This window comes from Mesorhizobium captivum (assembly GCF_033977165.1).
In the GTDB taxonomy this organism is placed as follows: domain Bacteria; phylum Pseudomonadota; class Alphaproteobacteria; order Rhizobiales; family Rhizobiaceae; genus Mesorhizobium; species Mesorhizobium captivum.
Map to the genome: position 1 here is coordinate 337,815 of NZ_JAVIJB010000001.1, position 54,978 is coordinate 392,792.

Consider the following 54,978-nt stretch of genomic DNA (forward strand, 5'->3'; position numbering starts at 1 on the left):
TCGTTTCAGCGCGACGCGCTTTAAGGCCACGGCCCGATGAGGCCGGGCATTTGCGATGGATCAAAGCCCGCTCGCGTTTGCCGGGTAGAATTGTGGCGGCCAGCCTTCGTAGCGGCCGGCATGAACCGGTGCGGGCACCGACGCGTTGTGCTTCAGCCGAAGGTTGGCTTGGAACCAGCGAAGGATTGAGAGATGGCCGAGAAACCCAGCGCCAAACGCCTGTCCGAGCAGCAGATGCAGGACATCGATGCCTACTGGCGTGCCGCCAACTACCTGACCATCGGGCAGATCTACTTGCTCGACAATCCGCTGCTTCGCGAACCGCTTCGGCTGGAGCATGTCAAGCCGAGGCTGCTCGGCCATTGGGGGACCTCGCCGGGGCTCAGCTTCATCTATACGCATCTCAACCGCGCAATCAGACAGCGCGATGCAAATGTCATCTACCTCTGCGGTCCCGGTCATGGCGGACCTGCGATGGTTGCAAACACCTACCTCGAGGGCACCTACAGCGAGATCAATCCGGATATCCAATTGGACGAGGCCGGAATGAGGAAGCTCTTCCGGCAGTTCTCCTTTCCCGGCGGCATCCCAAGCCATGCGGCGCCCGATGTGCCCGGCTCGATCCATGAAGGCGGCGAACTTGGCTATGCGCTCTCGCATGCTTTTGGCGCCGCCTTCGACAATCCCGATCTTATCGTCGCCTGCGTCGTCGGCGACGGCGAGGCGGAAACCGGGCCGCTCGCCACGTCCTGGCACTCCAACAAGTTTCTCAATCCGGCCTTTGACGGGGCGGTGCTGCCGATCCTGCATCTCAACGGCTACAAGATCGCCAATCCCACCATTCTGGCCCGCATCCCAGAAGAAGAGCTGCGAGCGCTATTCGTCGGCTATGGTTATGAGCCGCTGTTCGTCGAGGGCGATGATCCGGCCTGGATGCATGAGCGGATGGCCGCCGTGCTCGACGATGCGCTGGACCGCATCGAGGCGATCCAGGACGCAGCTCGAAACGGCGCGGAGGCTCTGCCGTCCCGGCCGAAATGGCCGATGATCGTGCTGCGAAGCCCGAAGGGCTGGACCGGCCCCAAGGAGGTCGACGGCCTGAAGACCGAGGGTTTCTGGCGCGCCCACCAGGTCCCGCTCTCCGGTCTCGCGGAAAATCCGGCGCATCTGAAGATGCTCGAGGAATGGCTCAGGAGCTACCGGCCCGAAGAACTCTTCGATGCCGCGGGCGCTCCGGTGTCCACGATCCGCGCCACCGCGCCGGACGGCGCCAGACGCATGGGCGCCAATCCGCATGCTAATGGCGGTCTGCTGCGCCGGTCTCTCGATCTGCCGGATTTGCTCGAGCACGCCGTCCCGGTCAAGCACCCCGGAGGCGTCAAGGCGGAATCGACCCGTGTGATGGGCAACTTCCTGCGCGACGTCATGGCGTTGAACCAAAGCGCGAGGAATTTCCGCATCGCTGGTCCCGACGAGACGGCCTCGAACCGGCTTCAGGATGTCTTCGAGGTGACCGAACGCGCCTGGATGGAAGAGATCCTGCCCGAGGATGTGCACCTCGGCAGGCAGGGCAGGGTTCTGGAGATCCTATCCGAGCACACCTGTCAGGGCTGGTTGGAAGGCTATCTGCTGACCGGCCGGCACGGCTTCTTTTCCTGCTACGAGGCCTTCACGCATATCGTGGACTCCATGTTCAACCAGCATGCGAAATGGTTGGACGCTTGCGGCAAGCTTCCCTGGCGACGACCGATCGCTTCGCTGAACTACCTGTTGTCGAGCCACGTCTGGCAGCAGGAGCACAATGGGTTCAGCCATCAGGATCCAGGCTTTATCGACGTGGCTTTGAACAAGAAGGCCGATGTCGTGCGCGTCTATCTGCCGGCGGATGCCAACAGCCTGCTCTGCGTGACGGACCATGTGCTGCGGACATGGAACCGCATCAACGTCATCGTCGCGGGCAAAGCCAATTCCTGGCAGTGGCTCTCCATCGACGAGGCGAAAGTTCACTGCAGCGCCGGCATCGGCATATGGGAGTGGGCATCGACCGAGCGCGGGGCCGAACCGGACGTGGTCATGGCCTGCGCCGGCGACGTGCCGACGCTCGAGACCCTGGCCGCCGTCCAGATTCTGATACGCGCCATTCCGGAACTGCGGATCCGGGTGGTCAACATCGTCGACCTGATGACCTTGCAGGCAAAGGAACATCATCCGCACGGGCTGTCGGATCGCGAGTTCGACGCGCTGTTCACCACGGGCAAGCCCGTCATCTTCGCCTACCATGGCTATCCATGGACCGTCCATCGCCTGACCTATCGGCGGACCAACCACGACAACATCCACGTGCGCGGCTACAATGAGGAAGGGACGACAACCACGCCCTTCGACATGACCGTCCTGAACGGCCTCGACCGCTACCATCTCGTACTGGGTGTCATCGAACGTCTTCCCGGGCCAACCGGCGCCCATGTCGACCTCAAACAGGCCATGGAAGGCAAGCTGATCGAACACCACGCCTATATCCGCGAGCATGGGCAGGACATGCCGGAGATTCTCGGCTGGAAATGGGAGCAGTCGTCGATGCCGAAGCGCCAGGCCGCCAGGACGAGCGCCGCAAAAGTGGCAGGGGCCGGCCGGCCATGACCGGTGCAATCCTCGTCCTCAACGGCGGCTCCTCAAGCCTGAAGTTCGCGGTGTTTCAGGAGCGCGACGACCTTCACCTTTTGGTGCGCGGCAGCGTTTCATCGATCGGGCGCCGGCCACGACTGCACGTCGCGCCGACGGCTGTCTCGCCCGAGATCGACAGGAGCTTGGGAGAGGGGCCGATCGATATTGCCAAGGCATTCGAAGCCATGGCGTCCTTTCTCACCGATCGCGGTCTTTTGCGCCAGGTCGGGAAAGTCGGACATCGGATCGTGCATGGTGGTCGGGAATTTGCCCATGCGATCCCGCTCGATGCGCGCACGCTCGATGCCCTGCATGGACTTGAGCCGCTTGCCCCGATCCATCAGGCGATCAATCTCGAGATCGTCGATCTGGCCAGCCGGATCCTGCCTGAAGCCAAGCAGGTCGGCTGTTTCGATACGGCCTTTCACGCGGCGCGGCCGGAACTCGCCAAAATCTATGGCCTGCCGCATGAGATGTCCGACCAAGGCATCGTCTCCTATGGCTTCCACGGGCTCTCCTATAGCCATATCGCCGCGAAGCTCCGTGACCGCTACGGCCCAGGTGCCGGCGGCCGGGCCATCGTCGCCCATCTCGGCAGTGGAGCGAGCTTGTGCGCCATGATGGCAGGGGCAAGCACCGCCACCACCATGGGGTTTTCGACGCTCGACGGTCTTCTCATGAGCACGCGTTGCGGCGCCATCGATCCTGGCGTGATCCTGCATCTCCTGCAGGACCGGAAGCTATCGCCCGATCAATTGACCGAATTGCTTTACGAGCGTTCCGGCTTGCTGGGGATATCCGGCATTTCCGGCGATATGCAGACGCTGCTTGCGTCGAAAGATGCCGCGGCACGTCGTGCCATCGATCTCTTCGTCTACCGTATCGGGCGTGAGATCGGATCGCTCGCAGCCGCGCTTGGAGGGCTCGACACCCTCGTGTTCACCGCGGGCATCGGCGAGCATGCACCTCAAATCCGGCAAATGATCTGCGAAGCTGCCGCGTGGCTGGGTGTCGCGCTCGACGATGGGTTGAACGCGAAAGGCCAAGAGCTGATCAACACCCCGGATTCGAGGGTCGAAGTACTTGTCGTTCCCGCCGACGAGGAAATCGCCGTGGCCAGAGAACTCATCAAGCTTTGAACAGGTTGCCTGCGGCCCACTGTTGCATCGCTACTCGGCAAATTGGCGTCTGGCCTTTCGCTGGGCCAGAACAGCGGGCGGCCAGGAGTCCTCACGAGCAAGTGAAGTCCCAGCAACTCGCCACGCTTCGGTTTCGAGGAACATTCGCCTCTATGCCTTGTTGAGTCTGCGGGCGGCATCTGGCGGAAAGGAGCTTCCGCATGGAAAATCCGAGATCAACGGCAAGAATAGGCGGCCATCCGATCCATCCTATGCTGGTTACGGTGCCGATAGCCTGTTTTGTCGGCACTTTGCTGACCGATATCGTCTACTGGCAAACCGCCGAGATGACATGGGCAAATTTCTCGGCCTGGCTTGTCACAGTCGGCGTCATCGTCGGCATTCTGGCGGCGATCGCCGGACTGATAGATTTCCTCTGGGGGCGCAAGATACGCGAGCAGCCCACCGCCTGGCTGCACATGGCCGGCAATCTCGTGGCGCTGGTCCTCTCCTTCTTCAACATGCTCGTTCACACGCGCGACGCCTGGACATCCGTGGTGCCGACGGGGCTGATCCTTTCTGCGCTTGTGGTGATCATCCTCCTGTTCACGGGCTGGTTCGGCTGGTCGCTGGCTTATCGCCATCACGTAGGAGTGGCCGATGAGACGACTTGATGGTTCCATCAGATGGACAACGACAGCGCTGTTGTGCGCAGCCGCATTGGGCGCGGCGGGTTGCAGCGATGACAGCACCGATCCCAAGGATCAGATCGGCCCAAATCCGAAACTGCCGGAGATAAACCAGTACCTGTTCCCGCCGATGCATCTGGCCTCGGTGGTCGGCTGGAGGAATGACGAGAGGCCGACCGTCGCGCAGGGTCTGCAGATCCAGGCCCTGGCCAAGGGTCTCCAGCATCCGCGCTCGCTCTATGTGCTGCCCAACGGCGACATTCTGGTCGTGGAGTCGACGGCGCCGAAAGAAGCGTCGGTCAAACGGCCGAAGGATATCGTGATGAATTGGGTCGAATCGTGGGTCACCTCGGGCGGCGATACGGGCCCGAGCAACCGCATCACCTTGCTGCGCGACACCAACGGCGACGGCAAGCCGGAATACCAGGGCGTATTCCTCGACCATCTCAACTCACCCTTCGGCATGGCGCTGGTCGGCAACGACCTTTACGTGGCCAACACGGATGCGATCGTGCGCTACCCTTACCAGCCGGGCGACACCAGGATCACCGCGCCGGGCAAGGTGCTGACAGAGCTGCCGGGCGGGCCGATCGACCACCATTGGACGAAAAGCCTCGTCGCCAGCCCCGATGGCTCGCTGCTCTATGTCGGCGTCGGCTCGAACAGCAACATCACCGAGAACGGCATCCAGGCCGAGAAGGATCGCGCCACGATCTGGGAGGTCGACCGCGCGACCGGACGCTCACGCATCTTCGCCAGCGGGCTGCGCAACCCGAACGGCCTTTCGTTCGAGCCTGAGAGCAAGGCGCTTTGGACAGTGGTCAACGAACGCGACGAGCTCGGGCCCAACCTTGTGCCGGATTATATGACATCGGTGAGGGACGGCGCCTTCTACGGCTGGCCCTACAGCTATTATGGCCAGCATGTCGATCCGCGCGTCATGCCGCAGCGGCCGGACATGGTGGCCAAGGCCATCCCGCCGGATTATGCGCTGAGCTCGCATGTCGCGCCGCTGGGACTTGCCTTCTATACGGCAACCAACCTGCCGCAATCCTATCGCGGCGGCGCTTTCGTCGGCGAGCACGGCAGCTGGGATCGCGACCGCTTCAATGGCTACAAGGTCGTCTTCGTGCCGTTCAGCGGCGGCCATCCGAATGGCATGGCGCAGGACATCGTCACAGGCTTCCTCAACGACAAGGGCGAGGCGAGGGGCCGGCCGGTCGCCGTGGCCGTCGACAAGTCAGGCGCACTGCTGATTGCCGACGATGTCGGCAATACCGTGTGGAGGGTGACGGCAGCGGCGCCGGGCGCGTAATCGGGCGGGCAATTATAAGCCAGGCCGCAACGTCCGAAAGGTGACCGAGTAACGATGTTCCGCGACCGGAGGAATGCTGTGTTCCCATTCGTTCCGCGCCGGACCGTCCAGGACATAAGCGGATCTCGGTCCGACCTCGATCGTCTCCCGGTCCCATCCCGCGCCATTCTTGCGGCGTAGCCGGAAGCTGCAGGACGCCAGCAGGGAAACGCCGGCGATGAGCCCGAATTGCGGCTTGTCGCGATGCCAGCCTATGCCGGCGCCCGGCCGATACTCGTTGATCAGCAGCTGCGCGAACTCGGCCGCGGGCCGGTGGGCCAGACGCGCAACCCTGTCGCGGAGCCGGAGCAGGAAATCGGGTATGGCCGCCGCCTCCACGACCTGGCTGCGATCATAGTCGTAACGGAGGCCGAAGCCGACGACCTGCCTGTTGGCAAGATGGCCATGGAAGTCGAAGGGCTTGAACGGCAGGCCCGCAATGCGAATGGCCAATTCGCATTCTTCGTCGCGCGTGATCAGCTCCGGGTAGTACTGGAAACCTTCCGGCAAACTTTCGGCGGTGCCAAACAGCTCGCCCTGGCGGGCCGTTGCAGTTCTGGTTTTTGTCGATGGCATAACTGCCAGATAGGGATAGTGCAGCCGCGCCCGCAAGGCTTCATCCTGTGCCGGACCATCCGATAACGCGGAACCTCGCGGCCGCCTGGAAATTACGCATTGGCAAGCGGGACGTCCGACATGCCTTCCACCGCGATACGGAACATGCATTACGATCGGTCGACGAGGATCCTTTCGATTTGGTTCGTCCCGAGCGGCGACCGCTATGACTATGACGAGGTCGAGCCCGAGACCTATGCGGCGTTCAAGGCCGCTCCGTCGAAAGGGCGGTTCTTCAACGAATTCGTGCGCGATCGATACAGGTTCCATCTCGTCGAGCACGGGCGCCGCCATTGAGTGACCGGACTGCGGGACAGGTCCCCGCACCAGATGGCGGAACAAGGCAGGGTCGCTGGCTGTTATCGGACCAGGCGGACGAAAGGTCCGACGCCGGAGCGTTGTTGATGGCGAACGATGAGTTGCCGGGTGTGTTGGCATCACTTCCCGTAATTGATGCCAAGGCCGAGCCGACGCTGAAAAGCGCTGAAGCCGAGGCCTTCTATACGAATGCGATCCGCGAGCTCGCAGCCACCGACATTCCCTTTCTCGTCGCCGGGGCATATGCGGTGAGCGCCTATACGGGCGTGGTCCGCCACACCAAGGACCTCGACATTTTCTGCAAGGCCGGCGACTGCCAGCGCGTCCTCGCGCATTTCAAGGACATCGGCTACGGGGTCGAGATCGAGGACGACCGATGGCTTGGGAAGGTATTCGAAGGCGAGCATTTCTTCGACGTCATATTCGCTTCCGCCAACGGCACAATGCAGGTCGAGGACCAGTGGCTGGAACATGCCCGTCAGGTCGAGCTTCTGGGCAGTCGGGTCAGGATCGTCGGCCCGACCGAGCTCGTCTGGTCGAAATGCTTCATCCAGGACCGAGGCCGCCATGACGGCGCCGACATCGCCCACACCATCCTCAAGGCGCACGATCAGATCGACTGGCACAGGCTGCTCGCCTATCTCGACGTCCATTGGGAAGTGCTGCTGATGCAGATCTTGGCCTTCCGCTGGATCTATCCCAGCGAGCGCGGCCACATTCCGGATTGGCTGCTCGACGATCTGCTCGCGCGGCTTGCCAGGCAACGGCAACTGCCGCCGTCCCGGACGAAGATCTGTCGTGGCCGTCTGCTGTCGCAGGTCGACTATGAGATCGACGTCAAGGAATGGGGATTTGCCGGTGTCGGAGGCATGGGAGAATTCCGCGATGGCTGACAGCATCAAGGCCAAAGGCAGCAATGTGAACGGCGACGGCGCCATCAAGATCGCTGCCATAGGCGACCTGCATGCCCAGGAGGATGCCCAGACTTCCTATCGCGATCTCTTCGGCGAAGTTTCGCGCGAGGCGGATGTCCTGGTTCTTGCTGGCGATCTTACCAATCTCGGCAAACCCAAAGAGGCCGAGCGTCTCGCCGAAGACCTGCGCGCCTGCTCGATCCCGGTCGTAGGCGTGCTTGGCAATCATGACTATGAGTCGGGTTCTGTCGAGCAGGTGACGGCAACGCTCCGTCAGGCAGGCGTCCATCTCCTCGATGGACAAGCCACGGAGTTGATGGATGTCGGCTTTGTCGGCGTGAAGGGTTTCGTCGGCGGTTTCGGCGCAAGAATGCTCAGTTCCTTCGGGGAACCCGCGATCAAGGCGATGGTGGCTGAAAGCGTCAGCGAGGCGATGCGGCTCGAGAACGCAATGCGGCAAGTCCGGGCCAAGCGCACCCTGGTGGTTCTCCACTATGCTCCGATCCTGGAGACGGTCCTCGGTGAGCCGCCGGAAATCTTCCCGTTTCTGGGATCCTCCCGGCTGGGCGAAACGATCGACCGCTTCAAGGTGAGCGCGGTGGTGCACGGGCACGCCCATCGCGGCACCTACGAAGGCTGTACGCCGGGCGGCGCCAAGGTCTACAACGTCGCCATGCATGTCGCGAAGCCGACCGGCCGACCCTACGCGCTGCTCGAAGTCTGAGGCGCCTGGTCGACGCTACGCACGGTTCCTAAAGCGCGTCACGCTGAAACGGATTCAGGCGACGCGCTTTAAGTCTTTGTTTTTATGCATGTCGTTTTCGCAAACCGCTGCGCACTTTTGCGCGACATGCATTAAACTTCGTCGAACCGGCTTCCTTCCTTGGAGGGATCGCGTTTCAGGACGTCCTCTTCCTCATCATCGGGCAAAGCTTCGTCGCTCTCCTCGTAGGGGTTGTCGTCGTCTTCTTCGGGAAGAGTTCCCTCCGTCTCCTGGGTATCCGGAACGCCGTTTTCCACGACCACGCTGTCCGGAAGCACCTTGTTGCCCTCAAGGGCCTCCCAGTCCTGCTGCGCAATGGCCGGAGCCTCGGTTTCGCCCTGTTTTGCCGATCGTTTCTTGTTGCGCGGGTCCATCTCGTTCTCCAACGCTAGTGTTCCCTTGAGGAACCGCTCAAGCGGCCGGTAGTTCCGCCGATCTCCGCAAGCGATGGCTGCTACCGCACGAACGGTGAGTGGACGACCATTGCTACTCGATCTGCTCGAATGTGCATTGGCGAGGCGCCTTGTCGGGCCGCCAGCGCAGCAGCTTGGTTCCATGCCGGAAGCGGTCGCCGGTGACATGGTCGAAGCGGACCTCCACCACCAATTCCGGCCGCACCGCTTCCCATTTCCCGCTGCGTTCGGTGCTCCAGCGGCTCGGTCCGCCCGGCGCCTTGCCGGAGAAGCCGGAACCGCCGCGCAATTTCTCCAGCTTGTCAGTGATCGCTGCGCGCTCGTCATTGCCGATGGTCGAGGTGAAGCCGACATGGTCGAGCAGGCCGCGTTCGTTGTAGAGGCCAAGCAGCAGCGATCCGACCTGCCGCTTGCCGTTCAGGTAGCGAAACCCACCCACCACGCAGTCGGCGGTGCGCAGCCGCTTGACCTTGATCATCGCTCGCTCGCCTGGCCGGTAAGGCTCGGCCAGCGCCTTGGCGACGATGCCGTCGGTCGAACCGTGCCCGGTGCCTTGCAGCCAGCGTTTCGCGGTCGAAAGGTTCGTCGTGGATGGCGAGAGCCGCAGGGAGGCCGTATTTGCCTTCGCCACGAAGTCCTCGAGTGCCGCACGCCGCTCGACGAGGTTTTTCTCGAGGAGGCTCTTGCCGCCCGCTGCGACCAGCATGTCGAACAGGACCAACTGCGCCGGCGTCTCTACGCTCAGCTTGCGGACCCGGCTCTCGGCGGGGTGAAGCCGCATCTGCAGCGCGTCGAAGGAGGCGCGGCCTTCGATCTCGATCACGATCTCGCCGTCGACGACGAAATCCTCGGCGTCGAGGCCTTGCAACATCGCCGTCAACTCGGGAAAGTAGCGGGCGAGCGGCTTGCCGGACTTTGCCCTGAGGTCGACGGCTTCATCGCCCTTGAAGGCGAGACAGCGGAACCCATCCCATTTCGGCTCGTACTGCCAGGCGCCGCGGTCCTCGGGCAGCGCGTCGGCCCTGCGTGCCTCCATAGGAGGCGTGTCCGGAGGCAGCGAAAACTTGCCGCTTGATGACTCAACCATCTTGCGCCGGATATCAGGCCTCCAGGTCGATCAGGGCGATGCCGAGTTCAGGACGCTTCCTCCGGCGCAGATAGCCGGGCGACTCCAGCACCGTGATTTCGAGTGTCGGCCGCACGATGCCTTCGAGCAGATGTCCGCCGCGGGCCGATCCATCGCTCAGGCCGAGCACCGCATGGAGATGCAGGCTTGGTTTGCCGCTGTCGTCGACGGCAATGTCGCCAATGGCGCTCAGCACCTCGCATTGCTCGTCGACGGGGATCTTGCGGTAGGACTTCGACTGGAAGTCGAACCAGCCAACCGTCGCCTTCTCGAATGCGCCGATCGCTGCTAGCGAGGCGCCGGTGATTTCCTTCTGGTCGGCAAACGCAGTGAGTGCAGCGATTGCCTCCTCACCGGGGTCCAGCACCACCACGAATGTCCTTTGCCCAGAGGTCTCGGCAACCAGCTTCGATTTCATTTCACCCAGCAATGATAACGATGGTCTCGAACGCAAAACTCCAAGCCGGAGCACATGTTCCAGCCCGATGCAGAGACTTCTCTTGCGCTTAGTCGCCCGACTTGTTGGTATCTGGCTCCGGGGCTGTGCCGATCGTCGGATCAGGCGCAACCGGACCGCGCTCGCTCTCCGAACCTTCAGCCTCGATCTCCTGGACTGCCTGATCCCAGTGCTCTTGCTCCCGTCCTTTCGGCCGACCTTCCCGCTCCCAGATCTCGTAGGCGCGGCGTTTTATGCGCTCTTCCCTGTCCATGGCTGCCTCCTGGGCGCCTGATACGGCGCTTGTTTACATCCAATCGGACGGCTTGATGTTTGTTCCATCAAGACAGGCTGCCTGCCGCGAGACCGGTGCAGGAAAATACCTGGCCAACATGCGCTATAGCCTAGACCCCGAACGGATAGGTCTCCGGCACTCCGCCCGCCGCATGCTCCGGCCCGAGCGGCGTCACGGCGGTGGTCTCGTCGAACCAGACGAAGGCATCGAACTGCCGCGCAAGGGAGGCATCGGCATAGTGGCTGTGCAGTTCCGTTTCCGGCCGATAGATCACGCCGATAAAGCGTTCGAGCCGACGTTCGATCAGCCGGTCACGAAGGACTGGATCGCTCCCAGGATCGAGCAGGAAACGGGCGACGCCGGCGTCGTGGCAAAGTCGCTCATAGCTGTCTTCGCGCGAAGGCTGCACGGACATGACTTCCATGTCGCTGTCCCAATCCCTGGCGGCAGCGACCGTGCCGGTATGCGTCCCGAAGCCGATGAGGGCGACCTCATCGCCGAACCGCTGGCGGCAGAGCTGACCGATATTCACCTCGTCCCGTGAGATTCCCATATCGGTGTAGCGCGCGTCGCCGATATGGGAATTGTGCGCCCACACGACAGCTCTCGCGCTTGGGCCGCGCGCTTCGAGAATATGTTGCAGCGTCTCGAACATGTGCGTGTCGCGCAGGTTCCAGGATTGCGATCCACCATAGTACATGATGCGGTAGTAGCGTTCGGCGGAAGCGATAAGCCGCGCGTTCTGCGCGGCGTCGAAAAGCTCGGCGCCGTCCTCGCCGGCATGCTCGATCTGCCTCGCCAGCATGTCCTGGCATTGCTTGAGGACCGCTTCCTCGCATTCCCTGTAACCGCTGGTGAGCGCCGCGCGACCATAGGTCGAAGGCTCTTTCTGCCATGGCGTCAGGCAGCCATAGCGCTGTCGGGCTATCGCCGCCGCTTCAGGGTCGACGCGGTCCAGATAGTCGAGGACCGCGGCAATGGAACCGCTCATGTTGTAGATGTCGAGGCCGTAGAAGCCGGCCTGACGCTTTGATGTTCTGATCCTCCGATTATGGTTGCGCAGCCAGTCCACGAACGCCGCGACTTCGATGTTGCGCCACATCCAGGTCGGGAAGCGCTGGAACGGCCGGACGGCCGTGGGCGAATGTCTGCGGTGACGCACATAGCGGTCGATCGCCGCGGCATCGGGCCAGTCGGCTTCAACCGCAACGATCGTGAAGCCATGTTTCTCGATCAGCCTCCTGGTGATCGCAGCTCGCGCCCGGTAGAATTCGGACGTGCCGTGGCTGGCCTCGCCGAGCAGCACGAGCCGCCGATCCGCAAAGCGGTCGAAGGCGCCCGCAAAGGCCGGATCATCGAAATCCGGAAGCGGTTCGGCCGCCGCGGCGATCATCTGCGGCAGGCTGCGCGTCGGCAAATGCGAGGGGGCACGGCCGGTGCGGATCCGGTTGTCCTCCCGCCAGCCTTCTTCGCCGATCAAGGGGACAAAGCGCACCGCACCGAAATCTTCTTCACTATAAGTCGACGCGCCCGTGCGGGTCACCTTGAGCAGGCGCTGCTCTTCAGGATCCTCCCCGACCGGAATGATCAGCCTGCCGCCGACGTCCAACTGCTGCTGCAGCGCAAGCGGCGCGCCCGGTCCGCTCGCCGCGACGATGATGGCATCGAAGGGCGCCGCTTCGGGCCAGCCCTTGGTGCCGTCGCCCGTCCTGACCTCGATGTTGCGATAGCCGAGCTTCTCGAAGCGGCGTCTAGCAGTCTCGGCGAGGCCCGCGTGCCGCTCGATCGTATAGACATGATCGACGATGCGACTCATCACGGCGGCTGCGTAGCCGGAGCCTGTGCCGACTTCGAGGACCTGATCGCCGGGGCCGATCCCAGCCATCTCCAGCATGAACGCGACGATATAGGGCTGCGATATCGTCTGGCCCTCGGCAATCGGCAGCGGTCCGTCCTCATAGGCGAATTCTTCGAAGCCAGGATCCACGAAAGCTTCGCGCGGAACCTCCCGCATCGCTTGCAGGATCTCCCGGTCATGGATGCCGCGGCGGCTGAGATGGACATCGACCATTCGACGGCGTTCGCGGGATAGGTCGAGCATATGCTTCCTCAACTGGTCAAGACGGTGAAACCGCAAGCACCTGAAGCGGCGTCGTCAGCCGGCCTCCATCGTCTTGGCCGGCTGCCCGCGCCTCCACGTTCCAGGCAAACAGAGGGTCGACGAGAATTTTCGGCTGCGCCGTGCATGGCAAGGCTCCGCTGGATGCCTTTCGAACCAGCAGGCGCGCGGTTGGTTCCTTCGCCGTACAAAAAACGGCAAGGAAGGGTAGCTGCGGCGCCCTCGGCGATGTCGCCGGCTAGGCGATAGCTCTGATCGACGTTTCTAAGGGGTGAGGGCCCAAAACGGACGCTAAGCACATCCTTCACTTCGGCTTCAAGGGGTTGCCCGATGCTCCAGGCTCACCGCTCCAGGCAGATCGCCACGCCCTGGCCGCCGCCGATGCAGAGCGAGGCCAGGCCTTTCTTCGCTCCGCGGCCGGATCATCTCGCGGAGCAGCGTCACCACGATGCGGCAGCCGGATTCCGCCAGTGGGTGGCCGAGCGCGATGGCGCCACCGCCATCGGGCCCTGCCTGCATTGCGGGAGGAAATCCATGTCATCCGTGCTTTGGGCGCCGGCGCCGGGCGCGTTCCAATCGTCCAACCTTGCGCGCTTTTCGCTGGCGAACGGCTTCGACCCGCGCGACCGCAATCCGCTGCACTATGACCGCGCGCTGGCCGAGAAATCGGTGTTCGGCAAACTGATCGTCCAGGGCGGCGTCACTTCTGGTATTCTCAATGCGCTGGTCGCGGAGGATTTGCCCGGGCCGGGAACGGTGTTTCTCGAAGTCGCCTGGAAGTTCGTCAAGGCGGTCGGCGTTTATGAGGAGATCACTGGGCGGGTGGAGGTCAAGAAAGTGCGCCCCGACAAGCCGATCGGCAAGATCGAGACCAGCGTGCGCAATGACCAGGGCGAGCTTTGTCTCACCGGCACCGCGACCGTGTTCACCGTGCCGCTGCAAGGCGCATGAGCGCGGTGAACGACAGCCGGCTTGGCACGGGGGTCGGCAGCGAACGATGGCGGGTGCTGTCCCTGCTTTGCCTGGCGGTCGTCCTGTCGCTGACCACCTGGTTCTCGGCGACCGCCATCCTGCCAGAGCTGAAGCAGGAGCTCGCGCTCGGTCCCGGCGCGGAGGCCTGGCTGACCAACGGCGTTCAGGTCGGCTTCGTGATCGGCGCGCTGGCCGCGAGCCTGGTCAACCTTCCCGACCTGGTGCGGCTCAGCCGTCTCATGGCGGCGGCGGCATTCGTCGGGGCGCTCGCCAATGCAAGCCTGCTGCTCAACCCAGGGACGGGCGGCGTGATCGCCGCGCGCATCGTCACCGGCATGGCGCTCGCCGGCGTCTATCCGCCGGCGCTGAAGCTGATCGCAACCTGGTTCACGCGCGACAGGGGACTGGCGCTCGGCGCGGTCATCGGTGCGCTGACGATCGGTTCGGCGTTGCCGCATCTCTTCCGCGCCGTGTCGACCACGCTCGACTGGCGGCCGGTGGTTGCAGCCGCCAGCGTGGCGACGGCCATCGGTGCGCTGCTATTCTTGCTTTTTGCCAGGGAAGGGCCCTATCCCTTCGGCAAGGCGGTGTTCGAGCCTTCGCGCATCGGGCAGGTGTTTCGCGAGCGGCCGCTGCTCTTGGCCAATCTCGGTTATCTCGGGCACATGTGGGAGCTCTACGCCATGTGGGCCTGGCTGCTCGCCTATACGCGCGCTGCCTTTGAAGCGCAGGCAATCGGATCGGCCGCTGCCGCTTCGCTTTCGACCTTCTTCGTCGTCGCGTCCGGCATTCTGGGGTGCCTGCTCGGTGGCTATCTGTCGGATCGCATCGGCCGTACAGCGACCACCGCCGGCATGATGATCGTCTCGGGAAGCTGCGCGCTGCTGATGGGCTTTTTGTTCCCCGGTCCGCTCTGGCTCTTCATGCTGGTCGCCATCATCTGGGGCATTTCGGTGATTGGCGATTCGGCGCAATTCTCCGCCGCCGTCACGGAACTCGGCGACCGCCGCTTCGTCGGCACCGCGCTGTCGGTGCAGCTTGGGCTGGGTTTCGCGCTGACGGTGCTCGCGATCTGGCTGACGCCGCGCTTTGCCGACTTCATCGGCGGCTGGCGCTGGGCCTTTCTGCTGCTTGTTCCCGGCCCGGCTCTTGGAGCGATCGCCATGCTGTGGTTGCGAAATTTGCCGGAGAGCGTGAAAATGGCTGGCGGCCTCCGTTAGGGAGGCGCTGCCGCTTTTCGAGTCGCGGCAAATGATTTCGCGGCGGGCTGAAGAGCGAATGGAACAGATGACCAGAGTGCGCGGGCGTCCTCGTTACGACCAGGAAGATGCCTCCGCCGCCGAGGCGTTCCGGTCGATCGGCTCCAAGGTCCAGCTCAACCGCGACGAGGCAGCACCGCTTTGGGTGCAACTCCGCAACCAGGTCGAGGAGGCGATCAACACCGGCAGGGCGTGCCGACGCAGGGCCATTACGCGGCGACGAAGGCGGTCGTGATCACGCTGACCAGGGTGCTGGCGCAGGAGGTCGGCATGGACGGCGTCACCGTCAACGCCATCTGCCCGGCATCATCCTGACCGAGATGGGCAAGAACAATCTGGGCAGCGAGGCGGCGATCCGCCATTGAGAAGACGTCGCGGCGCTTAAGCGCCTCGGCGCTCCGGAAGATGTCGTCGGACCGGTGCTGTTCTTCGCGTCGGACCTTTCGGCCTTCGTCACCGGACAGTCGCTCAATGTCGACGGCGGCATCTACTACCACTGACGATTCGCCGCGGAGGGCAACCCGCTAACGCGGGTTCTCCAAGCGGTTCGTCTTGCGCCACTCCTCGTACTCCCCGCGGGCATCGTCATGCAACGGATAATAGCGCTGCAACGGCGCGCCTTGCATGAGCTTCTCCCGCGAGAACTCCTCCCAATCGTGATGCTTCTTGGCTTCTTCGATCACCTGCGAAGCCATTGCGACAGGAACCACCACCACCCCGTCGTCGTCGGCGACGATGATGTCGCCGGGGATCACCGTGACCCCGCCGCAGGCGATCGGCACGTTGACGGCATTGGGATAAATGCTGGTCTGCACATGATAGTTGGGCGTCCAGCCGCGCAGCCATAGGGGCAGATCGAGCTTTTCGACATTGGGCCGGTCGCGCATGCATCCGTCGATGACGATACCCGCGCCGCCTCTGCCCTTGAAATACGTCGACATCATATCGCCGAAGACGCCCGAGCTCATGTCGCCGCGCGCGTCGACCACGACCACGTCGCCCTCCTGCGCGTGATAGAGCACGTGCCGGTGCAGTTGGGTCTCTGGATCGGCATATTCCCCCTCGGTGAAGAGGTCCGGCCGCTGCGGCATGAACTGCAGCGTCAGCGCCGGCCCGACGATCGACTTCCCGTGGTTCTGCGCCACCGGACCGACCATGTGCGGATTGCGGAAGCCCATGTGGCCAAGCGTGCCGGCAACCGTCGCGGCGCCGATCTCCCTTAGCGCGTCGATCAGGTCTCTGGGCGGCCGCGTGATGTCTGGAGTATGCGTCATGATGGACTCCGATTGGAATGGACTACCAGTTGGTAACAGAACCGTCGCGGCGCTTGAGGTGAGGCGCCTCCCAGAAACGGAAACTCTGCGCCTGGACCGCTCCTTCGTTGACCTCAATGCCGAGTCCCGGCAAATCGCCGACCGGATAATCGGTCCCGTCGAGCCGTGGTTGCACGGGGAAGAAGTCGGAATTGTCGAAGCCCAGCTTTTTTTCCGGCGCCCTGGTCTCGAGCCACGCGAAGTTGGGCACCGCGGCGGCGAGATGCATGGTCGCGGCCGTGCACACCGGACCAAGGGGATTGTGCGGCATCAGATCCACATAATGCGCCTCGCTCCAGCCGGCGACCTTCATTGCCTCGGTCAGCCCGCCGACATTGCAGACGTCGAGCCGGTTGAACTGGTGGATGCCGCGCTCGACATAGGGCAGGAACTGCCACTTGCTGGCAAATTCCTCGCCAATGGCAAAGGGGATGTCTGTCAACGTGCGCAGGGATTCGTAGGCCTCCGGCGTCTCGTCGCGTATCGGCTCCTCGAGGAAATCGAGCACGCCGCGACCGAGCTTGTTGCAGAAGCTCGCCGCCTCGGCCACCGACAACCGATGATGGTAGTCGATGCCGAGGACGACGTCCTCGCCCAGCGCCTCGCGCGCCTTGTTCAGCATATTCGCGGTAGCGCCTATCGACTCGCGCGGCTCGAATATGTGCCTGCTGCTTTGTCCGACGGGGAAGAAGCGGATCGCCTGCCACCCCTGCGCGCGCAGTTCGCGGGCTCGTTCGATGGCCGCATCGCCCTCGGCCTCGTCTCCGGTCGAGGCGAAGGTGGGGATGCGGTCGCGCTGCATGCCGCCCAGCAGCTCATAGACCGGCACTTCCAGCGCCTTGCCCTTGATGTCATGGAGGGCGATGTCGATGGCGGAAATCGCCGCCTGCAGGACTCGCCCGCCTTCGAAGTACTGGCTGCGGTAAAGCTCTTGCCAGATGCGGCCAATCCGCATCGGGTCGCGGCCGATGAGAAACTCGCGGTAGTGCTCGATCGCGCCGGCCACGGCCCTCTCGCGGCCGCTCAAGCCGCTCTCGCCCCAGCCGAAGATGCCCTGGTCGGTCTCGACCTTGACGAGCATCTGGTTACGAGTCCCCACCCACACTGGATAGGGCTTGATCGCGGTGATCTTAAGTTTCGTAGTCATTCACGCCCACGTTCCACACGCATCCTCGTCTCAGTTGGCCCAGTCTCTATTGGCCCAGTTTCAGTTGGCCCAGTTTCAGTTGGCATTGAGGGCCATTTCGGTTTCGCCGTCGAACAGGTGCATGCGCTCCTGGTCGAACTCGAGCCAGATCTGCTCGTCAGGTGTGACGGCGATGTTGGGGGACACGCTGATGTTGACGATGGCGCCTGAGAGGAACGCTTGCACGAAGGTGACGTCTCCGGTTGGTTCCACCGTATAGGCCTTGGCCGGAATGGCGCCGGGGACGGCATTCTTGTGCAGCTTGATCGTCGAATGCCGCGCACCGAGCACGACCTTTTTGGTGGCCGCTCTCTGGACCTTGCGCGCGTTGAGTTGCGACAGCTCGAGGCTCCAGCCTTCCGCGCTCGTCAGAACGGTGTCGCCGCTTGCCGTCGATGCCTCCAGCGGAATAAGGCTCATCGCCGGGCTGCCTACGAAGCTCGCGACGAACATGTTTACGGGGTGGGCGAAAACTTGCGCCGGCGAATCGTATTGCTGCAGGTAGCCGCCATTCATCACAGCCATCCTGTCCGCCATGGTAACGGCCTCGAGCTGGTCGTGCGTCACATAGATGATCGTCGCCTTCAGGTCCTGATGGAACCGTTTGATTTCGGACCGCATCTGCACGCGCAGCTTTGCGTCGAGATTGGAGAGCGGCTCGTCCATCAGGAACACCGCCGGATCTCGAACGAGGGCGCGGCCCAAGGCCACGCGCTGCTGTTGCCCGCCCGAAAGTTCGCGCGGCTTGCGCTCGAGCAGCTGCGTCATGTCGAGCACGCGCGCCGCTTCCCTGACCTTCTTGTCGATCTCGTCCTTGGGCAGTTTGCGCATCTGCAGCGGGAACGCGAGATTCATATAGACCGACTTTTGCGGATAGAGCGCGTAGTTCTGGAACACCATTGCGATGTCCCGGTCCTTAGGGTCGAGGTCGTTGACCACCCGGTCGCCGATGACGATGTCGCCCGATGTGATCGAGGTCAGACCCGCGACGAGATTGAGCGTCGTTGTCTTGCCGCAGCCCGAAGGGCCGACCAGCGCAACGAATTCGCCGTCATTGACCGTCAGCGAAACCTCGTTGACCGCTTTGAAGCCGCCATAGGTCTTGACGAGATCTTTTAGGACCACGTGGGCCATCGGCAACTCCTAATGCTTGACCGCGCCTTCCGTCAGGGCGCGTACGAAGTATCGTTGCAGGACGAGGAAAAGGACCACGACGGGCACGCTCATCATGAAGCTGGCCGCCATCAGGCCCGGAAAGTCCGTCGTATTTTCCGAGAAAAAGCGCTGGATGCCGACCGGCAGGGTCAACTGTTCGTTCTTGGAGAGGAAGGTGTAGGCATAGATGTATTCGTTCCATGCGCCGATGAAGGAATAGATCGCGGTGGCGATGATCCCCGGCGTCGACAGCGGCATCACGATTAGGATGAAGGCTTGGAACCGCGTCGCTCCGTCGATGCGCGCCGCCTGCTCGAGCTGCACCGGGATGTTGTCGTAAAAGCCTTTGAGCAGCCAGATCGCCAGCGGCAGGCCGAATGTGAGGTAGGTGAGAATAAGCGAGCCATGCGTGTTCACCAGCCCGAGCGCGCGCATCAGGATGAAGAGCGGCACGAGAAAGATCACCGCCGGGAACATGTTGCGCAGCAACACGGCGAAGAACAGGAAGTTCCGGCCCGGGAAGGTGAAGCGCGAAAACGCGTAGGCCGCAGGGACAGCCACGATCACCGAAAGGATTGTCGTGGCGGTGGAAACGAAAAGACTGTTCCAGAAGAAACGGAGGAAGTCCTGGCCGACGCTATTCTGCGGATCGAGCAGCTTCTGATAGCTGGCAAGGGTAGGCTCGTCAGGCCACCATTGCGGCGGGAATTGCATCGCCGCGAAGCCGGACTTGATCGAGGTGATCAGCATCCAGATCATCGGCAACGCAGTGTAGAGCAGCAGGAACACCAGGAAGATGCGCCCGCCCCACCGCCATCCGTCGACGCGCATGCGGCGACGGGTCCGGCCTCGAGGTGCTGTCTCGGCAATCGTGCTCATGCGCTCCCATCCTTCCGCTCGTTGCCGCTTAGCGCGCGGACATAGAAGTAGCCGAGCGTCATCAGGATGAGGAACAGAAGCACCGAATAGGCCGCTGCCACTCCCCAGCGCTGCCGGCCGAAGGCGAGCTCATAAATGTGGGTGATCCAGATATGCGATGCGTTCGACGGCCCGCCGCCGGTCATGATCCAGGGGATGATGAAGGAATTGAAGTTGGCCACCGCCAGCAGCAGGATCGTGACCGTCGAGACGTTTCTCAGGTGCGGGAAGGTGACGTGCCAGAACCGCTGCCATGCATTGGCCCCGTCGACCTTCGCGGCGCGCAGCAACTGATCGGGGACTGTCTGCAGGCCGGCCATCATCATGATCATGGCAAACGGAAACTCGCGCCAGATATTGACGACGATCAGGGAGGGCAGCACCGTGCCGACGCTGTCGATGAAATTCGGCGGCCGGTCGGCCAAGCCGAGGCCGACCAGCACGGCGCCGATGATCCCAAAGTCCGAATGGTAGATCCACTTCCAGATGTAGGAGGCGGCGACCGCGCTGATGACCCAGGGAATGATCAGGATAGCGCGCAGGACACCACGGCCGATGAACTCACGATGAAGTGCCAGCGCGGCGGCAAACCCCAGGACAAACGAGATGAAAGTGGATCCCAATGTCCAGACAAGAGTGTTCCAGGTGACCTTCCAAAACACCTGACTGGTGAGAATGGCCGTGTAGTTGTCGAAGCCGATGAAGGTTTTGTCGCGGAGCTGCAGGCCAGGCGGCGTGTTGAAGAAGGACAGCTCGATCGTGTAGTAGATCGGATAGGCGATGACGATCAGCATCACGGCGATCGCAGGGAGCACGTAGGCGTAGTCCGCACGGTGCTCCCAAATCTTCCGCGGCACGCCCGACCAACCAGGTTGCAATCTTCGGCGAGCCTCGGCCTTGCCGGTCACGATCGTCACTTTCGCCTGCCCTTATTCTTCGGAACGAACCGGCCGCACTTTCGGCGCAGCCGGTATGATCGCAGGTCAGGCTTCGGCTAGAGTCCGCCGCCCATCAGGTCTTTTACCTTCTTGGCCGCATCGTCCGCCGCCTGGTCGACGGTCATCGCTCCGGTCAAGGCGTTCTGCAGCATGTCGGGGACGATGATGTTCATGATCTCGGGGGACTGCGGCAGCGCCGGGAACGGAATGCCGTATGGCAGCATCGAGGTCGTGACATCGAGGAACTTGATGCTGTCCAGACGTTCCTTCATCCATTTGGTCTTGAAGCCGTTAAGGTTGCCCGGATTCGAGCCGGCGTAGGCCATTTTCAGCGACCATTCAGGGCTCGTCCACATGCAGATGATGGCCTTTGCAGCCGGCTCGTCAACCTTGCCGCCCTCGACATATTCGGGCTTCAGGATGTGAATGTTCGAGCCGCCGAACACCACTGCGCGCTTGCCGTCGGGGCCAGTCGGAATCAGGCCGTAGCGCATGTTGTCGATAACGGTCTGGGCCTTGTCCTTGTCGGTGCCTATCGCCTTCTTCTGCAGGTCGAGCATCACATTGTAGTCGGAAGGGTGCGAGATCATCATGCCGAGCTGGCCGGCGAGGAACAGGGGCTGGTTATCGGCCTGCTGGTTCGTGAGTGCCGAAACCGGAACCGACTTGTCGCGAACATACATGTCGTAGGACGCTTGCAGCGCCGCCTTGCTCTGCGGGCTATCGAGCTCGATCTGCTTGTAGGTGGGATTCGCGGTGGCTTCGTCGAAGACGCCGCCGCCATAGGCCCATAGCTGCGGCATGAAGCGGTACGGCGTATTGCCTGCATTCTTGCGAGCCACGAGGCCGTAACCGGCTATGCCGAGCTTGTCGTGGATCTGCTTGGAATATTTGACGACGTCGTCCCAGGTTGCCGGAGCCTTGTCCGGATCGAGGCCCGCGCGCTTGAAGATGTCGGCGTTCCAGATGAACGCCATCGTCTCGTTGTTGGTCGGAATGCCGTAGGTCACCCCGTCCCAGGTCACGGCCTTCATGGCGCCGGGCCAGAAATCCTCGGTCGAATACCCCACATCCTCGGGCTTGAGCGGCTGCAGGTAGCCCTTTGAGGCAAACTCGGTGCCACCCAGGATTTGCAGGCGGACCGCCATCGGCGCGGCATTGCCCAGGAGCGCCGTACGGAACTTGTCGAGAAGGTCGTTATAGGTGAGGGCTTGTTCCTCGAGCTGGATGTTCGGATAGGTCTTGCGGAAGGTCTCGAAGAAATCCTTGTAGTATTGGCGCAGGAGGTCGGGGTCGCCCTCGAACACGCCCTGATACCAGAAAGTCAGTCGCCCCTTGTAGTCGAGCGGGGTGACCTTGGCGCAATCGGCCGCCGTGTCAAAATCCTGCGTGCCCGCAATCGAGCGCACATATTCCGGCGACCACTTGCTCAGGTCGACAGGCGGCGCACCCAGCGCCGAGGCCGACATCAACGATGCCATTAAAGCCGTCGAGACAGTGCCACGCAGGACGGCACCGCCGAGTGTAATCCTCCTCATAGGTCTCCTCCAGGTTCTCTCCCATGCCGCTCTGCGTCGAGGCAAGCGGTCCTTGCTCGTTCGATCGCGGGACATTTTCCGGTTCTATGTATCCCTTCGACCACTTTGTACGTTTTCAGATCACAGATTGCCTGTCAACGAGCAGAATCGTACATTGTTTTATCGAAACCGAGCGTGATATAGGGCAGGGTGTGTATTGACTTGGGGGAACTGGCCTTGACCGAAACGAGCGATTTTAAAGCGCAGCCACCCGTGGGGATTGACCCCATAGGGGCGTCCAGCGAGGGCGCCTCGCTCTATGAGCTGATCAGGGAAGACATCATCGAGGGACGGCTGGCCGCCAACGAACGGCTAGTGGTCACCGATCTCGCCCGGCGTCACGGCACCTCGACCAACCCCGTGCGCGAGGCGCTCCAGCTGTTGCGCGGCGAGGGCTTCGTCATCTTTGCCCCCAACCGCGGGGCGCGCGTCCGACCCATAGATCAGGAATTTGTGCGCGATATCTATGAGATCGGCGTTTTGATCGAGCCGGCCCTGACGCGATGGTTTGTGAATATGGCTACCGGCGAGGACATCGCCGAACTCGAACGTATCCAAGGCCTGATCGAAGAGAACAACTTTGCCGATACAGTCAGGCACAGCGAGCTCGATACCGCCTTCCACACCGTGATGTACCAGCGGCACTATAATCGCCATGCCGCCGAGCTTTGGTGGAAGCATCGGGAAGTGCTACGAGCCGTGAGCCGGCGTTTCGATTTCACGCTGGCGCGACGTGCCGCGATCCTTCGCGAGCACCGCGAGCTCATCGCGCTCGTGAAGGCGGGAGATGCCGACAAGGCGGCCGAACTCGTTGCTCGCCATGTCGAGGGATCCGGCCGACACATCCTCGAACACATGCGTGCGCGCAACGCCGCTCGGGCCGGATAGAACATCCGGTCCAGAACATCGTTATCCTGACCACTTCGGACAAAGGTAGTTGAGATGAAAATAACGAGCATTCGGCCGTGGCTGATCAGGTCCGACGCTTCTTATTGGGGCGAGTACCTGTTCGTCGAAGTGACGACCGACGAGGGGGTGAGCGGCTGGGGAGAGATCACCACCACGACAAAGCTCGCCAACCGCGCTCTCTGCACGATCCTGCGGCAGATCGGTGCCGCCGTGACAGGCGAGGATCCAGCGCGTATCGAGCATCTCTGGCACAAGATTTTCCGCAGCTTCACCTACATGGGCAGCCGCGGCGCCGCCGTCGAATGCGTGAGCGCCATCGACATAGCCCTCTGGGACATACGGGGCAAAGTCCTCGGCAAGCCGATCTACGAGCTGCTGGGCGGAGCGGTGCGCGACGAAATCGCTCTTTACACCCATCCCAACCAGGCCAAATTCACCAGCAGGGAGGCCGCGGTCCGCGAAATTCGGGATATCGTCGAGTCTGGACATACCGCGCTCAAGTTCGATCCTTTCCCCCACCAGGGCCCCAATGTCGATGGCCTGCCCCGCGAAAGGCGGGACGGCTACCTCGATGGCGGCATGACCCGCAAGGACGAGCGCGAGGCGGCCGAGCTCACGGCCCTGATCCGCGAAACTGCGGGACCCGATGTCGACATCCTCATCGATGCGCATGGCCGCTTCGACGTTCCCACCGCCATTCGGCTGTGCCGGAGCCTCGAGGAAGCCGGCAAGATCGACTGGTTTGAGGAGCCTTGCCCGCCCGAGAGCCTCAATGCGCTCAAGCAGGTGCGCGAGAAGGTCAGTGCCGCGATCTCGTGGGGCGAGCGCGGCCACACGAAGTGGGATTTCGTGCCGGTGCTCGAAAACAAGCTCGCCGACTACATCATGCCCGACGTCACCTGGACCGGCGGCATTACCGAGCTCAAGAAGATTTCCGCCCTATGCGAAGCCTACTACGTCCCGGTCTCGCCGCATGACGCCGCGGGACCGATCAACGTGGTTGCGGGAGCGCAGGTGATGATGACGGTTCCCAACTTCTACAAGCTCGAAACGTCGGAGTGGAACCTGGGCAAGTACGATCACCTCATCGACGCGCCACTCGACGTTTCGAACGGCAGCCTCAAGCTGACGTCGAGGCCGGGTCTCGGTGTCGAGATGGACCGCGACTACCTGCAGGCCCACGAGATCGAGCTGGGCTAGCAACGCTCTGTGCCGGCTCGCGTGCGGGCAATAAGCCCCACCTACCAGAACGAGGACAAGTCATGCCAAAGACGGATGGGGCCGACGAGGCCCTCAATCGCGTGAACACGAATTCCAAGCCGTCCGACCTTCGCATCACCGACATGCGGGTAGCCGAGATCGTCGGCGCGCCGTTCACCTCGGCGCTGCTCAAGATCTACACCAACCAGGGCATCGTCGGTCTTGGCGAGGTGCGCGACGGCGCCAGCGCCACCTATGCGCTGATGCTGAAGAGCCGGCTGCTTGGCGAGAACCCTTGCGATGTCGACCGCCTGTTCCGCCGGATCAAGCAATTTGGCGGTCATGGGCGGCAGGGCGGCGGCGTGTCGGCAGTCGAGATCGCGCTCTGGGATCTCGCCGGCAAGGCCTATGGCGTTCCGATCTACCAGATGCTCGGCGGCAAGTTTCGCGATCACGTGCGCGTCTACTGCGACACCGACGCTGAGAAACCGAGCGGCACCGAGACCGGAAAGCGCCTCAAGCAACGCATGGACCGCGGGTTCACCTTCCTGAAGATGGACTTGGGCTTGATGCAGATCGCCCATATCCCGGGCGCGGTGGTCGCGCCCGCCGGCGTGCTCGAAGGGTTTCACGGCAATCCGCGCGGCCGCGGCGGCTCGTTCGAGGAGCGCAAGGCCCGCAACCTCGCCTATGACGCGCAGAATGTGCAGCACCCGTTCACCGGTCTGCATTTCACTGAGAAGGGCATCGACCTGCTGGAGCAGTATATCCACGAGGTTCGAGAGGTCATCGGCTACGAGATCCCTTTAGCCATCGACCATGTCGGCCACATCTCGCTGCAGGACGGCATCCGCCTCTCGCGCCGCATCGAGAAATACGTCCCTGCCTGGCTCGAGGACGTAATTCCCTGGCAATACACCGAGCAGTACCGACAGCTGCAGCAAGCGACCTCGGTGCCTATCTGCACCGGCGAGGACATCTACCTCAAGGAGGCCTTCGAGCCTCTGCTCGAGAGCGGCGGTCTCTCCGTCATCCATCCGGACCTGCTCACCAGCGGGGGCATCCTCGAGACCAAGAAGATCGGCGACATGGCGCAGGATCACGGTGTCGCCATGGCCATCCATATGGCCGAAAGTCCGATCGCGGCGATGGCCGCCGCGCATCTCGCCACCGCGACCGAGAACTTCATGGCGCTCGAATACCACTCCGCCGATGTCGACTGGTGGGGCGATATCGTCACCGGCCTGCCCAAGCCGCTCGTCAAGGACGGCTTCATCACCGTGCCCGACAAGCCGGGGCTGGGCATAGACGATGTGGTCGACGAAGTGATCAGCCAGCATCTGCAGCCCGGTGTCACGGGGATATGGCAATCCACCGAGCATTGGGACAATGAATATAGCTGGGACCGGACCTGGAGTTAGCCCAGACCCCTTGCCCTCATTCCCCCCAGGCCCACAGGGCCAACGACCGACCATTCGTGTCGACCTCTCCCAAGGGAGAGGCGAAGAAAGAAACGGACGAAACCATGATCTACGAACTGCGTATCTATGATTGCCTGCCGGGCAGGCTGCCGGCTTTGCTCAAGCGCTTTTCCGACCAAACGCTGGCCATCTGGGAGAGGCATGGCATCCGCCAAGCCGGGTTTTTCACCACGGCGATCGGCGAAAACAGCAATCGCCTCACCTATTTCCTCGCCTGGGAATCGCTGGCCGAGCGTGAGGCGAAATGGGCGGCTTTCGTCACCGATCCGGCATGGCACGGGGCCCGGGACGAGTCTGAGCGCGACGGGCAGATCATTGCCAATATCAGCAGCCAGCTGCTCACGCCGACAGCTTTCTCGTCTGTGAAATAGGACTGCGCCATGAAGATCACCGACCTCCGCTGTGCCGTCATCGGCAAGCACCCGATCGTGCGCATCGTGACCGACGAGGGTCTCTACGGCCTTGGCGAGGTCGAGTACACCAAGCCTTATCTCAAACCCTGGGTGCTGCATTTCCGCGAGGCGCTGATCGGCGAGGACCCGACCGACGTCGAGCGGGTAATGTTGAAGATCCGCCAACGCGGTTCTTTCAAGCCGTATGGCGCGGCGGTGAGCGCCATCGAGCACGCGCTATGGGACATTGCCGGCAAGGCCGCAGGCGTGCCGGCCTACAAACTGCTCGGCGGCAAGGTGCGCGACAAGGTGCGCGTCTATAACGGTTCGATCCGCCGGAAACGTGCGGGCGACCGGCCGGAGGATTACGCCGCCGACGTCAAATGGATGATGGAGCAGCCGCAGAACTTCTTCATGATCAAGCAGGGGATCTCGTTCCATTCCAACATGAAGGATACCATCGAGGGTTTCCACTACGGCGTGACGCAGAAGAAGGCCGGCTATCACGGTGCCATGGATCAGGGCGTGATCAGCGAGCGCGGCTTCAATCACATGCTCGACTGCGTCATCGCGATGAAGGAAGTGCTGGGCGACAAGGTCAGCCTGGCGCTCGACTGCGGCCCCGGCTGGATGCTGCCCGACGCGATCAAGTTCGCCCGCGCGGTCGAGAAGTACAATTTGATGTGGCTCGAGGACATGCTGACCGGCGACTATGTGCCCTGGGTCAATCCGCAGGCCTATCGGGAACTGACCACCTCGACCTCGACGCCGATCCACACCGGCGAGCAGATCTACCTGCGGCACAATTTCAAGGAGCTGATCGAGACGCAGGCGGTGCGCGTCATCGGCCCCGATCCTGCCGATATTGGCGGTATTGCCGAGCTCAAATGGGTCGCCGAGCACGCCTACATGCACTCGATCCTGATGGCGCCGCACGGCACCGCGAACGGCCTGCTCGGCCTCGGCGCGCTGATCAATGTCTGCGCCACCTTGCCCGCCAACTACATCGCCTTCGAGTACCCGAGCGCCTCCGACCCCTGGTGGGAGGACCTCGTAATCGGCCTGCCGCAGCAGATCGTGAAGGACAGTATGGTGGATCTGCTGGAAGCGCCGGGGCTAGGCCTCGATATCGACGCCGAAGCGGCCAGAAAATATCTTAAGGAAGAGGATGCGGGCTTCTTCGACTGAACCACTTACAACCCTCAAGATGCTGGTGAGGCATCGCAGCAGAAGCGCCATTCTGGGCAATTGATTGCGAGTCCGCCCCGAAGCGACAGGCGAGTTTCGGCAGGCCGACCATTTCAAATGGTCAACACACGAGCCAAGAATGCCGCAGCCTCCGTACCAACCAAGCCGAGGTCGCGGACGCTGCTCATGTGATTGGCCCCCGCAAGGCTGGTGCGTAAAACGGTCAGTCCTTGCTTCTCCAGATGCTCAGTGAAGGCTGCAGCCTGGCTATGGAAGGGTGGAGTCTCATCGGCTCCGACCGAGATCTCGACGGCCACGGATCGATCAAAGCGATGGTCGATCGGCGAAAGTCGACCTGCCTCGTCATCCGTGATCGCGATCTCACCGGCGAGGAAGGAGGTTTGCAGGGGTTTCAGGTCGTAAAGCCCTCCAAGCAGCATGGCAGCTTTTACGCCTGATGGCCGGTTGCCGTCGTTGAAGAGCATGGTTGCGAGATGCGCCCCGGCCGAGTGACCGCTAACGGTGAGCAGCCCGGGATCGCCGCCGTAATTTGCAATTTGCTCGCCCACCCACTTCCTGGCGCGGCGTATCTGGTCGACGATCGTTGCCATCCTAACGGCCGGCATCAGCGCATAGTCGACGATGACAGCGATCGCTCCGGCACTCGTGACGGTGTCGGCGACGTAGGAATAGTCTCTCTTCGAGAACATGCGCCAGTAGCCGCCGTGGATGAACATATGCACCGGCAGGCGATCGCGTGCGCCTTTCGGGAAGAACAGGTCGACGGTTTCGGTGGGGTCTGGCCCGTAGGCGACATCGGCGACCATCGGAATTTTCGTTCTGGTCTCGGCGCTACGGCGGGCGATCTCCGCGACGATGTCGTCGAACTCGGCGACGTGATCACGAATGCGGAATGGATCTTGCGGCATCGGACTGCTCAGATCGTCACGGCGACGTACTTCGCCTCCATGAACTCGGCTATGCCATGCTTCTGACCACCTTCCCGCCCCAATCCGCTCTGCTTGACGCCGCCGAAAGGTGCCGCCGGATCGGACATAAGGCCGCGATTGAGCGCAATCATGCCGGACTCGATCTTCGATGCCACGCGCATGCCCCTCGCAAGGTCGCGCGTGTAGATATAGGCGGCAAGGCCGTATTCGGTGTCGTTCGCCTTTGCGATGACCTCCGCCTCACCTTCGAAGCGGCTGATTGGCGCCACCGGGCCAAATATCTCCTCATGCGCCATTGCCGCCTCAGCCGGAACGTCGCGAAGCACAGTCGGAGGATAGTAGTAGCCTCTGCCTTCAGGGACCGCTCCGCCGCACAGAATTTTCGCGCCGCGGTCAGCTGCGTCCTGGACGAGCCGATCGATCTTGTCCACGGCCTTCCTTGTGATCATCGGCCCACATTCGGTTTCTGAATCCGTGCCGGGGCCGACGTTGAGCGCTGCCATGCGCTTGCGCAGCCCTTCCGCGAAAGCATCATGGATGCCGGCCTGCACGTAGAGCCGATTGGCGGCCGTGCAAGCCTCGCCGGCATTGCGCATCTTTGCGATCATCGCGCCATCGAGGGCTGCCTCCAGATCGGCGTCGTCGAAGACGATGAACGGCGCGTTGCCGCCAAGCTCCATCGAACAGGAGATGACGTGTTTTGCCGCTTCGGCAAGAAGCACGCGGCCGACGCCGGTCGAGCCGGTGAACGACAGCTTGCGCACCCGCGCATCGGCCAGCATGGCCGCCGTCACCGGGCCTGGGCTCGAGGTGGTGATCACGTTGACGACGCCTGGCGGCACGCCGGCTTCTTCGTAGAGAGCGGCGAGCGCGTATGCTGTCAGCGGCGTCTCGCTGGCGGGCTTCAGGATCACGGTGCAGCCGGCTGCAAGTGCCGGAGCGATCTTGCGTGTCGCCATCGCCGCCGGGAAATTCCACGGCGTTATCAGAACGCAAATGCCGATGGGCTGGTAGTCGACCACGATCCGGTTTGCGCCCGACGGCGCAAGGCCGAACTCGCCGCTGATGCGAACCGCTTCCTCCGCGTTCCAGCGGAAGAATTCGGCCGCATAGGCGACTTCGCCGCGCGCGTCGCGCAAGGCTTTGCCGTTCTCCAGGGAAATCAATGCGGCCAAGGTCTCCGCACGTTCGGTCATCAGCTCGAAGCAGCGCCGCAGGATTTCGGATCGCCTGCGCGGCGGGGTCTCGCGCCAGCCGGTTGCCGGCTCTGCCGCCGCTTCGACCGCAGCCGCGGCGTCGGCGAGCGTGGCATCGGGAACCGCCGCGATCACAGCCTCGGTCGAAGGATCGATCACTTCGATGACGCGGCCGTCCGATGAGGGCCGCCATTTGCCGCCGATGTAGAGCCCGTGGGAAAACGTGGTGTAGTCGGACATGTCAGGATCCATGTCGAATAGTTCCGGGGAGATGTTCATTGGGTGCGTGCTCCATCCTTCACATGGCGCTGGCAGCCATGTCGCCCTCATAGGCAGCCCTGACCAACCGCCGCATCGCCGCGATGTCGAACGGACGGGGATTGTTCTTGATCAACCGGTCGATGCCCAACGCCTGCTCGGCCGTCCAGTCGATCTTGTCCTCGGGAAGCCCCAGCTCAGCCAGCGTCCGCGTGATGCCTATGGCGTTGAACAGTCTGGCAACCTCGCCGATCGCCGCGTCTGCCAGTCCGTTGGTGTCGCCGCCCTGGCGAGGCAGGCCGAGAGCGGCGCCGACCTCGGCGATTTCCGCAGCCGCGGTACAAAGATTATAGCGCATCACATAGGGAAGCATGGTCGCGACGCCCAGCCCGTGCGGCGTGTGGGTGAGCGCGCCGACCGGATATTGCACCGCGTGTGCGGCGGCGGTTCCCGCCGTGCCGAAGGCGCAGCCGGCGGCCAGCGCGCCCATCATCATGTCGGCGCGCGCGTTCTCGTTCGACCCCTCACGATAGGCTGTTTCGAGGCTGCGGCCCAAAAGTCTGATCGCCAGCAGCGCGAAATGATCGGTGAGCGCGCTCTTGCCGATGAAGACTTGTCGTTGCGGCAAACTGGGATCGGCGCCGCGTTTTGCGGCGGTGAAGGCTTCGATCGCATGCGTCAGCGCGTCGGCACCGGCGATGGCCGTCAGGGAGGGCGGGCAGGTCGCCGTCAGGTCGGGATCGCATAGCGCCACCGCGGCAATGAGATGGGGGCTGGAGATGCCGACCTTGAGCGTCCGCTCCGGGTCGGAGATCACGGCGACCGGGGTCACTTCCGAGCCCGTGCCGGCCGTGGTCGGCACCGCAATTACGGGAAGGGTCGGACCCGGCACCTTGAATTCACCATAGTAGTCCTGGAGCTCGCCGCCATGGCTGAGCAGAAGCGCGGCGCATTTGGCCATGTCGAGGCAACTGCCGCCGCCGATGCCGATCACCATGTCCGGCTTGAAGTCCTTCGCCCCCGCAATGCAGCCGCCCACACTGTCGCGGGGAACGTCAGGCAAGGTCCGGTCGTAGACGAGTGTGTCGACTCGAGCAGCCTCCAACCCGGCGAGGATTTCAGCAAACTCGGAGGTCTTCGCGAGACGCTCGTCGGTGCAGATGAATGCGCGGCCGCCATATCGGGCGGCAATGGCCGGCAGCGCGTGGCGCTGGCCTTTACCGAACAGGATTTCGCGCGGCAGGCGCGCTGCGGCAAACAGGGTCATGGACCGATGTCCTTCGAAACAGATTGATGACTAAGGTGTCGAGTTCGTTGCGGAGCCTCACCTTCCGGCATGCAGGCTCGCGCTCCGGCGTCAGGTTTCGTCCGAGCTGAAAGGCGCAGCCCGGCATGCATACTCATGAGATCGTATCCTCTATAAAATCGTATATAATATAGTATTGAATTGGCCGAAGCATCGTGTTAGGGCTTGCTCCTGTCAAGAGGCAATACGATGCAAAACCCCGACCTGACGGTTGACAATGAAGGCCGCCCGAGCGGCCGCATCCAGCGAGCCAACAGTCTGGCCGGGGATGTCTATGAAGCGATCTTCGCGCAATTGATGTCGCTGAGGATTCCCCCAGGATCGCGGATCACCGTCGACAATCTGGTCAAGGAATTCAACGTCTCTCACACGCCCATCCGCGAAGCGCTCGGCCGGCTGGAAGGGGAGGGGCTGGTGGTGAAGACTCACCTGATCGGCTATCGCGCTGCCCCGCAAATCACACGGCGCCGGTTCGACGAGCTCTACGAGCTGCGCCTTCTGCTCGAGCCCGCCGCTGCGGCCAAGGCCACGGCAACGCTGGATGACGAGCGTCTTGCAATCCTGCGGGAAGCGGCCGGCGTCATGGCGCGGCGGGTGGGAAAGGACGAGCGCCTGCGTTATTCCAACTTCGCGCGGCAGGACGCGATCTTCCACGACAAGATCATGGAATTCGCACAGAACGAGCTGATCCGCGAGACGCTGAACCACCAGCACACGCACTTCCACATCTTCCGCCTGATGTATCATTCGCGCGTCACCGAGGAAGCGCTGGACGAGCACGAGGCGATTCTTACTGCCTTCGCCGCCGGCGATGCGGGCGCCGCCAAGAAGGCGATGCGCGTGCACATCGAGAATTCGCGGGACAGGCTCCTGCCCGCCTTCGAGTAGGCGCGTCCGTGCCTTGCCACCTCCAAATCGAAAAGGACAAGTCATGCCAGCCAAGAAGATACTGATGCTGACCGGTGAATTCACCGAGGAATATGAAATCTACGTCTATCAGCAGGCGATGGAGGCGGTCGGCCACACGGTCCATGTCGTTTGCCCCGACAAGAAGGCAGGCGACCTGATCAAGACCTCGCTGCACGACTTCGAGGGCGACCAGACCTACACCGAGAAGCTCGGTCACTACGCGCTGATCAACAAGACGTTCGCGGATGCGGAGAAGCAGCTCGACCAGTATGACGCGGTCTATTGCGCCGGCGGCCGCGGACCGGAATACATCCGCACCGACAAGCGCGTCCAGGCGATGGTGCGCCATTTTTATGAAGCCAGGAAGCCGATCTTCACGATCTGCCACGGCGTGCAGATCCTGATCGCGGTCGACGGCGTGGTGCGCGGTAAGAAGGTCGGGGCGCTGGCGGCCTGCGAGCCGGAAGTGACGCTTGCGGGCGGCACCTATATCGACCTATCGCCAACCGAGGCATATGTCGACGGCACAATGGTCTCGGCCAAAGGCTGGACCGCTCTGGCAGCCTTCATCCGGGAATGCCTGAACGTGCTCGGCACGGAAATCCGGCACGGCTAGAGGAAGCGGAGGCTACTTGGAGCGGGGTCGCCAGTCAGCGATCTCGCGACCATCCGATCCTGTACACGCACCCGGTTCGCCCGGCCTCGAGGCTCTTGACATAACCAAGCACAACGGCGTTCGACGCCATGGCCTGCGAACCCACGAACTAGGGGCCCTAGAGCGGGATGATCCCTCGAGCATGGTCGGGCTTACCAGGTTGATGCGGCGATCCCTGTGAAGTTCGATCACCGCGCTTCGCACAAAGCCTTCGAGGGCGCCATTGACCATCGCCGAGTATGTTCCCAGCGGGATCGGGTCTTCATTCGTCGGACCGGAGGTCAATGTGAATGATCCTCCTTCGCGAAGATACTTTACCCCCGACCTGACGAGGTTGGTAGCGGGCAGATACGGCGCGGGGCCTTGAAATCATCCGGGTTTCGAACGATAGCGCTGCCAACCATCCGCTTTTTTCTGTGATTTCAATAGCTTGCGTGGATGATGGTAGCGGAGGAGGGACTTGAACCCCCGACCCCAGGATTATGATTCCCGTGCTCTAACCAACTGAGCTACTCCGCCAGGAGTGACGAAGAGGCTCGATGAACCGCCCGGCATCGCGGGCAATTTCGAGGCGTTCGCCAAGGTCGCGCGGATATAAGGTTGGCAGGGCAAACCTGTCAAGCTTGGATGCGACCGGCAAGTCGGCATAATCTCATCCCCGAAAAAGCTTTGCCGGACAGACACTCAAGCGCATGCGGCGGGGTTGAGTTCGACGGGGCACGTCGCTATGTCTCGGCCATGAAATTCTAGAGTTTGAACGAATGAAGCCGCGCATTGCAGTCCTCGGTTGCGGATACTGGGGCAGCAACCACATCCGCACCCTCAAGGCGCTTGGCGCGCTCCATGCCGTTTCCGACGTCAATCGCGCCCGCGCCGAAGGCTTCGCCAGCGAGCAGGACTGCGAGGCGATCGAGCCGGACAAGCTGTTCGAGCGCGCCGATGTCGACGCCATCGTCATGGCGCTGCCGCCGCAATTCCACGCCGACATGGCGGTGCGCGCCGTCGAGGGCGACAAGGACGTGCTGGTGGAAAAGCCGATCGCGTTGACGGTTGCCGACGCCGAACGCGCGGTGAAGGCGGCAAGGAAAAATGGCCGCGTCTTCATGGTCGGCCATGTGCTGCGCTTCCATCCCGCCTTCGAGACGCTGAAGGCGCTGATCGACAATGGCGAACTCGGCGAGGTGCGCTACATCCATTCGCACCGGCTCGGCCTCGGCAAGTTCCATACCGAGAACGACGCGCTCTGGGACCTGGCGCCGCACGATCTGTCGATGATCCTCGCCATCACCGGCACCGAGCCGATCGAGGTCAGGGGAGAGGGCGCAGCCCTGCTCGACAATCTCAGCGATTTCGCGCATCTGCATATGCGTTTTCCGAACGGCGTGCGCAGCCATCTCTTCGCCTCGCGTCTCAATCCTTATCGCGAGCGGCGGCTGACCGTGGTCGGCACCAAGGCGATGGCGGTGTTCGACGACGTCGAGCCCTGGGAGCGCAAGCTTGCCGTCTACCGGCACGCCGTCTGGCAGGACAGCGGCCAGTGGGCTTTCACCGCCAACGAACCGTCCTATGTCGCGGTCGGCGAAGGCATGCCGCTGACGCGCGAGCTTGCGCATTTCATGCAGTGCATCGAAACGCGCGCCGAACCCCGCACCGACGGCGAAGAAGCGATCCGGGTGCTGCGCATCCTCACCGCGGGCACGGTGACGCATAGCGGCTCGTCCGCTTGAGGCGTTCGCAAAGACAATCCTGAAACTGAAGCGGCTCGTCGAAGAGACGCTTATTCGGCGGGGATGTGCGCGGGCCGCGCCGCAAGCCTCGACAGCATGGCCTCGGCCTCGGCGCCGCGCTCTGAGCGCTCGATGAAGCCGCCGCCGTAGACGCGCGCCTCGTTGCCGTCGTCGGAATAGAGCACGCAGGCCTGTCCGGGGGCGATGCCGGATTCGCCGTCGACCAGCTCAACCGAGGTCACGCCGTCGCGGTGGTGTAGCACGGCCGGGCGCGGCGGCCGGGTCGAACGGACTTTTGCGAAAAGCTCGATCCCGCCCTCAGGGATGTCAGAGAGCGGGGCGTCGCCAAGCCAGTTCGTGGCTCGCAGGTAGATCTTGTGCGTCTCCAGCGCCTCGCGCGGGCCGACAACGACGCGGGCGCGATCGGCGTCGAGATGGACGACGTAGAGCGGCTCGCCGGAAGCGATGCCGATGCCGCGGCGCTGGCCGATCGTGTAGCGCAGGATGCCTTCATGGCGGCCGAGCACGCGTCCGTCGATATGGACGATGTCGCCTGGATTGGCGGCCGCCGGCTTCAGCTTGGCGATGATGTCGGAGTACTTGCCCTGCGGCACGAAGCAGATGTCCTGGCTGTCCTGCTTGGCGGCGACCGTCAGTCCCATTTCCTCGGCGATCGCCCGCACCTGCGGCTTGGAGAGCCCGCCCAGCGGGAAGCGCAGATAGTCGATCTGCGCCTGGGTGGTGGCGAACAGGAAATAGCTCTGGTCGCGGTCGGCATCGACCGGACGGTAGAGTGCGCGATGCGCGCCGTTGGCGCGCGAGCGGATATAGTGGCCGGTGGCCAAAGCGTCGGCGCCGAGATCCTGCGCGGTGGCCAAAAGGTCGGCGAACTTGACCGTCTGGTTGCAGGACACGCACGGAATCGGCGTCTCGCCGGCGACATAGCTCTCGGCGAAAGGATCGATGACAGCCCTGCGGAAACGCTCTTCGTAGTCGAGCACGTAGTGCGGGATGCCGAGCGTCTCGGAAACGCGGCGGGCGTCGTCGATGTCCTGGCCGGCGCAGCAGGACCCTGCCCGGTGCGTGGCCGCGCCGTGGTCGTAAAGCTGCAGGGTGACGCCGACGACATCATAGCCTTCGCGCTTCAGAATGCCGGCAACGACCGACGAATCGACGCCGCCCGACATGGCGACGACGACACGGGTCTGTTCTGGGCGTCCGGGAAGATCGAGGCTGTTCATGGTTCTTTCAATCTGCATGGCGCTGGCCGCCAATGGCCGGAATATAGGTCAAGCGCTGCGGCAGCGCCAGCTTGCCTCCTCAAGCGATTATTCCGGCGATTATTCCGGCGATTTTTCCCGGCGAGATCGGGGCCTGGACCGCGATTGTCTCAAATGCCGAACAAAAACCTAACGTGACGTTCACGATCCTTACCTAGTCATTAGGGTTCGCTTAGGCAATTTTTAAAGCTGTGGCGGTACTGTGGCGGGGATTGGGTCTTTGAGTTTTTAGTAGAGAGTACGATGACCGATCTGGTTAGACCTAGAGTCAAATATGTTATCGGGCCTGACGGCAGCCCCCTCACCATAGCCGATCTGCCGCCGACGAATACACGGCGCTGGGTTATCCGGCGCAAGGCGGAAGTGGTCGCTGCGGTACGCGGCGGCCTGCTCAGCCTCGAGGAAGCCTGCCAGCGCTACAAGCTCACCACCGAGGAATTTCTCTCATGGCAGGCGTCGATCGACGAATATGGCCTCGCCGGGCTGCGCACGACGCGAATCCAGCAATACCGGCACTAGGTGCACACAACCGGAAGCAGAAAGGGCGCGGAATTCCGCGCCCTTCACTTTTCCAGAGACGCGCTTCGCTTATACCGTCAGCACGACCTTGCCGATCGGCCGGGTCGCAAGGAAGGCTTGGGCGGCGCCCGCCTGATCGAGCGGGAAGGTTTTCGCCACGTGGGGCGACAGCTTCTTCGCATCGACCAGCTTGGCGAGCTCGACAAGGCCTTCGCGGTCGGGCACCACCGACATGCGCTCGACGCGGATGTTCCGCTCCCTTGCCTTCGCCTTTGTCGTGTCATGGACGTTGAGCAGCGAGACAAGAACGCCACCGTCGCGCAGCACTTTCAACGACTCCTCGGCGTGGTCGCCGCCGACCGTCTCCAGCACGAGGTCGAACTCGCAGGCCTTCTTCGCGAAATCACTCTTGGTGTAGTCGATGACTTCGTCGGCGCCGAGCGAGCGAACGAAGTCGAGCTTGTCCGGGCTGGCAGTCGAGACGACGTAGGCGCCGCGTGCCTTGGCGATCTGCACCGCCAGATGGCCGACGCCGCCGGCGCCGGCATGGATCAGCGCGCGCTGGCCTGATTGAATGCGGCCGTGGCGGACAAGGCCTTGCCAGGCGGTGAGGCCGGCGAGCGGCAGCGCCGCAGCATGGGCATGGTCGATGCCGGCGGGCTTGATGGCGATCTCGTCCGCCGGCGTGGCTGCAAGCTCGGCATAGGCTCCGGCCTGCTTGGGAAAGCGCGGCATGCCGAACACCTCGTCGCCGACCTTGACGGCGGTCACGCCGGCGCCCAGCGCCTCGACGGTTCCGGAAATATCCCAGCCGAGAATGAAAGGCGGATCGCCAAGCAGCGGATAAAAGCCGCCGCGCACGGCGCCGTCGACAGGGTTGATGCCCGCCGCCTTGACGCGAACCAGCACCTCGCCAGGCCCGGGCGAGGGATCAGGCTGTTCGGAAACGAAGAGGACGTCGGGTCCGCCGACGGAGTTTTGGATAACGGCATGCATGGAAGCCTCCTTCTCGATTGGTATGCCGCTATCATCTGGATAGTAATATTCTCTTGTCCAGTATGTACCTTTTCTATATATAGGCACCTTATGGATAGTGAAGAGGCCCCCCTCGGCTACGATGTGTTCCGGCGCACCTGTCCGTCGCATACAGTGCTTGAGACGCTGGCCAGCAAATGGGTGTATCTGACCGTTTGCGCGCTGCGACGCGGCCGGATGCGCAACGGCGCGCTGGCGCGCAAGCTGGAAGGCATCACGCCGAAAATGCTGACCCAGACGCTGCGCGTGCTGGAGCGCGACGGCCTTGTCCGGCGCGAAGTCTTTCCGGTCATCCCGCCGCGGGTTGAATATGAGCTGACGGAGCTTGGCCAGAACCTGGCGGGGCTGCTCAGCCAGATCCGCTCCTGGGCGGAAGAGCATGCGCCCGACATCAAGGATGCCCGCGCGCGGGCATTGGCGGACCATCACGACGATATGGCAGTGCTGCCTTGAAGCGGGAGCGCGAGCAGGAGTTGTGCTGGCGCGGTTCAAGGGCGATGCCGGCCCGCCCCGGCGACAGCAGCTAAGCGCGGTCGGCTCAGCCGATCATGGCGCTGCGGCCGCCCATATCCGCATCGCGGATCTTGCTGTCGCGCGATTCCAGCATCTCCGCCTTGGAAAGCTCCGCTTCAGCTTCGCCGAGTAGTGATTCGGCCATGGTTCGCTGCTGGGCGAGGTCGCCCTGCGAGTTCCTGAGGTTGTCGCGGCGCAGGCGCGCCGCCTTGGCGAAGGTCGGATAGGCAAAATGATTGATGTCGGTGATGCCGGCTTTTTTCTCTTCGGCGACGATCTGGGCCTCCAACTCGACGGCCATGCGTTCGAACTCGGCGATCATCATGTCCAGCTGCAACAGCTGGCGCCGCTTCTCATTCACCTGAAACTGCTTCAGCCGAACGAGGTTTTCACGTGACTTCATGACTCGGTACTCCCGGAAACGCACACCTTGCATATCGTCCCATCGGCCTGGACAGGCCCATGCGTCGCCCGTTTCCCCCGGCTTTCCCCCTGCTATGGGAAACAAAATCCTAAAGATTTTTGCCGGCGGTAACCATTCGTTTACGGGCATTGTTAATCATACGGGCGAGGACTTAAGGCCGGGTAAAAATTCCGGCTGCGGCGAGGGAAGCGCGGCCTACGAGTCACTGGAGTCACTTAGGCTGACTTGTTAATGTGGTACATGAGCGATTTTGGTCTGTGATTCATTATTAGATTCAAGTGGGTGTAGAAAGGGGTTAAAAAATCTGATATCGTGGCCAGCACGAAATTAGGATTTGTTAACCAGTCGGTGGCACCTTCTGTTCAGGCAATCACTGCTCCGGTCCGGACGGGTCGTGACACGGTCCGGCAGCAGAAAAGGGGAATGAAATGCGTGTTCTGCTGATTGAAGACGACAGTGCAACCGCACAAAGCATCGAGCTGATGCTGAAATCGGAAAGCTTCAATGTCTATACGACCGATCTCGGCGAAGAAGGGGTCGATCTCGGCAAGCTCTACGACTACGACATCATCCTTCTCGATCTCAATCTTCCCGACATGTCGGGCTACGAGGTGCTGCGCACGCTTCGGCTTTCCAAGGTCAAGACGCCCATCCTGATCCTCTCCGGCATGGCCGGTATCGAGGACAAGGTGCGCGGCCTCGGCTTCGGCGCCGACGATTACATGACCAAGCCTTTCCATAAGGACGAGCTGGTGGCGCGCATCCACGCCATCGTGCGCCGCTCCAAGGGCCATGCCCAATCGGTCATCACCACCGGCGACCTGGTGGTCAATCTCGACGCCAAGACGGTCGAGGTCGGCGGCCAGCGCGTGCACCTGACCGGTAAGGAATATCAGATGCTGGAGCTGCTCTCGCTGCGCAAGGGCACCACGCTGACCAAGGAAATGTTCCTCAACCACCTCTATGGCGGCATGGACGAGCCGGAACTGAAGATCATCGACGTCTTCATCTGCAAATTGCGCAAGAAGCTCGACGCCGCGTCCGGCGGCCAGAACTACATCGAGACGGTCTGGGGCCGCGGCTATGTGCTGCGCGAGCCGGAAGACATCCGCGTCAGCGCCTGATCTTCGGCCAAGCCATTCGTACAAATAGCCCGGCTCCCCGCCGGGTTATTTGTTTTTGGGCATCGAAAGCTCAGGCTGCTATCTTCAGGAAGCGGAAGTTCTCGAGCAATTGCGCCCGGTTGAAGGGCTTCAAGAGATAGCCCTGGGCACCGGCACGTTTCGCCCGCATGATCGAACCGACGTCGACTTCGACGAGCGAGATCAGGATCTGCGGCTTGACGGGGCTTTCGATGGCGCGGATGCGGCGAATGAGGTCGACTGCCTGCATGTCCGGCAAACCGCCGTCGACAACGACGACATCGGGCATGTCGCTGGAGCAGATCTCGATCGCATCAAGCCCGCTGGCCGCTTCGATGACCACGATGTCCGAACCGCCAAGGATACGCTTTGCGACCTTCCTGATGACGCTCGAATCGTCCACAAACAGGCAGCGCTTCATTTCCGGGCCCTCTTTGCCATCTGCCGAACCGGCAACCTCCAGTAAGCGTGGGGCACCCTAGAGCAATCTGGTAAAGAAGCCGAAAAGCGGTTAGGTAAAGTTTTTCCAAAGAGACGCATGGTGCGGTTTTCCGCCGCCAAGCCAATAAGCCGGCAATGGCAGAAGTTGCTTCGCTCGTACCGCAAGCAGCAATTCAGCCGAGATAAATACTTGGCCTGTTCTTGGCTGTTGCCTCAGGCTACAGACAACACGATCTCGTCAGCGGTCGCGTGGATCGAGATCGTCATGTTGGCCTCACGCGCCAGAAGCAGCGTGTAATAGGGCTGGACCGAATGGGCATCGATCGCTTCCTCAGGCTTGTGGCCGGAATGCAGCTCGAGGAATTTCGGCGGCACGCGCAGCATCGGGCCGCTGGCCGACAGCGAAAAACGCGGTTCGGTCTCGAGGTTTTCCAGCGTGACCATCAGCTTGCCGCCGCGCGGTATGGCCGCGTTGGCCACGAGAATGAGATTGAGCAGGAGCTTGACCTTGTTCTTGGGCAGCAGCGCGCGGGCACCGTTCCAGACCAGCTCCGGCTTTTCGTTCTTCAAAAAGGCAATGGCCACGGCCTCTGCGTCGCCGGTATCGATCATCATGCCGGCCGAGCCGGCGGCACCGAAGGCGATGCGGGCAAATTGCAGACGCGCCGAGGCGTTCCTGGCGCTCTGGCGAATCAGTTTCATGGCGTCTTCGTCGGCGCCGCCTTCGTCGAGCAGTTCGAGGCCGTTGTTTATGGCGCCGACCGGCGAAATGATGTCGTGGCATACGCGGCTGCACAGAAGCGCCGCCAGATCGGGGGCGGAAAGGGTGAAGAGCTCGGCCATCGGAGAATCCCTGCTAGTTCACATATTCATGGCCGAGCGACCGATTTCGCGCCCGCCACGCGAATCACGCTCTTTCCAAGGCTTTCTGAATACACAGCGCCCGCCCGTGCATCAACAAATCCGCAGCCGCGGATGGCGAAAATGCTGCGTTCATGCCGCGAAAACGAGGCCAGAGGGGCCATGTCGGGCCGCCAGCCTTCGAACCGCCATCTTCCTGCGCCAGCTTAATGGTTGAAAAAGGATTACGGCATAGTTTGCCCGTAATAGTCATCTCGAAGCGGCCGCCAAGAGCCGCAGGGGTACGAGGCGTCGGCGAAAGTGCTCCCTGACGGAGATTGGAAGCATGTTTTCCCGATTCTATGACCGGACTCTCGTCCGCGTCCTCACCATGACGATCGCCCTCATGGGTGCTGTCATCTTCTCAACCTCCGCGTCGCGGGCCCAGGAATATACCGCGCAGGAGATCGTCGATTCCGGCCACAAGTTCTTCGGCGCGACGTCGGGCGGCCTCGCCACCGTCGTCGAAAAGATCTTTGCGTCCTACGGCCTGCCCAACGGCTATCTGCTCGGCGAGGAGGGATCCGGCGCGCTGATCGGCGGCCTGACCTATGGTGAGGGCACGCTCTACACCAAGAACGCCGGCGACCATAAGGTGTTCTGGCAAGGCCCATCGCTTGGCTGGGATTTCGGCGGCGAAGGGTCGCGCGTGATGATGCTGGTCTACAATCTGGACGACATCAGCAGCCTCTATAATCGCTTCGGCGGCGTCGCCGGCTCCGCCTATGTCGTGGCCGGCGTCGGCTTCAACGTGCTGCAGAGCGACAGGGTGCTCATCGTTCCGATCCGCACCGGCGTCGGCGCCCGGCTCGGCGTCAATCTCGGCTACCTGAAGCTTACCGAACGGGCGACCTGGAATCCGTTCTGAGCGGACAGGATTGCCACAACCGCCCGGATAAGACCGATCGCGCCGCGGCATGCTCTTGCCGCGGCTCTGGATTTCCGCCATGCCAAGATGGCACAGTCGGGCATTGGCGGTTTGCCGCGCCGCATACGGAATAGTCCACCTTGGTCCAGTCGATCCTGTTCTTCGCACTCGGCTTCCTCTGCGCCGTCTTTCTGGTGTCGCTGATTGCGCCGGCCATCTGGCGGCGGGCCGTCGTTCTGACGCGCAGGCGCCTCGAGGCCTCGATGCCGCTGACGCCTGCCGAGATCCTGGCTGAAAAGGACCGGATCCGCGCCGAATTCGCCATGAACACGCGCCGGCTCGAGATGAACATCAAGAGCCTCAAGGAGAAGGCGGCCGAGCAACTGGTCGAGATCGGCCGCGGCCGCGAGGCCCTGAAGGGGCTGGCGGTCGAGACGAAGGACAAGAACCAGGCGCTTTCCGACCTGCAGGCCAGGAACGCGGAGCTCCGGCAGCGCGAGGAAGAACTGCACAAACTGTCGGAAAAGCTGGCGCAGACGGAGCGCTCCCTGGAGAAGCGCGCGCTGGAGCTGCAAAAGCTCGAGCAGATGTATGACGATGCCAGCTTCTCATCCAGCAACCGCCAGATCGAGCTTGTGGCCCGTGAATCGGAACTGGACAAGCTCGCGAACGACATTGCGGTGCTGCGCAACCAGCGCAAGGAAACGGACCGGCGCAATCAGGAAATCGCCGCGGAAGGCAAAGCGGTCAGAGACGCGCTCAAGGCGGAAAAGAAACGGGCAGCCGAACTGGACAAGAAGGTCGAGCGGCTGCTTGCAACCCTTGCCGACCGCGAGGAAAGGCTCGACAGGCGCGAGAAGGAGCTTGCCCGGATGCGCGAACGCTCAAAGCAGGGTGCCGAGGCAAATGGCGGAACGCACCAGACCGGCGAGGTCGAAGGCATCGACAAGGCGATCGCCAAGCTCGAAGGCGATCGGGAGCGGCTGGAGGCGAGGCTGACGGCGCTGGCGCGTGAGAACAAGCGGCTCAAGACCGATCTTGCCACGCTCGAAACGGCAAGGCCCGAACAGGCCAGCGACGCGCGACGCGCCGGTGCAGCGCTTCGCGAACAGATGAACGAACTGGCGGCCGAGGTCGTCAACCTGACGATGAAGCTGGACGGGCCGGATTCGCCGATTGTGAAGGCGTTGGCGACCCCTCGCGACGGGCAGCAGGGCGCGGGCGAGCGCGGCATCAGCCTCGCGGACCGTGTAAGGGCCCTTCAGAAGGCCGACCCAACCAGCTGATCAAAACGCAGGCTGTCGGCCAGGCGACGCTTTCCCCCTGTTTGCTGGATCGCTATCGTCTCGAGAACTGGTGCAGGGCGATGGCCGAAGCGGCGGCAACGTTCAGGCTGTCGAAACCCTCCGCCATGCCGATCCGTACCGTCCGCAGCCGGTTGAGCACGGTTTCGGGCAGGCCTTCGCCTTCCGTGCCGAGATAGAGCGCCAGCCGCGGCGTTTTTTGCGCAGCGCGAATGTCGGTTTCGCCGCGCGGCGAGAGCGCGAACTGGCTGAAGCCCAGCTGGTCGAGCGTCGCAATCAAGCTCATGGCGTCGCCGAAGGGCGCGAAAGGAACCTTCAGCGCCGCGCCGACCGAAACGCGGATCGCCTTGCGATAGAGCGGATCGCAGCAGGTGGGATCGAGAAGCACGGCGTCCGCGCCAAAGGCTGCGGCGTTGCGGAAGATCGAGCCCATATTGTCGTGATTGGATATGCCGACCAGGACCACGACCAGCGCGCTTGCCGGCAAGGTTTCGAGCAAAACCTCCGCCGGTCGAGGAGCGCCGCGAACGCCGATCGCCAATATGCCGCGATGCATATGAAAGCCGGCGATCCGGTCCATGACCTCGCCCTTGGCGACATAGACCGGGAAGGTCGCCGACGCCTTGCGCAAGACGCCTTCCAGGCCAGCCAGCCTGTTTTCCAAAATGAGGGCCGACTCCGCGGCGAAGCGTCCGACCGACAAAAGAAGATCCAGCACGACCTTGCCTTCCGCGACGAAGCGCCCGTGGCGCCCGACGAGATCGCGCTCGCGGATGTCGAGATAGGCAGCGACACGCGGATCCTGCGGGTCGTCGATGGGGATGAGGTTCATGCAAATCTCGCCGGCGAACGATCGTCAGCGAGGTAAGGGGCTTTGGACAGCGCGGGTCAAGCCCCGGCGCGGCGCATCCTGTAGGCCATCTGGGACAGGTCGCCGTCGCCGAAAATGCCTTCCAGCATGCGAAGCAGCTCGCGCACCGCATCGGATTTGCAGGAATAATAGATCATCTGGCGGTCGCGGCGCGTCTCGACGATATCAAGCGCTCTCAGCTTGGCCAGATGCTGCGACAGAGCGGACTGGCTTAACTGGACTTTTTCGGCGATGGCACCGACCGACATTTCGCCTTCGATCAGATAGCTGACGATCAGCAGCCGCTTTTCATTGCCCATGAGCGTCAGAAACGCGGCAGCCGATTCGGCATTGGCGACTAGCTTGCTCGAGATCATAGATGCCCCATGTTTTCTGGCTCATCCAGCCACCATGGGGGCAATGGTGGCTGATTCCACAATGTTCAGGTCAGGAAGCGCCGCTGAATCAGCGCTACAACAAAGGGTAGATCATTTTATCTAAATCTCAAGAGTTGCTTTCGATCTGGGACGATTAACTTTCGCTACTGTGGCTGGCCGCGGCGCGTCCGGTCTTTGCCATCTCGACCAGCACGGACCGCAACTCGCGGGCAGCGCCCAGAGGCCGCGGGAAGAAGACCCTGCAGGTGGCATCCGCAGACACCAGGTCCATGCCGTCGGCATCGAAACCGGTGACGATCCAGCCGTCGCCCTCGGCCCGGCCGAAATGGCGCGCATAGACGCAAAGCGCATCGCCATGGTCGGCGTTCATATGGTCGAGCGCCGACTGTTCGCCTACCGCGAGTTCCTCGACGATCGGGCCGCCGGTGATCAGATCGGCGCGATCCAGAAGATAGGCCTTGCCGAAGCCGCCATTCAGACTGGCGCGCTCAGGCTCGAGCCGGAATATCGAGAAGTCGCCAAGCCCGGCATAGAGCTTCGCCTTCGGATTGCGGTTGAGGTAGCGCCGTTCGGCGCGGGCGTGAACGGCCGATCCACGCTCCAGCCGCAGCGCCCGGCATATCAGGCTGATACGCGGATGCGCCAGCGGATCGCCCTTGCCGGGCTCGCCAAGCAGCAGCGAGCAGCGCGGATCGGCGACAAGCGCGCCAGTATGCGCGGACAGCATCGAAACCAGGATCAGCGGCGCGCCGTCGATGTCGGTCGCCACACCGACCCGGCTTGCCAGCGGCGCGCCGGTGCCGGGCTCGATCACCGCTACCGCGCCGAAGCGGGCCGAGCGGATCAGCGTCTTCGCCAGCCTGACGGCCTCGGCGTCGGTCTCGCGGATGACATCCTTCCTGGTCTCGGTCAAAGCGCTCACCTTTTGGTCGAAACACTTTCAGGATAAGCTGATTTCTGTTCTCCGGTTTATTGGCCAAACAGGCCGGACCTGACAAGGGCTTCGATTTCACTTTCGTCGATGCCGAAGCGCGCCAGCACGGTTGCCGGCTGACGATCGCTAGCGTTTGGCGCCGTGGCAAGAGTTTGGGGAGCTTCCGAGAAGCGCGGCGACGGAGCCGGACGCTCAAACCGGCCGGATCTCGCGAAGCTCTGCCTTGCGCGATTGTGAGGGTGATCCCTGGCTTCGGTCATGGAAAGAACTGGCGCCACACAGGCATCGGTCGAGCCAAAGACGTCGACCCACTCGTCGCGTGTCTTCTCTCTAATCCTGGCTGCGATCCCGGCTCGCATCTCGGGCCACGATGCCCTGTCATATTGGCTGCGGACAAAACGCTGGTCGAGCGGCAGCAGCCTGGCGAATTCGGCGAAGAACTGCGGTTCGAGGCAGCCGATGGCGACATGCCGGCTGTCCGCGGTCTCGTAAGTGTCGTAGAAGGGCGCCCCTGAATCGAGCAGGTTCTCGCCGCGTCGGTCGCTCCAGAGGCCTGCCGCCATGAAAGCGTGGATCGGAGCCGCGAGCATTGATGCGCCCTCGACCATCGCGGCGTCGATCACCTGGCCCTTGCCGGTGCGCGAACGCTGGAAGAGGGCCGCCAGCATGCCCGCGATCAGCATCATGGCGCCGCCGCCCTGATCGGCGACGAGGTTGAGCGGCGGCGCGGGCGGCGCCTCTTGCCTGCCGACAGCGTGCAACAGGCCGGCATAAGCGAGATAGGTGATGTCATGGCCGGCGCGACGCGAGAGCGGCCCGTCCTGGCCGAAACCCGTCAGGCGGCCATAGATCAGCGCCGGATTGCATTCGAGCGCGATGCCGGGACCGAGACCCAGCCGCTCCATGACGCCGGGGCGAAAGCCTTCGATGAGGATGTCGGCCTTTTCTGCAAGGCGCAGCAGAAGCTCCTGGCCATCCGGGCGTTTCAGGTCGAGCTTGAGGATTGAGCGGCCATGGCGGTCGAGGTCGTAGGCTTCCGGCAAGGACAGAAGCGGCTCTCTGGCGTCCGCCCGCTCGATGCGCAGCACCTCGGCGCCCATTTCAGACAACATCAGGGCGGCCAGCGGCACCGGGCCGAGGCCTGCCATCTCGATCACCCTCAAGCCAGCCAGAGGTCCTGCCTTGTCGGTGGCTGTCCGTGGCGTGGTCATTCCTTCTATTTCGGCGCCATGCGGATCGCGCCGTCGAGGCGGATCGACTCGCCGTTCAGCATCTGGTTCTCGATGATGTGTAGCGCAAGCGCGGCATACTCCGATGGCTCGCCGAGACGGGGCGGGAAGGGGACCGATGCGCCGAGCGAATCCTGCACCTCCTGCGGCATGCCGGCCATCATCGGCGTCTTGAAGATGCCCGGAGCGATGGTGCAGACGCGGATGCCGGAGCGCGCGAGGTCGCGCGCCACCGGCAGCGTCATGCCGACGACGCCGCCCTTGGACGCCGAATAGGCCGCCTGGCCGATCTGACCGTCATAAGCGGCGACCGATGCCGTGTTGACGATGACGCCGCGCTCACCGCCCGCCAGCGGATCGAGTTTCGCCGCCCGGTCGGCGACGAGGCGGATCATGTTGAAGGTGCCGATCAGGTTGATCTCGATCACCTTGCGGTACTGATCAAGTGGGTGCGGACCATCCTTGCCGACTGTCTTCACGCCGATGGCGATGCCGGCACAGTTGACCAAGATGCGCGGCTCGCCGAGCTTGTTCGCCGCCTCGGCAATGGCGGCGGCGCCACTGTCGCCGCTGCTGACATCGCACTGAACGGCGATGCCGCCGATATCGGCGGCAACCTTCGCCGCGCGCTCGACGCCGACATCGAGTATGGCAACTTTGGCGCCCTTGGCGGCAAGCGCGCGCGCCGTCGCTTCGCCTAGGCCAGAGCCACCGCCGGTGACGATCGCGATCTGGCCATTCGGGTTCATGCAGGCGTCCTCCCAGGATTTTTGGTCATGCTACGAAGCCCGCCCGCGAGGCGCAACCTGCATCGGGGGATCGATCCGGCGGGATCAATCGCAGGGCGATTGACCGGGATCAATCACTCTGCGATTGACCCGTTAGTCACGCCATTGCTGGGAGTTGCTCGGGCAGGCGGGCGGTGTCCGCATGGCAGACCTCGCCGACGAACCGGGCCGCCGCGCCAGGCCTGATTTCATGATGAAGCAGCCGGTCGAGATCGACCGGGCGCGGCATGGTGATCTGCCCGCGCGGGAACCGCTTGAAGCCGAGCGGCCCATAGTAAGGCTCGTCGCCGACCAGCATCACGGCCGGCGCGCCGGCCTTCGCCGCGGCTTCGAGCGCGATCGCAACCAGCCGGCGGCCGATGCCGAGATTCTTGAACGCCGGCCGCACGGCGAGCGGTCCGAGCATCATGGCGCGGCCGGCGCCTGCCGCGACGCTCGTCATGCGTACGGAAGCAATCACCGTATCGCCCTTGACCGCGACAAAAGACATCGAGCGGTCATGCCCGCCGGACTCGCGGATCTTGTAGGCGGCAAGCACGAAACGGCCTGGCCCGAAGGCTTCCTCGTTTATGGCTTCGATTTCAGGATCGTGCGCCGGGGTTTCCGGCAGATATTTCACGTCGGCAAGGCTCATGGTCTTTGCGTTCCGGTATGCGAGGAAAGGTTTGCTGCAAGCGGCAGCGTTCGCCAGTCAGCGCTTCATCAAGCGCGGGCGCCCTTTCGTCGTCGGTCGAACCGGATCGAGGCAAAGTCGAACATGGGCGCCTCCGCTATCATCAATTTTTCCTGGCTGCAATCGGCGCTTTTCACCTTTCTTTGCGCTGCTCGGCGAACTGTGTCGTTTGACGAACTGGTTCGTCGTTTGACGAACTGTTCAGCGCCTGAGGGCTTCGACATTCCGGCCAAACGCCTAAATGTCTATAGGGTCCACAGGGAGATTTCGGATGGGATTGCTGATTGAAGGCAGATGGCAGGACCGGCCGGTCGCCGCCGACAGCGGCGGCAGATTCGTGCGGGCCGAAGCGCAATGGCGCGACCGGGTGACGCGCGACGGCGCGCCGGCGGAGGGCCGCAAGCGCGGCTTCAAGGCAGAACCCGGCCGCTACCACCTTTACGTCTCGCTCGCCTGCCCATGGGCCCACCGGACGCTGATATTCCGCGCCCTGAAGAAGCTGGAAGCCATTATCTCCGTCTCGGTGGTGCACCATTTCATGGGCGAGAACGGTTGGACCTTCAAGGCGGAGGACGGCGCCACCGGAGACACGCTCTACGGCCTCGACTTCCTGCACCAGATCTATGCCAAGGCCGATCCCGCCTATTCGGGCCGGGCCTCGGTGCCTGTGCTCTGGGATAAACACCAACAGACCATCGTCAATAACGAGTCCTCGGAAATCATTCGGATGCTCAATTCCGCCTTCGACGAATGGGGCGATGCGAGCCTCGACTTCTATCCGCCGGCGCTGCGCGCCGAGATCGACAAGATCAATGCGCTGGTCTATCCGGCGATCAACAACGGCGTTTACCGCACCGGCTTCGCCACCACGCAGGAAGCCTATGAGGAAGCGTTCGGCGAGCTGTTCTCGGCGCTCGATACGATCGAGGAGCGGCTTTCAAAGCAGCGCTATCTGGCCGGCGAGCGCATCACCGAGGCCGACTGGCGGCTGTTCACTACGCTGGTGCGCTTCGATCCGGTCTATGTCGGCCACTTCAAATGCAATCTGCGCCGCATCGCCGACTATCCGAACCTGTCGAACTATCTGCGCGACCTCCACCGGGTGCCCGGCGTGTCAGGAACGGTCAACCTGCATCACATCAAGTCGCATTATTACGGAAGCCACAAATCGATCAATCCGACGGGCATTGTCCCGGTGGGGCCGGAACTCGACTATGCGGCGCCGCACGATCGCGACAGGTTCAAGAAGGCAGCTTGACTACCAGTAGACTGAGGCCTGCTCGCCGCCGAAAATTTCGGCAATCCGTCGTCGTGTCGCCGGCGTCGTGTCTTCCGGCAGGCGGTCTAGCGGAAAGAAGGCCGCTTCGGCGATCTCATGGTCCGGTAGCTTCGGCGCAGTTTGGCTGAAGGCTTCGATCAGATAGAGCCCGACGTGGTCGCGGCGGCTGGAGCGGCGGTTGAAATGCATCGATTTCAGCATCGGCGAGGCCGTCAGCGCGATGTTGCCTTCCTCTGCCAGCTCACGTGCCAGGGCCTCGAGAAGGGTCTCGCCTGTCTCGACGCCGCCGCCCGGCAATTGCCAGCCCGGAACATAGGTATGGCGGATGAGGAAGACGGTGTTGGAGGCGCGGTCGTAGACCAGACCGCGGACGCCAAGCGTCATCGGGCGCCGCAGCAGGAAATAGAGATGGAACAGCCTTGCCCGCAGTCCCGCCCAGCCCGCCTGGCGGAACGCCTTTTCCGGATCGGTGGCGCCGGTCATCCGGCAATCGCCAAGCGAACAGCAAACGGTGAGTGGAAAGCCTGAACCGTGTCGCTTAAGAAGGGGCTATGCTCAGGCTCGCACATATTTCCGATGTCCATTTGGGGCCGCTGCCCGATGTAACCTATCGCGATCTCGCGTCCAAGCGCGTGCTGGGTTACGTCAACTGGCAGCGCAACCGCCGCCGCCATATGCATGATGCCGTCATCGACACGATCGTCGCCGACATCAAGGCCAACGCGCCCGACCACCTTGCCGTCACCGGCGATCTCGTCAACCTGGCGCTCGACGGCGAGATCGAGATGGCGAAGCATTGGCTGGAGACGCTTGGCGCTCCGAACGACGTGTCCGTGGTGCCAGGCAACCACGATGCCTATGTGCCGGGCGCCTTCGACAAGGTCTGCCGGTCCTGGGCGCCGTGGATGACGGGCGACGGCGTCAACAGCCCGGTCGACCGCAATTCCTTTCCCTATCTGCGTGTGCGCGGCGATGTTGCGCTGATCGGCGTCACGACGGCGCGGGCCACGGCGCCTTTCATGGCCAACGGCTTCTTCATGGAGGGCCAGGCGGAGCGGCTCGCCAAGATCCTCGATGCCACGGTCAAACAGGGGCTGTTTCGCGCCATCATGATCCATCATCCGCCAGTGCGCGGCGCCGTCTCGCAGCATAAGCGGCTGTTCGGCATCGCGCGCTTCAACAAGGTCATTCGCCGGCATGGCGCCGAGCTAGTCCTGCACGGTCACTCGCACCTGCCATCGCTGTTCACCATCGGTCCGCGCGGCGCCAAGGTGCCGGTGGTCGGCGTGGCCGCCGCCGGCCAGGCGCCGGGCGGCAGGCATCCGGCCGCTCAATACAATCTGTTCGAGATAGATGGGGAAAAAGGCAACTGGAGCATCCGCCTGACACGGCGCGGCCTGACCGGTCCGGCACTGCCACCGTCGGATATTCAGGTGATGGAGCTCGGCGTCGATATGCCTGTGGTTCGGGAGCCCCTCGTCAGAAGCTGATCTTCATCTGGGCGATGCGGTCCCAGAACAGCACCAGCGACACCGCTAGGCCCACCAAGGCGCCGGCGGCAATCAAGCCAAGGCCAGCAAAGAAGGTCGTCCAGCCGTTGCGCCGCGTTGCGGATTGCAGCGGCGGCTCGGCTTCCTGGACTTCGGCGCGATGCAGGCCAGGCATGGCGCTCTCGACCGCACCTTCCATCATCCGCTGCCGCTCGACGACACGCTCGGCCACGTAACGTGTCACGGCATCGGCGACGGGCTTCATGTCGATCGATTCGGCCAGCACCACGCGGCCAATGCGCGTGTCCTTGAGGAAGCGGAAGGTGCGGCGATCCCGCCCCATGGCGACATGGCTGACAGCATCTACCCACAGCCGCGGCTGCAGGCCGGAGGAGACGGCGAAGTCGAAATTGTCTATGTCGGTCGGCACATCGGCGAAGACGGGCGCAAGCTCGGCGGCCAGAAGTTCGAGCCGCATGCGGTGCGCCTCGCGCATGTCGACCACCACATCGTCACGATCGGCGAAGGCGTTCTTGACGTCGCGGATGGCATCCGCAAGCTTTCGCGACGGCTCGATCGGGGTGATTTTGTCGCCTGCATCCTTCATGGCGGCTGCCTCGCTGTTGGTAAACAGCGAGTTAACACAGTCGCCGACAAAATGCACTCTGGATGCGCGAGTCAGCTCGCCGCCACTCCCAACGCCGGCCGCCGGCTTCTGCCGCGGCGCCGCATGTTGCGGCGCACGGCCTCCGCAATCAGGTCAGGCGCCTCCTCGACCAGCATGTGGCCGGCCTCCAGCACGTGATGCAGGTGGAAATGCGACGGCAAGCCCTCGGCCTGGTGGACGGGCAGGACGGGATCATCCGTCCCCCAGACCACCAACACCGCCATTTTGAGGGCTGCGAGCTGTTCTCGCGGGATGACCCCTTGCCGGTCGTCTTTCGTCATCACGGCTGCGGCCTCGACAAGCCACTGCAATTGACGCGGCGCGCCGCGCATCCGGAAAAGCGCGTCCACCACATGGCTTGGAGGCACGCTTCGCGGTCCGGACATCGCGGCAAGGCAAGCACCGATCTCGTTCCTGTCGGCCGCAGCCGCAAAGCGGCGCAGCAGCGGCCCGTTGATCTCGGGACCGAAACCGCCGGGCGCCAGCAAGGTCAGCGAGGCCACCCTTTCGGGATCGGCGAGCGCCATCAATGTCGCGATCGCACCGCCCATGGAATGGCCGACGAGGTGGACCTTGCCCAGCCGCCGGTCGGCAAGATCCGCGAGGATAGCTCGCGCTGCAGGCTTGGCGCCGCCATTTCCGTCGCGCACCAACGAGTTTCCATGGCCCGGCAGGTCGTAAGCCAGCACCCTAACACCCGGCAGCAATGCGGAAATCACGTCGCGCCATATCTCATGGCAGCTGCCGAAGCCGTGCAGCAAGACGATCGTCTTCGAGCCTGCGCCGTGCTCGGCGACACTAAGGGATGGGAGCATGAAATTTATCGGCTACGAAGCAAAACAAGCGGTAATTCCAAATCAAGGCTGCATTGCCCTCCGGTCGAGTCGATAGCCAGTAAAATCTTCGCGACTGGGAGCGATCAGCGCCGAACAACCGCATAAGCATACTCTAATATTTATTGGCCGTCCTCGTGCTGTTTGGTGGTATTCGGGCAGCCAATGATGGATTCCATCGTCGGGTCGATGCGGCAGAGAAAGCTTGCGGTTTCAACTCGGGTTGCCGATCCCGGCAGAGCGCAAGGACTGCACGAGGCGGTCGGTAAGATCGGCGGGATACTTCCTGTCGACGAATGTCGCGCGCGGGTCGGCGGCGAATTTCGGGAATTCGGCCGTCAATTCGTTGGCCAGCTGGCTCGCGAGTTTGTCGCGGCCTGAAATCTTGGCGCCGATCAGGCGTGCGGCCAGGTAATGCGATTTTGACGCCGTGGTTCTGAGCGACTCGCTGGCAATCGCCGCCCGCTTCGTGTCGCCTTGCATCAGGGCTCCGAGAAACAGACCGTAATCCCACCAGGTCGGGTGGCCGCTAAATGTTTCGACGACGTGGCCGAGGATCGGCGTACCTTCCTGATATTTGCCGGCGAAGATCAGACCGTAGCCATAGGCGGCGGCCATACCGAGATCATAGGGGTTGAGCTCATAGGACTTGCGCATCCAGCGGATCGCTTCGTCGGTATTGCCGAGACGCGAGTTGAGATAGCCATAGGCGCGATGCGCGTGCGGGCTCATCGGCCCCATCTGAATGGCGCGATGAGCAAACGACATCGCCTGTTCGATCGTCGCGCCGGGCGGATAGGCGTAGTGGTTGTTGACGGCTTCCAGTTGCAGGGAAGCCAGTTCCGAGTAGACGAGCGATGATTTTGTGCCTTCGCCGACCAGCTTCTCCAGGCAGCGATACGCAGCCTCGTGCGTCTTGGCGCTCTGGTCGAGATAGTAGCGGTCGTTGAGCACCAGACATCCGATCTGGCTGGTCCGGATGTCGCTCTGGTCGATATAACTGTAGATCGCGCCGGAAGCGGGGATGGTCGAAGTCAAAAGACTGGCGATGTTGTTTTCGACCGCACCAGGCGCGCTTTCAGCTGACGTCAGGTTGCGCGACAAGAGAACCCGTCCAGTCGCGACGCTTTGCAATTCGATCATCACGTCGCCGGCGGCGGGCCCGGGAATAACGTCGAAAACGAAGCTGATCGGATCGGCGGAACTTTCGCGCGTGGCGTCGGCGTCACGCCCGATGAAGTCTATGGTATCGAAGCCGGCGAGGCCTGCTCGCAGCGAAGAGGCGACACGGGCCGCCTCGGGACCATCGGCTTTGATGGCCATGTAGATCAAGGGCAAGCTCTCGAACGGCTGCGAAGCAACGCTGCCGGTCGCACCTGCCGTTTCGACCGGCGCGGCCGCGTCGCGATCGTGGAAAAAGGCATTGCCCTGGCGGACGACAAGGACACCCAGCATGGCGATGACCAGAACCATGGCTGCCCAGAAGAACCGCAATTGGCGCGTCAGCGAAGAGGCGGATGCCGCCGGGGTCGTCATCAATGGCGCGGCTTCGGTGGGTGCGGAATTCTGGAGATGTTCGGCCGATGGCGGAGCGGCCTGGCCGCTACCGGCGGGTTTGGCTTCGGCGGCCAGCCGGATCGCATTCAGCTCGTAGGAAGGTACATAACCGCCACGCGGGATTGCGATGCGCACCGGCTCGGCAATGCCCTCATTGGCGAAATAATGCTCCAGAAGCTCACGCAGCCGCCCGGCTTGGACCCTGACGACGGCGTCGGTCGCCGAGTCGAAATCGCCGTCCTTGCCGAAGACGTCCATGGCGATGGAAAGGCCTTTCAGCCTGTCGCCTTCGCCGGCCTGCTCGCGCTCCACGAGATAGCGTAATAGCCTGCGCGCGCGCTCGGATCGTCCGAACGTTTCGCTGGCAAGCAGTCGCTCCAATGTCTCGCGCACTGCGGGGGCGGCAGGCGTGGCAGGCTCCAAGTGTCGAACCTTTCAAAGTCGGCACAGGTTAGGACGCGATAATATAGCGCCCGCGCCAGCGCACAAGAATGCTTCTGTTATGCTATCGCGTAAGCCACCGCAAATTTCCCTGCCGGTTAACGAAATGGCAGGGAAAATAGTACGGTTTGCGGCGCGGCGCGCTTGGCGGACACGCCGCGTTCAAGGCCCAAATGTTCAGCCGGTCTTGCGGCCGAGGATGCGGTTGGCGGCCGAAACCACGGCCTCCAGCGAGGCGGCGACGATGTTGGTGTTTATGCCTGCGCCGAACAGCTTGCCGTCGGGATATTCCATCTCGACATAGGAGATGGCCGAAGCGTTCGAGCCGCGCTGCAAGGAGTGTTCGGAATAGTCGAGCACCGACATCTCGACGCCGACATGACGCGATAGCGCATCGACGAAGCCGTCGATCGGCCCGGTGCCGGAACCGGTAATGGTCATCTCCCTGCCATTGTCGAGGATGACCGCCTCCACCATGCGCCGCCCCTTCACCGCAGTATCGGGGTAGGTGTGGTGGTCGAGGAATTTCAGCCTGGCGCCGGGCTGGTCGACATAGGCTTCGAGGAAGCGCTCGTGGATGCGCTTGGCCGGCACTTCCTTGCCTTCGGCGTCGGTGATCGCCTGGATCGCCTGGCTGAACTCGATCTGCAGGTTGCGCGGCAGGTTGAGGCCATAATCGGCCTGCAGCACATAGGCGATGCCGCCCTTGCCGGACTGCGAGTTGATGCGGATGATCGCCTCATAGGTGCGGCCGACGTCGGCCGGGTCGATCGGCAGATAGGGCACTTCCCAGAGCGGCGTATTGGCCTTGCGCAGCGCCTTCATGCCTTTGTTGATGGCATCCTGGTGCGAGCCGGAGAACGCGGTGTAGACCAGCTCGCCGACATAAGGGTGACGTTCCGGGATCTTCAGCTGGTTCGAGTATTCGTAGACGTCCTTCATCCGGTTGATGTCGGAGCAGTCCAGCCCGGGATCGACCCCTTGCGTGTACATGTTGAGCGCGAGCGTCACGATGTCGACATTGCCGGTGCGCTCGCCATTGCCGAACAGCGTTCCTTCGACGCGGTCGGCGCCGGCCATCAGGCCGAGCTCGGTGGTGG

58 protein-coding genes, 1 tRNA gene and 1 pseudogene (1 of these 60 cut by a window edge) are annotated in these 54,978 nt (G+C 62.8%); 27 read left to right on the forward strand and 33 right to left on the reverse strand.

Features of this window, described 5'->3' with window-relative positions; genetic code table 11:
* The first annotated feature begins 192 nt into the window (after positions 1-192).
* From RFM40_RS01600 to RFM40_RS01615, 4 genes are all read left to right on the forward strand, one after another.
* A complete protein-coding gene (locus RFM40_RS01600) occupies positions 193-2,640 on the forward strand; it encodes a phosphoketolase family protein (protein ID WP_320224939.1) in 2,448 nt (815 codons plus the stop codon).
* Positions 2,637-3,803 carry an acetate/propionate family kinase gene (locus RFM40_RS01605; protein ID WP_320224940.1) on the forward strand — a complete coding sequence of 389 codons (1,167 nt, stop codon included), beginning with the start codon at positions 2,637-2,639 and terminating at the stop codon, positions 3,801-3,803. The genes RFM40_RS01600 and RFM40_RS01605 overlap by 4 nt, the downstream gene beginning before the upstream one ends.
* A 200-nt stretch (positions 3,804-4,003) precedes the next feature.
* On the forward strand, positions 4,004-4,456 hold the full coding sequence (locus RFM40_RS01610; RefSeq protein ID WP_320277021.1) for a DUF2231 domain-containing protein: 453 nt from the start codon (positions 4,004-4,006) through the stop codon (positions 4,454-4,456).
* Positions 4,443-5,786: a PQQ-dependent sugar dehydrogenase gene (locus RFM40_RS01615; protein ID WP_320277022.1), complete on the forward strand. Its 1,344-nt coding sequence runs from the start codon at positions 4,443-4,445 to the stop codon at positions 5,784-5,786. Before RFM40_RS01610 ends, RFM40_RS01615 begins: the two co-directional genes overlap by 14 nt.
* A gap of 12 nt (positions 5,787-5,798) precedes the next feature.
* Here RFM40_RS01615 and RFM40_RS01620 read toward each other — a convergent pair whose 3' ends face one another.
* Positions 5,799-6,401, reverse strand: coding sequence for an alpha-ketoglutarate-dependent dioxygenase AlkB (locus RFM40_RS01620; protein WP_320277047.1), 603 nt, complete (start codon positions 6,399-6,401; stop codon positions 5,799-5,801).
* Between the two features lie 120 nt (positions 6,402-6,521).
* Between RFM40_RS01620 and RFM40_RS01625 the strand changes: the two genes are divergently transcribed.
* The 3 genes from RFM40_RS01625 (at position 6,522) to RFM40_RS01635 (ending at position 8,396) form a co-directional block, all read left to right on the forward strand.
* Complete coding sequence (locus RFM40_RS01625; RefSeq protein WP_320224942.1) at positions 6,522-6,737, forward strand: KTSC domain-containing protein; 216 nt, start codon at positions 6,522-6,524, stop codon at positions 6,735-6,737.
* Positions 6,738-6,844: 107 nt separating this feature from the next.
* Positions 6,845-7,651: a nucleotidyltransferase family protein gene (locus RFM40_RS01630; RefSeq protein ID WP_320224943.1), complete on the forward strand. Its 807-nt coding sequence runs from the start codon at positions 6,845-6,847 to the stop codon at positions 7,649-7,651.
* Positions 7,644-8,396, forward strand: a complete 753-nt coding sequence (locus RFM40_RS01635) for a metallophosphoesterase family protein (protein ID WP_320224944.1) — start codon at positions 7,644-7,646, stop codon at positions 8,394-8,396. Before RFM40_RS01630 ends, RFM40_RS01635 begins: the two co-directional genes overlap by 8 nt.
* 131 nt (positions 8,397-8,527) lie before the next feature.
* On the opposite strand, the gene RFM40_RS01640 is transcribed toward RFM40_RS01635, so the two are convergent.
* The 6 genes and pseudogenes from RFM40_RS01640 to RFM40_RS01665 form a co-directional block, all read right to left on the reverse strand.
* Positions 8,528-8,809 (reverse strand): hypothetical protein, encoded by a 282-nt coding sequence (locus RFM40_RS01640; RefSeq protein WP_320224945.1) that lies wholly within the window; start codon positions 8,807-8,809, stop codon positions 8,528-8,530.
* A 112-nt stretch (positions 8,810-8,921) separates the two neighbouring features.
* Positions 8,922-9,935 (reverse strand): ATP-dependent DNA ligase, encoded by a 1,014-nt coding sequence (locus tag RFM40_RS01645; RefSeq protein ID WP_320277023.1) that lies wholly within the window; start codon positions 9,933-9,935, stop codon positions 8,922-8,924.
* A 13-nt stretch (positions 9,936-9,948) separates the two neighbouring features.
* A complete protein-coding gene (locus tag RFM40_RS01650; protein ID WP_320224947.1) occupies positions 9,949-10,392 on the reverse strand; it encodes a PPC domain-containing DNA-binding protein in 444 nt (147 codons plus the stop codon).
* Positions 10,393-10,480: 88 nt separating this feature from the next.
* On the reverse strand, positions 10,481-10,684 hold the full coding sequence (locus RFM40_RS01655) for a DUF2934 domain-containing protein (protein WP_320224948.1): 204 nt from the start codon (positions 10,682-10,684) through the stop codon (positions 10,481-10,483).
* 130 nt (positions 10,685-10,814) lie between these two features.
* Positions 10,815-12,806, reverse strand: a complete 1,992-nt coding sequence (locus RFM40_RS01660) for a protein-L-isoaspartate(D-aspartate) O-methyltransferase (protein ID WP_320224949.1) — start codon at positions 12,804-12,806, stop codon at positions 10,815-10,817.
* 359 nt (positions 12,807-13,165) lie between these two features.
* Positions 13,166-13,322 (reverse strand): annotated as a pseudogene (locus RFM40_RS01665) (acetyl-CoA C-acetyltransferase); the annotation flags it as partial.
* A gap of 36 nt (positions 13,323-13,358) precedes the next feature.
* Between RFM40_RS01665 and RFM40_RS01670 the strand changes: the two are divergent.
* The 5 genes from RFM40_RS01670 to RFM40_RS01690 all read left to right on the forward strand — a co-directional run bounded on the left by RFM40_RS01670 (position 13,359) and on the right by RFM40_RS01690 (position 15,555).
* Positions 13,359-13,775, forward strand: a complete 417-nt coding sequence (locus RFM40_RS01670) for a MaoC/PaaZ C-terminal domain-containing protein (RefSeq protein ID WP_320277024.1) — start codon at positions 13,359-13,361, stop codon at positions 13,773-13,775.
* Positions 13,772-15,016, forward strand: coding sequence for an MFS transporter (locus RFM40_RS01675; RefSeq protein WP_320277025.1), 1,245 nt, complete (start codon positions 13,772-13,774; stop codon positions 15,014-15,016). Before RFM40_RS01670 ends, RFM40_RS01675 begins: the two co-directional genes overlap by 4 nt.
* Positions 15,017-15,074: 58 nt before the next feature.
* Complete coding sequence (locus RFM40_RS01680) at positions 15,075-15,290, forward strand: hypothetical protein (RefSeq protein WP_320277053.1); 216 nt, start codon at positions 15,075-15,077, stop codon at positions 15,288-15,290.
* Positions 15,287-15,370, forward strand: a complete 84-nt coding sequence (locus RFM40_RS01685) for a hypothetical protein (protein ID WP_320277048.1) — start codon at positions 15,287-15,289, stop codon at positions 15,368-15,370. The genes RFM40_RS01680 and RFM40_RS01685 overlap by 4 nt, the downstream gene beginning before the upstream one ends.
* 104 nt (positions 15,371-15,474) lie before the next feature.
* Positions 15,475-15,555 carry a hypothetical protein gene (locus RFM40_RS01690; protein WP_320277049.1) on the forward strand — a complete coding sequence of 27 codons (81 nt, stop codon included), beginning with the start codon at positions 15,475-15,477 and terminating at the stop codon, positions 15,553-15,555.
* Positions 15,556-15,579: 24 nt separating this feature from the next.
* Here the strand turns inward: RFM40_RS01690 and RFM40_RS01695 are convergent, their stop codons facing one another.
* From RFM40_RS01695 to RFM40_RS01720, 6 genes are all read right to left on the reverse strand, one after another.
* Positions 15,580-16,329: a ribonuclease activity regulator RraA gene (locus RFM40_RS01695; protein ID WP_320277026.1), complete on the reverse strand. Its 750-nt coding sequence runs from the start codon at positions 16,327-16,329 to the stop codon at positions 15,580-15,582.
* A 22-nt stretch (positions 16,330-16,351) separates the two neighbouring features.
* Positions 16,352-17,515 (reverse strand): mandelate racemase/muconate lactonizing enzyme family protein, encoded by a 1,164-nt coding sequence (locus RFM40_RS01700; RefSeq protein ID WP_320224953.1) that lies wholly within the window; start codon positions 17,513-17,515, stop codon positions 16,352-16,354.
* A gap of 75 nt (positions 17,516-17,590) precedes the next feature.
* Entirely contained in the window at positions 17,591-18,688 is a 1,098-nt protein-coding gene (locus tag RFM40_RS01705; RefSeq protein WP_320277027.1) for an ABC transporter ATP-binding protein, read from the reverse strand.
* Positions 18,689-18,697: 9 nt separating this feature from the next.
* Positions 18,698-19,588 carry a carbohydrate ABC transporter permease gene (locus RFM40_RS01710; protein WP_320277028.1) on the reverse strand — a complete coding sequence of 297 codons (891 nt, stop codon included), beginning with the start codon at positions 19,586-19,588 and terminating at the stop codon, positions 18,698-18,700.
* Positions 19,585-20,544: a carbohydrate ABC transporter permease gene (locus RFM40_RS01715; RefSeq protein ID WP_320277029.1), complete on the reverse strand. Its 960-nt coding sequence runs from the start codon at positions 20,542-20,544 to the stop codon at positions 19,585-19,587. Before RFM40_RS01715 ends, RFM40_RS01710 begins: the two co-directional genes overlap by 4 nt.
* Positions 20,545-20,621: 77 nt before the next feature.
* Positions 20,622-22,103 (reverse strand): ABC transporter substrate-binding protein, encoded by a 1,482-nt coding sequence (locus RFM40_RS01720; protein WP_320222987.1) that lies wholly within the window; start codon positions 22,101-22,103, stop codon positions 20,622-20,624.
* A gap of 216 nt (positions 22,104-22,319) precedes the next feature.
* Here RFM40_RS01720 and RFM40_RS01725 point away from each other — a divergent pair, with 216 nt between their 5' ends.
* The 5 genes from RFM40_RS01725 (at position 22,320) to RFM40_RS01745 (ending at position 27,312) form a co-directional block, all read left to right on the forward strand.
* The gene (locus RFM40_RS01725) at positions 22,320-23,030 is read left to right on the forward strand and encodes a GntR family transcriptional regulator (protein WP_320277030.1); all 711 of its coding nucleotides are present in this window, start codon (positions 22,320-22,322) and stop codon (positions 23,028-23,030) included.
* A gap of 54 nt (positions 23,031-23,084) precedes the next feature.
* Positions 23,085-24,251 (forward strand): mandelate racemase/muconate lactonizing enzyme family protein, encoded by a 1,167-nt coding sequence (locus RFM40_RS01730; protein ID WP_320277031.1) that lies wholly within the window; start codon positions 23,085-23,087, stop codon positions 24,249-24,251.
* Between the two features lie 62 nt (positions 24,252-24,313).
* On the forward strand, positions 24,314-25,672 hold the full coding sequence (locus tag RFM40_RS01735) for a mandelate racemase/muconate lactonizing enzyme family protein (protein WP_320273572.1): 1,359 nt from the start codon (positions 24,314-24,316) through the stop codon (positions 25,670-25,672).
* A 104-nt stretch (positions 25,673-25,776) separates the two neighbouring features.
* Entirely contained in the window at positions 25,777-26,103 is a 327-nt protein-coding gene (locus RFM40_RS01740) for an NIPSNAP family protein (protein WP_320222991.1), read from the forward strand.
* A 9-nt stretch (positions 26,104-26,112) separates the two neighbouring features.
* Positions 26,113-27,312 carry a mandelate racemase/muconate lactonizing enzyme family protein gene (locus tag RFM40_RS01745; RefSeq protein ID WP_320224962.1) on the forward strand — a complete coding sequence of 400 codons (1,200 nt, stop codon included), beginning with the start codon at positions 26,113-26,115 and terminating at the stop codon, positions 27,310-27,312.
* Positions 27,313-27,425: 113 nt separating this feature from the next.
* Here RFM40_RS01745 and RFM40_RS01750 read toward each other — a convergent pair whose 3' ends face one another.
* The 3 genes from RFM40_RS01750 to RFM40_RS01760 are packed head-to-tail and all read right to left on the reverse strand — an operon-like array spanning position 27,426 to position 30,983.
* Entirely contained in the window at positions 27,426-28,241 is an 816-nt protein-coding gene (locus RFM40_RS01750) for an alpha/beta hydrolase (protein ID WP_320277032.1), read from the reverse strand.
* Positions 28,242-28,249: 8 nt separating this feature from the next.
* The gene (locus tag RFM40_RS01755) at positions 28,250-29,737 is read right to left on the reverse strand and encodes an NAD-dependent succinate-semialdehyde dehydrogenase (protein ID WP_320277033.1); all 1,488 of its coding nucleotides are present in this window, start codon (positions 29,735-29,737) and stop codon (positions 28,250-28,252) included.
* A gap of 19 nt (positions 29,738-29,756) precedes the next feature.
* A complete protein-coding gene (locus tag RFM40_RS01760) occupies positions 29,757-30,983 on the reverse strand; it encodes an iron-containing alcohol dehydrogenase (RefSeq protein ID WP_320277034.1) in 1,227 nt (408 codons plus the stop codon).
* 228 nt (positions 30,984-31,211) lie between these two features.
* Between RFM40_RS01760 and RFM40_RS01765 the strand changes: the two genes are divergently transcribed.
* The gene (locus tag RFM40_RS01765; RefSeq protein WP_320277035.1) at positions 31,212-31,910 is read left to right on the forward strand and encodes a GntR family transcriptional regulator; all 699 of its coding nucleotides are present in this window, start codon (positions 31,212-31,214) and stop codon (positions 31,908-31,910) included.
* 43 nt (positions 31,911-31,953) lie between these two features.
* Positions 31,954-32,547 (forward strand): DJ-1/PfpI family protein, encoded by a 594-nt coding sequence (locus tag RFM40_RS01770; protein ID WP_320277036.1) that lies wholly within the window; start codon positions 31,954-31,956, stop codon positions 32,545-32,547.
* 481 nt (positions 32,548-33,028) lie between these two features.
* On the opposite strand, the gene RFM40_RS01775 is transcribed toward RFM40_RS01770, so the two are convergent.
* Positions 33,029-33,105 (reverse strand) — tRNA-Met (locus RFM40_RS01775).
* A 242-nt stretch (positions 33,106-33,347) separates the two neighbouring features.
* Here RFM40_RS01775 and RFM40_RS01780 point away from each other — a divergent pair.
* Positions 33,348-34,313 (forward strand): Gfo/Idh/MocA family protein, encoded by a 966-nt coding sequence (locus tag RFM40_RS01780; protein ID WP_126098239.1) that lies wholly within the window; start codon positions 33,348-33,350, stop codon positions 34,311-34,313.
* A gap of 50 nt (positions 34,314-34,363) precedes the next feature.
* On the opposite strand, the gene mnmA is transcribed toward RFM40_RS01780, so the two are convergent.
* The gene (mnmA, locus tag RFM40_RS01785) at positions 34,364-35,554 is read right to left on the reverse strand and encodes a tRNA 2-thiouridine(34) synthase MnmA (RefSeq protein ID WP_320277050.1); all 1,191 of its coding nucleotides are present in this window, start codon (positions 35,552-35,554) and stop codon (positions 34,364-34,366) included.
* Positions 35,555-35,836: 282 nt separating this feature from the next.
* Here mnmA and sciP point away from each other — a divergent pair, with 282 nt between their 5' ends.
* Positions 35,837-36,112, forward strand: a complete 276-nt coding sequence (gene sciP, locus RFM40_RS01790) for a CtrA inhibitor SciP (RefSeq protein WP_006203587.1) — start codon at positions 35,837-35,839, stop codon at positions 36,110-36,112.
* 69 nt (positions 36,113-36,181) lie between these two features.
* On the opposite strand, the gene RFM40_RS01795 is transcribed toward sciP, so the two are convergent.
* Complete coding sequence (locus RFM40_RS01795; RefSeq protein ID WP_320277037.1) at positions 36,182-37,108, reverse strand: NADP-dependent oxidoreductase; 927 nt, start codon at positions 37,106-37,108, stop codon at positions 36,182-36,184.
* A gap of 90 nt (positions 37,109-37,198) precedes the next feature.
* On the opposite strand from RFM40_RS01795, the gene RFM40_RS01800 reads away from it, so the two are divergent.
* Positions 37,199-37,600 (forward strand): winged helix-turn-helix transcriptional regulator, encoded by a 402-nt coding sequence (locus RFM40_RS01800; protein ID WP_320230014.1) that lies wholly within the window; start codon positions 37,199-37,201, stop codon positions 37,598-37,600.
* A gap of 85 nt (positions 37,601-37,685) precedes the next feature.
* Here RFM40_RS01800 and RFM40_RS01805 read toward each other — a convergent pair whose 3' ends face one another.
* A complete protein-coding gene (locus tag RFM40_RS01805; RefSeq protein ID WP_320230015.1) occupies positions 37,686-38,063 on the reverse strand; it encodes a flagellar export protein FliJ in 378 nt (125 codons plus the stop codon).
* Positions 38,064-38,512: 449 nt separating this feature from the next.
* Between RFM40_RS01805 and ctrA the strand changes: the two genes are divergently transcribed.
* Positions 38,513-39,208 carry a response regulator transcription factor CtrA gene (gene ctrA, locus RFM40_RS01810; protein ID WP_006203583.1) on the forward strand — a complete coding sequence of 232 codons (696 nt, stop codon included), beginning with the start codon at positions 38,513-38,515 and terminating at the stop codon, positions 39,206-39,208.
* A 70-nt stretch (positions 39,209-39,278) separates the two neighbouring features.
* Here ctrA and RFM40_RS01815 read toward each other — a convergent pair whose 3' ends face one another.
* Positions 39,279-39,647 (reverse strand): response regulator, encoded by a 369-nt coding sequence (locus tag RFM40_RS01815; RefSeq protein WP_320230016.1) that lies wholly within the window; start codon positions 39,645-39,647, stop codon positions 39,279-39,281.
* Between the two features lie 233 nt (positions 39,648-39,880).
* Positions 39,881-40,510 carry a histidine phosphotransferase ChpT gene (gene chpT, locus RFM40_RS01820; protein WP_320277038.1) on the reverse strand — a complete coding sequence of 210 codons (630 nt, stop codon included), beginning with the start codon at positions 40,508-40,510 and terminating at the stop codon, positions 39,881-39,883.
* Between the two features lie 388 nt (positions 40,511-40,898).
* Here chpT and RFM40_RS01825 point away from each other — a divergent pair, with 388 nt between their 5' ends.
* Together RFM40_RS01825 and RFM40_RS01830 are read left to right on the forward strand one after the other, a co-directional pair.
* Positions 40,899-41,435, forward strand: coding sequence for a DUF1134 domain-containing protein (locus RFM40_RS01825; protein WP_320230040.1), 537 nt, complete (start codon positions 40,899-40,901; stop codon positions 41,433-41,435).
* 140 nt (positions 41,436-41,575) lie between these two features.
* The gene (locus RFM40_RS01830; protein ID WP_320277039.1) at positions 41,576-42,721 is read left to right on the forward strand and encodes a coiled-coil domain-containing protein; all 1,146 of its coding nucleotides are present in this window, start codon (positions 41,576-41,578) and stop codon (positions 42,719-42,721) included.
* A 52-nt stretch (positions 42,722-42,773) separates the two neighbouring features.
* Here RFM40_RS01830 and RFM40_RS01835 read toward each other — a convergent pair whose 3' ends face one another.
* From RFM40_RS01835 to RFM40_RS01860, 6 genes are all read right to left on the reverse strand, one after another.
* Positions 42,774-43,571, reverse strand: coding sequence for a TrmH family RNA methyltransferase (locus tag RFM40_RS01835; protein ID WP_320230019.1), 798 nt, complete (start codon positions 43,569-43,571; stop codon positions 42,774-42,776).
* Positions 43,572-43,627: 56 nt separating this feature from the next.
* Entirely contained in the window at positions 43,628-43,966 is a 339-nt protein-coding gene (locus RFM40_RS01840) for an ArsR/SmtB family transcription factor (RefSeq protein ID WP_320223004.1), read from the reverse strand.
* A gap of 154 nt (positions 43,967-44,120) precedes the next feature.
* The gene (locus tag RFM40_RS01845) at positions 44,121-44,900 is read right to left on the reverse strand and encodes a HugZ family pyridoxamine 5'-phosphate oxidase (RefSeq protein ID WP_320230020.1); all 780 of its coding nucleotides are present in this window, start codon (positions 44,898-44,900) and stop codon (positions 44,121-44,123) included.
* Positions 44,901-44,956: 56 nt separating this feature from the next.
* Entirely contained in the window at positions 44,957-46,132 is a 1,176-nt protein-coding gene (locus RFM40_RS01850; RefSeq protein ID WP_320230021.1) for a CaiB/BaiF CoA transferase family protein, read from the reverse strand.
* A gap of 5 nt (positions 46,133-46,137) precedes the next feature.
* Positions 46,138-46,899, reverse strand: coding sequence for a 3-hydroxyacyl-CoA dehydrogenase (locus RFM40_RS01855; RefSeq protein ID WP_320230022.1), 762 nt, complete (start codon positions 46,897-46,899; stop codon positions 46,138-46,140).
* A gap of 136 nt (positions 46,900-47,035) precedes the next feature.
* Positions 47,036-47,572 carry a GNAT family N-acetyltransferase gene (locus RFM40_RS01860; RefSeq protein WP_320230023.1) on the reverse strand — a complete coding sequence of 179 codons (537 nt, stop codon included), beginning with the start codon at positions 47,570-47,572 and terminating at the stop codon, positions 47,036-47,038.
* A 310-nt stretch (positions 47,573-47,882) separates the two neighbouring features.
* On the opposite strand from RFM40_RS01860, the gene RFM40_RS01865 reads away from it, so the two are divergent.
* Positions 47,883-48,869: a glutathione S-transferase family protein gene (locus tag RFM40_RS01865; RefSeq protein WP_320230024.1), complete on the forward strand. Its 987-nt coding sequence runs from the start codon at positions 47,883-47,885 to the stop codon at positions 48,867-48,869.
* Here RFM40_RS01865 and RFM40_RS01870 read toward each other — a convergent pair whose 3' ends face one another.
* Positions 48,870-49,373: an NUDIX domain-containing protein gene (locus RFM40_RS01870; protein WP_320277040.1), complete on the reverse strand. Its 504-nt coding sequence runs from the start codon at positions 49,371-49,373 to the stop codon at positions 48,870-48,872.
* A gap of 68 nt (positions 49,374-49,441) precedes the next feature.
* Here RFM40_RS01870 and RFM40_RS01875 point away from each other — a divergent pair, with 68 nt between their 5' ends.
* Complete coding sequence (locus RFM40_RS01875; RefSeq protein ID WP_320230026.1) at positions 49,442-50,380, forward strand: metallophosphoesterase family protein; 939 nt, start codon at positions 49,442-49,444, stop codon at positions 50,378-50,380.
* On the opposite strand, the gene RFM40_RS01880 is transcribed toward RFM40_RS01875, so the two are convergent.
* The 4 genes from RFM40_RS01880 to leuA all read right to left on the reverse strand — a co-directional run.
* Positions 50,370-50,987 (reverse strand): hypothetical protein, encoded by a 618-nt coding sequence (locus RFM40_RS01880; RefSeq protein WP_320230027.1) that lies wholly within the window; start codon positions 50,985-50,987, stop codon positions 50,370-50,372. The two genes, RFM40_RS01875 and RFM40_RS01880, sit on opposite strands and share 11 nt — an antisense overlap.
* A gap of 71 nt (positions 50,988-51,058) precedes the next feature.
* The gene (locus RFM40_RS01885; RefSeq protein ID WP_320230028.1) at positions 51,059-51,862 is read right to left on the reverse strand and encodes an alpha/beta fold hydrolase; all 804 of its coding nucleotides are present in this window, start codon (positions 51,860-51,862) and stop codon (positions 51,059-51,061) included.
* A 231-nt stretch (positions 51,863-52,093) separates the two neighbouring features.
* Positions 52,094-53,860 (reverse strand): tetratricopeptide repeat protein, encoded by a 1,767-nt coding sequence (locus RFM40_RS01890; RefSeq protein ID WP_320230029.1) that lies wholly within the window; start codon positions 53,858-53,860, stop codon positions 52,094-52,096.
* A gap of 195 nt (positions 53,861-54,055) precedes the next feature.
* Positions 54,056-54,978 carry the 3' portion of a 2-isopropylmalate synthase gene (leuA, locus tag RFM40_RS01895; protein WP_430691629.1) on the reverse strand. It continues 817 nt past the right edge of the window, so 923 of the gene's 1,740 nt are visible here — the last part of the coding sequence; its start codon lies off the right edge, out of view; the stop codon is at positions 54,056-54,058.

Coding starts and splice junctions, on each gene's coding strand:
- RFM40_RS01600 (WP_320224939.1), top strand. CDS start 193: ATGGCCGAGAAACCCAGCGCCAAACGCCTGTCCGAGCAGCAGATGCAG.
- RFM40_RS01605 (WP_320224940.1), top strand. CDS start 2,637: ATGACCGGTGCAATCCTCGTCCTCAACGGCGGCTCCTCAAGCCTGAAG.
- RFM40_RS01610 (WP_320277021.1), top strand. CDS start 4,004: ATGGAAAATCCGAGATCAACGGCAAGAATAGGCGGCCATCCGATCCAT.
- RFM40_RS01615 (WP_320277022.1), top strand. CDS start 4,443: ATGAGACGACTTGATGGTTCCATCAGATGGACAACGACAGCGCTGTTG.
- RFM40_RS01620 (WP_320277047.1), bottom strand. CDS start 6,401: ATGCCATCGACAAAAACCAGAACTGCAACGGCCCGCCAGGGCGAGCTG.
- RFM40_RS01625 (WP_320224942.1), top strand. CDS start 6,522: ATGCCTTCCACCGCGATACGGAACATGCATTACGATCGGTCGACGAGG.
- RFM40_RS01630 (WP_320224943.1), top strand. CDS start 6,845: ATGGCGAACGATGAGTTGCCGGGTGTGTTGGCATCACTTCCCGTAATT.
- RFM40_RS01635 (WP_320224944.1), top strand. CDS start 7,644: ATGGCTGACAGCATCAAGGCCAAAGGCAGCAATGTGAACGGCGACGGC.
- RFM40_RS01640 (WP_320224945.1), bottom strand. CDS start 8,809: ATGGACCCGCGCAACAAGAAACGATCGGCAAAACAGGGCGAAACCGAG.
- RFM40_RS01645 (WP_320277023.1), bottom strand. CDS start 9,935: ATGGTTGAGTCATCAAGCGGCAAGTTTTCGCTGCCTCCGGACACGCCT.
- RFM40_RS01650 (WP_320224947.1), bottom strand. CDS start 10,392: ATGAAATCGAAGCTGGTTGCCGAGACCTCTGGGCAAAGGACATTCGTG.
- RFM40_RS01655 (WP_320224948.1), bottom strand. CDS start 10,684: ATGGACAGGGAAGAGCGCATAAAACGCCGCGCCTACGAGATCTGGGAG.
- RFM40_RS01660 (WP_320224949.1), bottom strand. CDS start 12,806: ATGCTCGACCTATCCCGCGAACGCCGTCGAATGGTCGATGTCCATCTC.
- RFM40_RS01670 (WP_320277024.1), top strand. CDS start 13,359: ATGTCATCCGTGCTTTGGGCGCCGGCGCCGGGCGCGTTCCAATCGTCC.
- RFM40_RS01675 (WP_320277025.1), top strand. CDS start 13,772: ATGAGCGCGGTGAACGACAGCCGGCTTGGCACGGGGGTCGGCAGCGAA.
- RFM40_RS01680 (WP_320277053.1), top strand. CDS start 15,075: ATGGAACAGATGACCAGAGTGCGCGGGCGTCCTCGTTACGACCAGGAA.
- RFM40_RS01695 (WP_320277026.1), bottom strand. CDS start 16,329: ATGACGCATACTCCAGACATCACGCGGCCGCCCAGAGACCTGATCGAC.
- RFM40_RS01700 (WP_320224953.1), bottom strand. CDS start 17,515: ATGACTACGAAACTTAAGATCACCGCGATCAAGCCCTATCCAGTGTGG.
- RFM40_RS01705 (WP_320277027.1), bottom strand. CDS start 18,688: ATGGCCCACGTGGTCCTAAAAGATCTCGTCAAGACCTATGGCGGCTTC.
- RFM40_RS01710 (WP_320277028.1), bottom strand. CDS start 19,588: ATGAGCACGATTGCCGAGACAGCACCTCGAGGCCGGACCCGTCGCCGC.
- RFM40_RS01720 (WP_320222987.1), bottom strand. CDS start 22,103: ATGAGGAGGATTACACTCGGCGGTGCCGTCCTGCGTGGCACTGTCTCG.
- RFM40_RS01730 (WP_320277031.1), top strand. CDS start 23,085: ATGAAAATAACGAGCATTCGGCCGTGGCTGATCAGGTCCGACGCTTCT.
- RFM40_RS01735 (WP_320273572.1), top strand. CDS start 24,314: ATGCCAAAGACGGATGGGGCCGACGAGGCCCTCAATCGCGTGAACACG.
- RFM40_RS01740 (WP_320222991.1), top strand. CDS start 25,777: ATGATCTACGAACTGCGTATCTATGATTGCCTGCCGGGCAGGCTGCCG.
- RFM40_RS01745 (WP_320224962.1), top strand. CDS start 26,113: ATGAAGATCACCGACCTCCGCTGTGCCGTCATCGGCAAGCACCCGATC.
- RFM40_RS01750 (WP_320277032.1), bottom strand. CDS start 28,241: ATGCCGCAAGATCCATTCCGCATTCGTGATCACGTCGCCGAGTTCGAC.
- RFM40_RS01755 (WP_320277033.1), bottom strand. CDS start 29,737: ATGAACATCTCCCCGGAACTATTCGACATGGATCCTGACATGTCCGAC.
- RFM40_RS01760 (WP_320277034.1), bottom strand. CDS start 30,983: ATGACCCTGTTTGCCGCAGCGCGCCTGCCGCGCGAAATCCTGTTCGGT.
- RFM40_RS01765 (WP_320277035.1), top strand. CDS start 31,212: ATGCAAAACCCCGACCTGACGGTTGACAATGAAGGCCGCCCGAGCGGC.
- RFM40_RS01770 (WP_320277036.1), top strand. CDS start 31,954: ATGCCAGCCAAGAAGATACTGATGCTGACCGGTGAATTCACCGAGGAA.
- RFM40_RS01780 (WP_126098239.1), top strand. CDS start 33,348: ATGAAGCCGCGCATTGCAGTCCTCGGTTGCGGATACTGGGGCAGCAAC.
- mnmA (WP_320277050.1), bottom strand. CDS start 35,554: ATGAACAGCCTCGATCTTCCCGGACGCCCAGAACAGACCCGTGTCGTC.
- sciP (WP_006203587.1), top strand. CDS start 35,837: ATGACCGATCTGGTTAGACCTAGAGTCAAATATGTTATCGGGCCTGAC.
- RFM40_RS01795 (WP_320277037.1), bottom strand. CDS start 37,108: ATGCATGCCGTTATCCAAAACTCCGTCGGCGGACCCGACGTCCTCTTC.
- RFM40_RS01800 (WP_320230014.1), top strand. CDS start 37,199: ATGGATAGTGAAGAGGCCCCCCTCGGCTACGATGTGTTCCGGCGCACC.
- RFM40_RS01805 (WP_320230015.1), bottom strand. CDS start 38,063: ATGAAGTCACGTGAAAACCTCGTTCGGCTGAAGCAGTTTCAGGTGAAT.
- ctrA (WP_006203583.1), top strand. CDS start 38,513: ATGCGTGTTCTGCTGATTGAAGACGACAGTGCAACCGCACAAAGCATC.
- RFM40_RS01815 (WP_320230016.1), bottom strand. CDS start 39,647: ATGAAGCGCTGCCTGTTTGTGGACGATTCGAGCGTCATCAGGAAGGTC.
- chpT (WP_320277038.1), bottom strand. CDS start 40,510: ATGGCCGAGCTCTTCACCCTTTCCGCCCCCGATCTGGCGGCGCTTCTG.
- RFM40_RS01825 (WP_320230040.1), top strand. CDS start 40,899: ATGACGATCGCCCTCATGGGTGCTGTCATCTTCTCAACCTCCGCGTCG.
- RFM40_RS01835 (WP_320230019.1), bottom strand. CDS start 43,571: ATGAACCTCATCCCCATCGACGACCCGCAGGATCCGCGTGTCGCTGCC.
- RFM40_RS01840 (WP_320223004.1), bottom strand. CDS start 43,966: ATGATCTCGAGCAAGCTAGTCGCCAATGCCGAATCGGCTGCCGCGTTT.
- RFM40_RS01850 (WP_320230021.1), bottom strand. CDS start 46,132: ATGACCACGCCACGGACAGCCACCGACAAGGCAGGACCTCTGGCTGGC.
- RFM40_RS01855 (WP_320230022.1), bottom strand. CDS start 46,899: ATGAACCCGAATGGCCAGATCGCGATCGTCACCGGCGGTGGCTCTGGC.
- RFM40_RS01860 (WP_320230023.1), bottom strand. CDS start 47,572: ATGAGCCTTGCCGACGTGAAATATCTGCCGGAAACCCCGGCGCACGAT.
- RFM40_RS01865 (WP_320230024.1), top strand. CDS start 47,883: ATGGGATTGCTGATTGAAGGCAGATGGCAGGACCGGCCGGTCGCCGCC.
- RFM40_RS01870 (WP_320277040.1), bottom strand. CDS start 49,373: ATGACCGGCGCCACCGATCCGGAAAAGGCGTTCCGCCAGGCGGGCTGG.
- RFM40_RS01875 (WP_320230026.1), top strand. CDS start 49,442: ATGCTCAGGCTCGCACATATTTCCGATGTCCATTTGGGGCCGCTGCCC.
- RFM40_RS01880 (WP_320230027.1), bottom strand. CDS start 50,987: ATGAAGGATGCAGGCGACAAAATCACCCCGATCGAGCCGTCGCGAAAG.
- RFM40_RS01885 (WP_320230028.1), bottom strand. CDS start 51,862: ATGCTCCCATCCCTTAGTGTCGCCGAGCACGGCGCAGGCTCGAAGACG.